At 55.6% G+C, this 57,671-nt stretch carries 54 protein-coding genes and 4 tRNA genes (1 of these 58 running past the window's edge); 14 read left to right on the forward strand and 44 right to left on the reverse strand.

Features of this window, described 5'->3' with window-relative positions:
• Positions 1–183: 183 nt before the first annotated feature.
• The 4 genes from hemG to pepQ are packed head-to-tail and all read right to left on the reverse strand — an operon-like array spanning position 184 to position 4,178.
• Positions 184–729, reverse strand: a complete 546-nt coding sequence (gene hemG, locus ACMVME_RS21855; RefSeq protein ID WP_020882866.1) for a menaquinone-dependent protoporphyrinogen IX dehydrogenase — start codon at positions 727–729, stop codon at positions 184–186.
• A 10-nt stretch (positions 730–739) separates the two neighbouring features.
• Entirely contained in the window at positions 740–2,191 is a 1,452-nt protein-coding gene (trkH, locus tag ACMVME_RS21860; RefSeq protein WP_014172101.1) for a Trk system potassium transporter TrkH, read from the reverse strand.
• Positions 2,192–2,232: 41 nt separating this feature from the next.
• A complete protein-coding gene (locus ACMVME_RS21865; protein WP_020882868.1) occupies positions 2,233–2,847 on the reverse strand; it encodes an IMPACT family protein in 615 nt (204 codons plus the stop codon).
• Positions 2,847–4,178 carry a Xaa-Pro dipeptidase gene (pepQ, locus tag ACMVME_RS21870; protein WP_020882869.1) on the reverse strand — a complete coding sequence of 444 codons (1,332 nt, stop codon included), beginning with the start codon at positions 4,176–4,178 and terminating at the stop codon, positions 2,847–2,849. The genes ACMVME_RS21865 and pepQ overlap by 1 nt, the downstream gene beginning before the upstream one ends.
• 190 nt (positions 4,179–4,368) lie before the next feature.
• Between pepQ and fadB the strand changes: the two genes are divergently transcribed.
• Positions 4,369–6,558 carry a fatty acid oxidation complex subunit alpha FadB gene (gene fadB / locus ACMVME_RS21875; RefSeq protein ID WP_032680099.1) on the forward strand — a complete coding sequence of 730 codons (2,190 nt, stop codon included), beginning with the start codon at positions 4,369–4,371 and terminating at the stop codon, positions 6,556–6,558.
• A 9-nt stretch (positions 6,559–6,567) separates the two neighbouring features.
• Positions 6,568–7,731, forward strand: coding sequence for an acetyl-CoA C-acyltransferase FadA (gene fadA, locus ACMVME_RS21880; RefSeq protein ID WP_044866329.1), 1,164 nt, complete (start codon positions 6,568–6,570; stop codon positions 7,729–7,731).
• 182 nt (positions 7,732–7,913) lie between these two features.
• Here the strand turns inward: fadA and fre are convergent, their stop codons facing one another.
• Complete coding sequence (gene fre, locus ACMVME_RS21885) at positions 7,914–8,615, reverse strand: NAD(P)H-flavin reductase (protein ID WP_014172106.1); 702 nt, start codon at positions 8,613–8,615, stop codon at positions 7,914–7,916.
• 30 nt (positions 8,616–8,645) lie between these two features.
• Positions 8,646–10,151, reverse strand: coding sequence for a 4-hydroxy-3-polyprenylbenzoate decarboxylase (gene ubiD / locus ACMVME_RS21890; protein ID WP_014172107.1), 1,506 nt, complete (start codon positions 10,149–10,151; stop codon positions 8,646–8,648).
• A 170-nt stretch (positions 10,152–10,321) separates the two neighbouring features.
• On the opposite strand from ubiD, the gene rfaH reads away from it, so the two are divergent.
• Entirely contained in the window at positions 10,322–10,813 is a 492-nt protein-coding gene (gene rfaH / locus ACMVME_RS21895) for a transcription/translation regulatory transformer protein RfaH (protein WP_020882871.1), read from the forward strand.
• Here rfaH and tatD read toward each other — a convergent pair.
• The 9 genes from tatD to udp all read right to left on the reverse strand — a co-directional run bounded on the left by tatD (position 10,810) and on the right by udp (position 18,718).
• Positions 10,810–11,592, reverse strand: coding sequence for a 3'-5' ssDNA/RNA exonuclease TatD (tatD, locus tag ACMVME_RS21900; protein ID WP_068795463.1), 783 nt, complete (start codon positions 11,590–11,592; stop codon positions 10,810–10,812). The two genes, rfaH and tatD, sit on opposite strands and share 4 nt — an antisense overlap.
• 41 nt (positions 11,593–11,633) lie before the next feature.
• Positions 11,634–12,404 (reverse strand): Sec-independent protein translocase subunit TatC, encoded by a 771-nt coding sequence (tatC, locus tag ACMVME_RS21905; RefSeq protein ID WP_014172110.1) that lies wholly within the window; start codon positions 12,402–12,404, stop codon positions 11,634–11,636.
• 2 nt (positions 12,405–12,406) lie between these two features.
• Positions 12,407–12,949 (reverse strand): Sec-independent protein translocase protein TatB, encoded by a 543-nt coding sequence (gene tatB, locus ACMVME_RS21910; RefSeq protein ID WP_020882873.1) that lies wholly within the window; start codon positions 12,947–12,949, stop codon positions 12,407–12,409.
• Positions 12,950–12,952: 3 nt separating this feature from the next.
• Positions 12,953–13,207, reverse strand: coding sequence for a Sec-independent protein translocase subunit TatA (gene tatA / locus ACMVME_RS21915; protein ID WP_020882874.1), 255 nt, complete (start codon positions 13,205–13,207; stop codon positions 12,953–12,955).
• A gap of 76 nt (positions 13,208–13,283) precedes the next feature.
• Positions 13,284–14,924: a ubiquinone biosynthesis regulatory protein kinase UbiB gene (gene ubiB, locus ACMVME_RS21920; protein WP_014172113.1), complete on the reverse strand. Its 1,641-nt coding sequence runs from the start codon at positions 14,922–14,924 to the stop codon at positions 13,284–13,286.
• Entirely contained in the window at positions 14,921–15,526 is a 606-nt protein-coding gene (ubiJ, locus tag ACMVME_RS21925; protein WP_032680095.1) for a ubiquinone biosynthesis protein UbiJ, read from the reverse strand. The genes ubiB and ubiJ overlap by 4 nt, the downstream gene beginning before the upstream one ends.
• A 13-nt stretch (positions 15,527–15,539) precedes the next feature.
• Positions 15,540–16,295 (reverse strand): bifunctional demethylmenaquinone methyltransferase/2-methoxy-6-polyprenyl-1,4-benzoquinol methylase UbiE, encoded by a 756-nt coding sequence (gene ubiE, locus ACMVME_RS21930; RefSeq protein ID WP_014172115.1) that lies wholly within the window; start codon positions 16,293–16,295, stop codon positions 15,540–15,542.
• 66 nt (positions 16,296–16,361) lie between these two features.
• Positions 16,362–17,819, reverse strand: coding sequence for a DNA recombination protein RmuC (gene rmuC / locus ACMVME_RS21935; RefSeq protein ID WP_014172116.1), 1,458 nt, complete (start codon positions 17,817–17,819; stop codon positions 16,362–16,364).
• 137 nt (positions 17,820–17,956) lie between these two features.
• On the reverse strand, positions 17,957–18,718 hold the full coding sequence (gene udp, locus ACMVME_RS21940; protein WP_003860792.1) for a uridine phosphorylase: 762 nt from the start codon (positions 18,716–18,718) through the stop codon (positions 17,957–17,959).
• 255 nt (positions 18,719–18,973) lie between these two features.
• Here udp and ACMVME_RS21945 point away from each other — a divergent pair, with 255 nt between their 5' ends.
• Positions 18,974–19,780, forward strand: coding sequence for a dienelactone hydrolase family protein (locus ACMVME_RS21945; protein WP_014172118.1), 807 nt, complete (start codon positions 18,974–18,976; stop codon positions 19,778–19,780).
• A gap of 45 nt (positions 19,781–19,825) precedes the next feature.
• Here the strand turns inward: ACMVME_RS21945 and metE are convergent, their stop codons facing one another.
• Positions 19,826–22,087, reverse strand: a complete 2,262-nt coding sequence (gene metE, locus ACMVME_RS21950) for a 5-methyltetrahydropteroyltriglutamate--homocysteine S-methyltransferase (protein ID WP_068795462.1) — start codon at positions 22,085–22,087, stop codon at positions 19,826–19,828.
• Positions 22,088–22,203: 116 nt separating this feature from the next.
• Between metE and metR the strand changes: the two genes are divergently transcribed.
• Entirely contained in the window at positions 22,204–23,157 is a 954-nt protein-coding gene (gene metR, locus ACMVME_RS21955; protein ID WP_014172120.1) for an HTH-type transcriptional regulator MetR, read from the forward strand.
• Here the strand turns inward: metR and ACMVME_RS21960 are convergent.
• The 3 genes from ACMVME_RS21960 to pldB all read right to left on the reverse strand — a co-directional run bounded on the left by ACMVME_RS21960 (position 23,045) and on the right by pldB (position 25,852).
• On the reverse strand, positions 23,045–23,944 hold the full coding sequence (locus ACMVME_RS21960) for a carboxylate/amino acid/amine transporter (protein WP_020882877.1): 900 nt from the start codon (positions 23,942–23,944) through the stop codon (positions 23,045–23,047). The two genes, metR and ACMVME_RS21960, sit on opposite strands and share 113 nt — an antisense overlap.
• Before the next feature lie 82 nt (positions 23,945–24,026).
• Positions 24,027–24,827 (reverse strand): sugar/pyridoxal phosphate phosphatase YigL, encoded by an 801-nt coding sequence (yigL, locus tag ACMVME_RS21965; RefSeq protein WP_020882878.1) that lies wholly within the window; start codon positions 24,825–24,827, stop codon positions 24,027–24,029.
• Positions 24,828–24,859: 32 nt separating this feature from the next.
• The gene (gene pldB / locus ACMVME_RS21970) at positions 24,860–25,852 is read right to left on the reverse strand and encodes a lysophospholipase L2 (protein WP_020882879.1); all 993 of its coding nucleotides are present in this window, start codon (positions 25,850–25,852) and stop codon (positions 24,860–24,862) included.
• Positions 25,853–25,961: 109 nt separating this feature from the next.
• Here pldB and rhtB point away from each other — a divergent pair, with 109 nt between their 5' ends.
• Positions 25,962–26,582 carry a homoserine/homoserine lactone efflux protein gene (gene rhtB, locus ACMVME_RS21975; RefSeq protein WP_032679213.1) on the forward strand — a complete coding sequence of 207 codons (621 nt, stop codon included), beginning with the start codon at positions 25,962–25,964 and terminating at the stop codon, positions 26,580–26,582.
• Here the strand turns inward: rhtB and rhtC are convergent.
• From rhtC to pldA, 3 genes are all read right to left on the reverse strand, one after another.
• Positions 26,579–27,199: a threonine export protein RhtC gene (gene rhtC, locus ACMVME_RS21980; protein WP_014172126.1), complete on the reverse strand. Its 621-nt coding sequence runs from the start codon at positions 27,197–27,199 to the stop codon at positions 26,579–26,581. The genes rhtB and rhtC overlap by 4 nt on opposite strands.
• A 61-nt stretch (positions 27,200–27,260) precedes the next feature.
• A complete protein-coding gene (gene recQ / locus ACMVME_RS21985; RefSeq protein ID WP_025202782.1) occupies positions 27,261–29,090 on the reverse strand; it encodes an ATP-dependent DNA helicase RecQ in 1,830 nt (609 codons plus the stop codon).
• Positions 29,091–29,180: 90 nt separating this feature from the next.
• Entirely contained in the window at positions 29,181–30,050 is an 870-nt protein-coding gene (gene pldA, locus ACMVME_RS21990; protein WP_020882880.1) for a phospholipase A, read from the reverse strand.
• Between the two features lie 161 nt (positions 30,051–30,211).
• Between pldA and yigI the strand changes: the two genes are divergently transcribed.
• Both yigI and rarD read left to right on the forward strand, forming a co-directional pair.
• Complete coding sequence (gene yigI, locus ACMVME_RS21995) at positions 30,212–30,679, forward strand: acyl-CoA thioesterase YigI (protein WP_014172129.1); 468 nt, start codon at positions 30,212–30,214, stop codon at positions 30,677–30,679.
• Between the two features lie 51 nt (positions 30,680–30,730).
• Positions 30,731–31,627, forward strand: coding sequence for an EamA family transporter RarD (rarD, locus tag ACMVME_RS22000; RefSeq protein WP_014172130.1), 897 nt, complete (start codon positions 30,731–30,733; stop codon positions 31,625–31,627).
• Between the two features lie 42 nt (positions 31,628–31,669).
• On the opposite strand, the gene corA is transcribed toward rarD, so the two are convergent.
• The 8 genes from corA to lptM form a co-directional block, all read right to left on the reverse strand.
• Positions 31,670–32,620 (reverse strand): magnesium/cobalt transporter CorA, encoded by a 951-nt coding sequence (corA, locus tag ACMVME_RS22005; RefSeq protein WP_020882881.1) that lies wholly within the window; start codon positions 32,618–32,620, stop codon positions 31,670–31,672.
• A 151-nt stretch (positions 32,621–32,771) separates the two neighbouring features.
• Positions 32,772–32,828, reverse strand: coding sequence for a YsgD/CorL family protein (gene ysgD, locus ACMVME_RS22010; protein ID WP_212743980.1), 57 nt, complete (start codon positions 32,826–32,828; stop codon positions 32,772–32,774).
• 149 nt (positions 32,829–32,977) lie between these two features.
• Complete coding sequence (uvrD, locus tag ACMVME_RS22015; RefSeq protein ID WP_148577061.1) at positions 32,978–35,140, reverse strand: DNA helicase II; 2,163 nt, start codon at positions 35,138–35,140, stop codon at positions 32,978–32,980.
• Between the two features lie 80 nt (positions 35,141–35,220).
• Entirely contained in the window at positions 35,221–35,937 is a 717-nt protein-coding gene (yigB, locus tag ACMVME_RS22020; RefSeq protein WP_047742263.1) for a 5-amino-6-(5-phospho-D-ribitylamino)uracil phosphatase YigB, read from the reverse strand.
• A complete protein-coding gene (gene xerC / locus ACMVME_RS22025; RefSeq protein ID WP_068795459.1) occupies positions 35,937–36,839 on the reverse strand; it encodes a tyrosine recombinase XerC in 903 nt (300 codons plus the stop codon). Before xerC ends, yigB begins: the two co-directional genes overlap by 1 nt.
• Positions 36,836–37,543: a DUF484 domain-containing protein gene (locus ACMVME_RS22030; RefSeq protein WP_014172135.1), complete on the reverse strand. Its 708-nt coding sequence runs from the start codon at positions 37,541–37,543 to the stop codon at positions 36,836–36,838. Before ACMVME_RS22030 ends, xerC begins: the two co-directional genes overlap by 4 nt.
• Positions 37,540–38,364 carry a diaminopimelate epimerase gene (gene dapF / locus ACMVME_RS22035; RefSeq protein WP_020882883.1) on the reverse strand — a complete coding sequence of 275 codons (825 nt, stop codon included), beginning with the start codon at positions 38,362–38,364 and terminating at the stop codon, positions 37,540–37,542. The genes ACMVME_RS22030 and dapF overlap by 4 nt, the downstream gene beginning before the upstream one ends.
• Before the next feature lie 35 nt (positions 38,365–38,399).
• Entirely contained in the window at positions 38,400–38,603 is a 204-nt protein-coding gene (gene lptM, locus ACMVME_RS22040; protein WP_025202779.1) for an LPS translocon maturation chaperone LptM, read from the reverse strand.
• Between the two features lie 135 nt (positions 38,604–38,738).
• Here lptM and cyaY point away from each other — a divergent pair, with 135 nt between their 5' ends.
• Positions 38,739–39,059 carry an iron donor protein CyaY gene (gene cyaY / locus ACMVME_RS22045; RefSeq protein ID WP_410398510.1) on the forward strand — a complete coding sequence of 107 codons (321 nt, stop codon included), beginning with the start codon at positions 38,739–38,741 and terminating at the stop codon, positions 39,057–39,059.
• Between the two features lie 43 nt (positions 39,060–39,102).
• Here the strand turns inward: cyaY and cyaA are convergent, their stop codons facing one another.
• Positions 39,103–41,646: a class I adenylate cyclase gene (gene cyaA, locus ACMVME_RS22050; protein ID WP_014172138.1), complete on the reverse strand. Its 2,544-nt coding sequence runs from the start codon at positions 41,644–41,646 to the stop codon at positions 39,103–39,105.
• 346 nt (positions 41,647–41,992) lie between these two features.
• Here cyaA and hemC point away from each other — a divergent pair, with 346 nt between their 5' ends.
• The 5 genes from hemC to ACMVME_RS22075 all read left to right on the forward strand — a co-directional run bounded on the left by hemC (position 41,993) and on the right by ACMVME_RS22075 (position 47,469).
• Positions 41,993–42,934 carry a hydroxymethylbilane synthase gene (gene hemC / locus ACMVME_RS22055; protein ID WP_032669623.1) on the forward strand — a complete coding sequence of 314 codons (942 nt, stop codon included), beginning with the start codon at positions 41,993–41,995 and terminating at the stop codon, positions 42,932–42,934.
• Positions 42,931–43,671 carry a uroporphyrinogen-III synthase gene (hemD, locus tag ACMVME_RS22060; protein WP_014172140.1) on the forward strand — a complete coding sequence of 247 codons (741 nt, stop codon included), beginning with the start codon at positions 42,931–42,933 and terminating at the stop codon, positions 43,669–43,671. The genes hemC and hemD overlap by 4 nt, the downstream gene beginning before the upstream one ends.
• Before the next feature lie 21 nt (positions 43,672–43,692).
• On the forward strand, positions 43,693–44,886 hold the full coding sequence (gene hemX, locus ACMVME_RS22065; RefSeq protein ID WP_014172141.1) for a uroporphyrinogen-III C-methyltransferase: 1,194 nt from the start codon (positions 43,693–43,695) through the stop codon (positions 44,884–44,886).
• A gap of 2 nt (positions 44,887–44,888) precedes the next feature.
• Positions 44,889–46,088, forward strand: coding sequence for a protoheme IX biogenesis protein HemY (gene hemY / locus ACMVME_RS22070; RefSeq protein ID WP_032680089.1), 1,200 nt, complete (start codon positions 44,889–44,891; stop codon positions 46,086–46,088).
• A 169-nt stretch (positions 46,089–46,257) separates the two neighbouring features.
• Positions 46,258–47,469, forward strand: coding sequence for an MFS transporter (locus ACMVME_RS22075; RefSeq protein WP_414743499.1), 1,212 nt, complete (start codon positions 46,258–46,260; stop codon positions 47,467–47,469).
• A 507-nt stretch (positions 47,470–47,976) separates the two neighbouring features.
• Here the strand turns inward: ACMVME_RS22075 and ACMVME_RS22080 are convergent.
• From ACMVME_RS22080 to wecB, 13 genes are all read right to left on the reverse strand, one after another.
• Positions 47,977–48,053: transfer RNA gene (locus tag ACMVME_RS22080), tRNA-Pro, on the reverse strand.
• A 44-nt stretch (positions 48,054–48,097) separates the two neighbouring features.
• Positions 48,098–48,184, reverse strand: a tRNA-Leu gene (locus ACMVME_RS22085).
• Positions 48,185–48,205: 21 nt separating this feature from the next.
• Positions 48,206–48,281: transfer RNA gene (locus ACMVME_RS22090), tRNA-His, on the reverse strand.
• Between the two features lie 67 nt (positions 48,282–48,348).
• A tRNA-Arg gene (locus tag ACMVME_RS22095) sits at positions 48,349–48,425 on the reverse strand.
• A 102-nt stretch (positions 48,426–48,527) separates the two neighbouring features.
• Positions 48,528–49,913, reverse strand: a complete 1,386-nt coding sequence (gene thrP / locus ACMVME_RS22100; RefSeq protein ID WP_414743500.1) for a bifunctional threonine/serine APC transporter ThrP — start codon at positions 49,911–49,913, stop codon at positions 48,528–48,530.
• Positions 49,914–50,109: 196 nt separating this feature from the next.
• Positions 50,110–50,850, reverse strand: coding sequence for a lipopolysaccharide N-acetylmannosaminouronosyltransferase (gene wecG, locus ACMVME_RS22105; RefSeq protein WP_014172146.1), 741 nt, complete (start codon positions 50,848–50,850; stop codon positions 50,110–50,112).
• A gap of 12 nt (positions 50,851–50,862) precedes the next feature.
• Positions 50,863–52,215 (reverse strand): ECA oligosaccharide polymerase, encoded by a 1,353-nt coding sequence (wzyE, locus tag ACMVME_RS22110; protein ID WP_020882888.1) that lies wholly within the window; start codon positions 52,213–52,215, stop codon positions 50,863–50,865.
• The gene (locus ACMVME_RS22115; RefSeq protein WP_014172148.1) at positions 52,212–53,291 is read right to left on the reverse strand and encodes a TDP-N-acetylfucosamine:lipid II N-acetylfucosaminyltransferase; all 1,080 of its coding nucleotides are present in this window, start codon (positions 53,289–53,291) and stop codon (positions 52,212–52,214) included. The genes wzyE and ACMVME_RS22115 overlap by 4 nt, the downstream gene beginning before the upstream one ends.
• The gene (gene wzxE, locus ACMVME_RS22120) at positions 53,288–54,538 is read right to left on the reverse strand and encodes a lipid III flippase WzxE (RefSeq protein ID WP_014172149.1); all 1,251 of its coding nucleotides are present in this window, start codon (positions 54,536–54,538) and stop codon (positions 53,288–53,290) included. The genes ACMVME_RS22115 and wzxE overlap by 4 nt, the downstream gene beginning before the upstream one ends.
• A gap of 1 nt (position 54,539) precedes the next feature.
• Positions 54,540–55,670, reverse strand: coding sequence for a dTDP-4-amino-4,6-dideoxygalactose transaminase (rffA, locus tag ACMVME_RS22125; protein ID WP_020882890.1), 1,131 nt, complete (start codon positions 55,668–55,670; stop codon positions 54,540–54,542).
• Between the two features lie 4 nt (positions 55,671–55,674).
• On the reverse strand, positions 55,675–56,352 hold the full coding sequence (rffC, locus tag ACMVME_RS22130) for a dTDP-4-amino-4,6-dideoxy-D-galactose acyltransferase (protein ID WP_014172151.1): 678 nt from the start codon (positions 56,350–56,352) through the stop codon (positions 55,675–55,677).
• Positions 56,349–57,611, reverse strand: coding sequence for a UDP-N-acetyl-D-mannosamine dehydrogenase (gene wecC / locus ACMVME_RS22135; RefSeq protein WP_014172152.1), 1,263 nt, complete (start codon positions 57,609–57,611; stop codon positions 56,349–56,351). The genes rffC and wecC overlap by 4 nt, the downstream gene beginning before the upstream one ends.
• Positions 57,608–57,671, reverse strand: the 3' portion of a protein-coding gene (gene wecB / locus ACMVME_RS22140; RefSeq protein WP_014172153.1) for a non-hydrolyzing UDP-N-acetylglucosamine 2-epimerase. It continues 1,067 nt past the right edge of the window; only the last 64 of its 1,131 coding nucleotides appear in the window; the start codon falls outside the window, past its right edge; it ends in the stop codon at positions 57,608–57,610. Before wecB ends, wecC begins: the two co-directional genes overlap by 4 nt.

Genomic DNA, 57,671 nt, shown 5'->3' on the forward strand with positions numbered 1-57,671 from the left:
GGGGTGTGCATATTACGCTTTCCCGCTTCAGAGTCAAGCATTTATTTTCGCTTATCTCTGCTGACCCGGCGGCGTGTATGCCGTTGTTCCGTGTCAGTGGAGGCGCATTATAGGGAGTTATTCTGAAGTGACAAGCACAAAATACAAAAAACTTTTCGTTCGCTCACTTTTCAAACTTCACGCCTATTTAAGCCGCGAATCGCCTGATAAATGTGCGATCTCCCGCGCAAAACTGGCGACCTGCGACCAGTCGGTATACACCACCTCTTTGCGCGTATCGGTTTCGCCACCGGTCATCTTCATAATGAGGCGAATCATAAAGCGGTCATACCAGCGATAGCGCGGATAACGCAGCGCGCCGGCAAAGACGGCGCTGATGTCCGGCTGCCACGGAGAGCTCAACAGAAACTTGCGCGTATAGCTGTTGGTCTGCGGCGTACGTTTCTCAGGTTTACGCGCCACCAGATTGACCGAGTAAAAAGCCCCGGGCAGTTTATTGAGCACTGCCGTATGCTTTTTCACAAAACGATCCAGCGCCGGATGGAAATGCCCGTAACGAATAGACGCGCCAATAACCACACGGTCGTAATCCTGCCAGGCTATCTGCTCCGTGCGGTTCAGGTTCACCACATCAGAGTAAATCCCCAGCTCTTTTAATTCTGAAGCCAGATATGAGGCAATCTCACGCGTTTGCCCATCCCGCGTAGAGAAAAGAATAAGTGTTTTCACCGACGACTCCTTACTCGCGCCAGAATGTTGGGGTGAACAGCACCAGCAGCGTAAAGACCTCCAGACGACCAAACAGCATGTTGGCGATGAGGATCCATTTCGCGACCGGGTTCATACTGGCAAAGTTATCCGCCACAACCCCCAGGCCAGGCCCGAGGTTATTCAACGTTGCTACGACGGAAGCAAAGGCAGAGAAATCATCCACCCCCGTCGCGATAATCGCCAGCATACTGACGATGAAGACCAGCGCATAGGCCGAGAAGAACCCCCACACCGCTTCAAGAATACGTTCCGGCAGGGCACGGTTACCCAGTTTGATGCTGTAAACCGCGTTCGGGTGGACCAGACGTTTAAGTTCACGGTTCCCCTGCTTAAACAACAGCAGAATACGGATCACCTTCAGGCCACCGCCCGTCGACCCCGCACAACCCCCGATGAACGCAGAACACAGCAGCAGTACCGGCAGGAACAGCGGCCAGCGCGCAATACTGTCCGTTGTAAAACCGGCGGTGGTTGCCATCGACACCACCTGGAAGAACGCCTGATTTAACGTGGTCAACGCGGAGTTATAGACATCGTGGAACCACAACACCACGGTACAGATGATGACCAGCGTAAGCTGGACACCAATGAACATACGAAACTCCGGGTCACGCCAGTACACCTTCAGGCTACGCCCGCTGAGTAAAGAGAAGTGCAGACCGTAGTTACAGCCGGAAATCAGCAGGAAGATGGCAATGATCGTGTTAATGGTGGGGCTGTCGAAGTAACCCACGCTGGCATCGTGGGTCGAGAACCCGCCGATGGCGATCGTCGCAAAGCTGTGCCCGATAGCGTCGAATGCAGGCATCCCGGCAAACCATAACGCTAACGCACAGGCAATCGTCAGCAAGACATAGATAAGCCACAGGGTTTTCGCCGTCTCGGCTATGCGCGGGCGCATCTTGTTATCTTTCAGTGGACCCGGCATTTCCGCACGGTAGAGCTGCATCCCCCCGACGCCGAGAATAGGCAGGATGGCCACGGCCAGGACGATGATCCCCATCCCCCCGAACCATTGCAGCATCTGGCGATAAAAGAGAATGGCGTGCGGCAAGGAATCCAGTCCGACCAGCGTGGTCGCCCCGGTCGTCGTTAAACCCGAGAACGATTCAAAAAACGCATCCGTGACGGTCAGATTAGGCTGCTCAGAGAAGATAAAGGGTAGCGCACCCACGCTTCCCAGCACTGTCCAGAACAGAACAACAATCAGAAACCCTTCGCGAGATTTCAGCTCACCCTTTTGACGACGGTTTGGCCACCACAGCAGAGAGCCAATCGCCAGCGCGACAAAGAAGGTCTGGGTAAATGCCCGCCCCGCGCCGTCCCGGTAGATAAGCGCTACCAGTCCTGGGAGAATCATCGTCCCGGAAAAAAGTATGACCAGCAGTCCAACGATTCGGGTAATGGCACGAAAATGCATCTCTGCCGCTTCCTTTGGTATTCAAAAAAGTGAGGTGGGGATTATTCTTCAATCGGCAGCAATTGCAACGAACCGCGACTAAAATCCGCCAGCTTTGCTGAAAAAGCAGCCAGTTCCGCCTGCGGAAGCGCCACGCGCAGTTGCACCATTGCCTGATAGTCACTGTGCGCGATGACGCCGTTAAACTGCTTTAGCAATGCCTCAATGCCGGATAACTGGCCGTAATCGCACAATAAAGTATATTCGGTGAGCGGCGTTTTGCGGGTGGTAATCAGCATATTCAGTGCCTGCTGAACCCCACCGCCATACGCTTTAACCAGTCCACCCGTGCCTAATAAAATACCGCCATAGTAGCGAACGACCACGGCGGTGATTTCACCCACGCCGCTGCCCATCAACTGGGAGAGCATGGGTTTACCGGCTGTGCCTGCCGGTTCACCGTCATCGGAAAACCCCAGCTGTTGTGAATCGTTCGGCGGCCCTGCCACCCACGCCACGCAATGGTGACGTGCGTCAGGGTGCTGCGCGCGAACGGACTCAACAAACGCTTTTGCCGCCTCAACGCCGTCGGTATGTGCCAGCAGCGTAATGAATCGACTCTTCTTAATTTCCTCAACAAAGGTGACCGGTTCAGCCGGTATCAGCCAGCTATCCATCAGGCCAGCTTCAGGTCTCGCGTCATATTCTCAATACCGTTTTCGTGGATCACCACGTTGTCTTCGATACGAATACCGCCAAACGGTTTCAGCGCTTCAATTTTGTCCCAGTTGAAGTGCTTGCTGAACGGGCCTTCACGCCATGGCGCTAACAGCGATTCGATAAAGTAGATACCCGGCTCGATGGTCAGCACCATACGCGGCTCAAGAATACGCGTGCAGCGCAGGTAAGGATATTTAGACGGCGCGGCCAGGTGCGTACCGGTATCGTCCTGCATAAAACCGGCAACATCATGAACCTGCAGACCCAGCGGGTGACCAATACCGTGCGGCATGAACGGCCCGGTCAGATCGTTTTCCACCATCGCCTCTTCGCTCATGTCTTTCACGATCTGGTGCTTACGCAGCAGTTTAGCGATGCGCTGATGGAACTGGATGTGGTAATCCACATAGCTGGTTCCCGCTTTCATGGTGCCAATAAGCGCCAGTTGCTCATCGTTAACGTCTTTAATCAGCTGTGCAAAATCGGTATCCGCATTTGCCGCCCAGGTGCGGGTCAGGTCGGCCGCATAGCCGTTGTACTCTGCCCCGGCGTCCAACAGGAAGCTGCGCATCTCGGATGGCACCTGGTGATCGAGCCTGGTGTAGTGCAGAACGGACGCATGCTCATTCAGCGCGACGATGTTGCTGTAAGGGACATCAGTGTCACGGTGGCCGGTGGCGGTCAGATACGCCTGGTTAATATCGAACTCGCTCATGCCAGACTGGAACGCTTCATGCGCAGCACGGTGACCGTTTACCGCCGTTTTTTGCGCTTCACGCATGCAGTAAAGTTCGTAGTCGGTCTTATAAGCGCGATAGTAGTGCAGATAATCCAGAACCCCTTTCGGATTGAGTTTATCCGCCGGAATATCCAGACCGAGCGCACGCTCAGGAACCGGGCCAATATAAGCAATGTTGCCGCGCCCGGCTGGCAGGAGGCTGCCAATGCCATCGGCTTTTGGTAAAGCGATAACGTCCACTTCTTCCGTCCAGAAGCTGGTCGGCAGCGGCTCAACGTTGTGCCAGTAATCGACAGGCAAATAGAACCACAGTTTCGGCTTGTTCACCCCGTCCACCAGCAACCAGCAATTTGGGACCTGCGTGACCGGCACCCAGGCTTTGAACTGCGGGTTGACCTTAAACGGATACGCATGGTCATCCAGGAAGGTGTTAATCAGCTCTCCGGAGTGGATTAACAGCGCATCCAGCTTAAAGCGCGCCAGTACATCACGGGTACGTTCCTGTAGGGTAACGATATGATTTTTATAAAGCGAAGCCAGTGAGTCCATCTTTCTTCCTTTCATTTTTCTGAGCTCAAGTCATCGCATCTTAGCACACCTGACTCCGACTGCGTGATTTCCACCGACCGTGATCAATGCAGCAATTTCTTAATGAGAAATTTGCATTTTATTAACATAAATCCCACACTCCGTCTCATCTGGTATGACCAGATCCACTTGCTGGATTCAGGAGACTGACATGCTCTACAAAGGCGACACCCTGTACCTCAACTGGCTGGAAGATGGCATTGCCGAACTGGTGTTCGATGCCCCCGGCTCAGTCAACAAGCTTGATACCGCGACGGTGGCCAGTCTTGGCCAGGCGCTGGATGTGCTTGAAAAACAATCTGAATTAAAAGGACTGCTGCTGCGCTCAAACAAAGCGGCTTTTATTGTCGGTGCAGATATCACCGAATTCCTTTCACTGTTCCAGGTCCCGGAAGAACAGCTGAGCCAGTGGCTGCACTTTGCCAACAGCGTCTTTAATCGTCTGGAAGATCTGCCTGTTCCGACAGTCTCCGCCGTTAACGGCTACGCGCTGGGCGGCGGCTGCGAGTGCGTGCTGGCAACCGACTATCGTCTGGCCACGCCAGACCTGCGCATCGGCCTGCCGGAAACAAAACTGGGCATCATGCCAGGCTTTGGCGGTTCCGTACGTATGCCACGCATGTTGGGTGCCGATAGCGCCCTGGAGATCATCGCCGCCGGTAAAGATGTCGGGGCGGAACAGGCGCAGAAAATAGGCCTGGTGGACGGTGTGGTTAAACCAGAAAAACTGATTGAAGGCTCCCTCGCCATTCTCCATCAGGCCATTAATGGCGACCTCGACTGGAAAGCCAAACGTCAGCCGAAGCTGGAACCGTTGAAACTCAGCAAAATTGAAGCCGCCATGAGCTTCACCATCGCCAAAGGGATGGTGATGCAGACGGCAGGCAAACACTACCCCGCGCCCATTACCGCCGTTAAAACGATTGAAGCCGCGGCCCGCTTTGGCCGTGATGAAGCGCTGAAACTGGAAAACCAAAGCTTTGTTCCGCTGGCGCACACTAATGAAGCTCGCGCACTGGTGGGCATCTTCCTGAACGATCAATTCGTGAAAGGTAAGGCGAAACAGCTGACCAAAAATGTTGAGACGCCAAAACAGGCGGCGGTACTCGGTGCAGGCATTATGGGCGGCGGTATCGCTTATCAGTCGGCCTGGAAAGGCGTGCCTGTGGTGATGAAAGACATCAGCGAGAAATCCCTGACGCTGGGCATGACCGAAGCGGCCAAGCTGCTGAATAAACAGCTGGAACGCGGCAAAATTGACGGTCTGAAACTCTCAGGGGTGATCTCGACAATCCACCCGACCCTGGACTATAGCGGTTTCGACCGTGTGGATGTGGTCGTTGAAGCGGTCGTTGAGAACCCGAAAGTCAAAAAAGCGGTGTTGGCGGAAACCGAAGAGAAGGTTCGTCCTGATACCGTACTGGCCTCAAACACCTCCACCATCCCGATTAGCGAACTGGCAGGCGTTCTGAAGCGCCCGGAAAACTTCTGCGGTATGCACTTCTTTAACCCGGTGCACCGTATGCCGCTTGTCGAAGTGATCCGTGGGGAAAAAACTTCTGACGAAACGATCGCCAAAGTCGTGGCATGGGCCAGCAAAATGGGCAAAACCCCAATCGTGGTCAACGACTGTCCGGGCTTCTTCGTCAACCGCGTGCTGTTCCCGTACTTCGCCGGTTTCAGCCAACTCCTGCGCGACGGTGCGGATTTCCGCAAAGTCGACAAAGTGATGGAAAAACAGTTCGGCTGGCCGATGGGTCCGGCGTATCTGCTGGATGTGGTCGGCATTGACACCGCACACCACGCCCAGGCGGTGATGGCGGCAGGCTTCCCGCAACGCATGCAGAAAGATTACCGCGACGCGATTGACGCCCTGTTTGACGCCAGCCGCTTTGGTCAGAAAAACGGCCTGGGCTTCTGGCGCTATAAAGAAGACAGCAAAGGCAAGCCGAAGAAAGAAGAAGACGCGGCGGTGGATGGCCTGCTGGCCGACGTCAGCCAGCCGAAACGTGACTTCACCGACGATGAAATCATCGCCCGAATGATGATTCCAATGATCAACGAAGTGGTGCGTTGCCTGGAAGAAGGCATTATCGCCAGCCCGGCAGAAGCGGATATGGCACTGGTGTACGGCCTCGGCTTCCCTCCGTTCCACGGCGGCGCGTTCCGCTGGCTGGATACGCTCGGCAGCGCCCGTTATCTCGATATGGCTCAGCAGTACCAGCACCTCGGCCCGCTGTATGACGTGCCGGAAGGTCTGCGTAACAAAGCGCGCCATAACGAACCCTATTACCCAGCAGTTGAGCCAGCCCGTCCGGTTGGCGAGCTGAAAACGGCTTAAGGAGTCACAATGGAAAAGGTTGTCATTGTTGATGCGATTCGCACCCCGATGGGCCGTTCAAAAGGCGGTGCATTCCGTAATGTGCGCGCGGAAGACCTCTCCGCGCACCTGATGCGTAGCCTGCTGGCGCGTAACCCGGCACTGGATCCCGCTGCGCTCGACGATATTTACTGGGGCTGTGTACAGCAAACCCTCGAACAGGGCTTTAACATCGCCCGTAACGCTTCGCTGCTGGCGGAGATCCCGCATTCAGTTCCGGCGGTGACCGTTAACCGTCTGTGTGGTTCGTCAATGCAGGCGCTGCACGACGCGGCACGCATGATCATGACCGGTGATGCACAGGCCTGTCTGGTCGGCGGCGTGGAGCACATGGGCCACGTGCCGATGAGCCACGGGGTTGATTTCCACCCGGGTATGAGCCGTAACGTGGCGAAAGCGGCGGGAATGATGGGCCTGACCGCTGAGATGCTTTCCCGCCTCCACGGCATCAGCCGCGAAATGCAGGATACCTTTGCTGCGCGCTCCCACGCACGCGCCTGGGCCGCAACGCAGTCCGGCGCGTTTAAGCATGAGATCATCCCAACCGGTGGTCACGATGCTGACGGCGTTTTGAAGCAGTTCAACTACGATGAAGTGATTCGCCCGGAAACCACTGTAGAAACCCTTTCTACGCTGCGCCCGGCGTTTGACCCGGTCACCGGTACGGTAACGGCAGGCACCTCGTCTGCCCTATCTGACGGGGCCGCCGCGATGCTGGTGATGAGTGAAAGCCGTGCCCGCGAATTAGGCCTGACGCCTCGCGCCCGGGTGCGTTCGATGGCGGTGGTGGGTTGCGATCCGTCCATTATGGGTTACGGTCCGGTGCCGGCCTCGAAGCTGGCGCTGAAAAAAGCAGGCTTAACCACCAGTGATATCGATCTGTTTGAGATGAACGAAGCCTTTGCCGCGCAGATCCTGCCGTGCATCAAAGATCTGGGTCTGATGGATCAGATAGACGACAAGATTAACCTCAATGGCGGCGCGATCGCTCTCGGTCACCCGCTGGGTTGTTCCGGTGCACGCATCAGCACCACGCTGATTAACCTGATGGAACGCAAAGACGCTCAGTTTGGTCTGGCGACGATGTGTATCGGGCTGGGTCAGGGTATCGCGACGGTATTTGAGCGAGTGTAACTCTTCGAGGGGTTCTTACAGCCAGTGTCGCCAGAACACGGCGGCACGCGAGCGGAGCCCGATGCGCTTACGGAAGTAAGTGATTCGGATGAGCACGCGCAGCCAACGCAGTTATGGCGCCAGTGGCGAAGAGATAAAGTTTAGTTGCCGTTCTTCCCGCCTGTCAGGGGCGGGTTTTTTATTTAAATGAACGCGAACGCATCGCCGAAGAGACGGTCTTCACGCGCGTCACGTTCGTTGCAGAACAGGTCACGGGCAATTTTCGCCATCTCAAAACGGCCAGCAATATAGATATCATGTCCCGCCAGCGTGCCGTGATCCTGCAGCACCGCCGTCAGCACCGTACCGCTGCGCCCACGCCAGCCCTCTTCAGGCTGCTCCACCACCGGCTCAATGCGCAGGTGTGGATGATTGACGCTTAATGCTTCCAGTTCAGACAGGTCGTAGAGATGTTTCTCTTCGCGGCCGCCCCAGTAGATGGTGATATCGCGATCCGGGTTACGCGCCAGGGCCGTCAGCAGGATAGAGCGCACGTAAGAGAAACCCGTTCCTCCCGCAATCAGGATCAGCGGACGGTCTTCATCTTCACGCAGCCAGGCATCACCGTGAGGAATATCCACCACGATTTCACGTTCTTTCAGAATGCGGTCCATGACGGCCATCGCATACAGGTTAAGCTCAGACGCACCAATATGAAGCTCAATAAATTCCTGCTCTGCTGGCGTAGAAGCCATAGAGAAGGGACGCTTATCACGCTCATCCATCACGACCATCAAGTACTGACCGGCGCGGAAAGAGAATGCCGCTTCAGGTACTAAACGGACGCGATATACGGTGTCGGTGATAGCATCTACCGAGGTCACTTTACAGCTTAAGGTTGTCATTCGCTCTCTCTGTCGTGAAGTCTATAGGGCTTAACGGCCTGTTTCAGGTTTACCGTTATTCATTATGGCCAGTTCATCCCAGATCGCGTCAATACGCGCGGTCACGGCAGGATCTTTTTTGATCGGTCGACCCCATTCACGCTCGGTTTCGCCGGGCCATTTGTTTGTGGCATCCAGTCCCATTTTTGAGCCAAGGCCGGAGACCGGCGAGGCAAAATCCAGATAATCTATCGGCGTGTTTTCGACTAACACCGTATCGCGCGCCGGATCCATTCGCGTAGTAATGGCCCAGATAACGTCATTCCAGTCGCGGGCGTTAACATCATCATCGCAGACAATAACAAATTTGGTATACATAAACTGGCGCAGGAAAGACCATACGCCCATCATCACGCGTTTAGCGTGACCAGGATATTGCTTCTTCATCGTCACCACTGCAAGGCGATACGAACACCCTTCCGGCGGCAGGTAAAAATCAACAATTTCCGGGAACTGCTTTTGCAGGATCGGCACAAACACTTCGTTCAGCGCCACTCCCAGTACCGCCGGTTCATCCGGTGGACGTCCGGTATAGGTGGAGTGGTAAATCGCATCTTCACGCTGGGTGATGTGCGTGACGGTAAACACCGGGAAGTTATCAACTTCGTTGTAATAGCCGGTGTGGTCACCGTATGGCCCTTCCGGCGCCATTTCGCCCTGCTCAAGGTAACCTTCCAGAACGATCTCCGCGCTGGCAGGAACTTCAAGGTCATTAGAAATACACTTCACGACTTCGGTTTTGGTTCCGCGCAGCAGGCCTGCAAAGGCATATTCGGACAGCGTATCCGGCACTGGCGTTACCGCCCCCAGAATCGTGGCCGGATCGGCGCCTAACGCAACGGAAACCGGGAAACGCTCACCCGGGTGTTCAGCACACCACTCCTGGAAATCCAGGGCTCCGCCACGATGTGACAACCAGCGCATGATGAGCTTATTCTTGCCAATCAGCTGCTGGCGGTAAATACCCAGATTTTGTCGCTCTTTGTGCGGGCCACGCGTGACGGTGAGCCCCCAGGTGATAAGCGGCGCAGCATCTTCAGGCCAGCATTGCATAACAGGAATTTTTGTCAGATCCACCGCATCGCCTTCCAGCACTTTCTGCTGACACGGTGCGCCGCGCAGACGTTTGGTTGGCATGTTAAGCACCTGCTTAAACTGCGGCAGTTTATCGAACAGATCGCGGAAACCTTTCGGTGGCTCTGGCTCTTTCAGAAACGCCAGCAGTTTACCCACTTCGCGCAGCGCCGTGACGTCCTCCTGTCCCATCCCCAACGCCACACGGCGCGGTGTGCCAAACAGGTTGCACAGCACCGGCATCGAATACCCTTTTGGGTTTTCAAACAGTAAAGCGGGGCCACCGGCACGCAGGGTGCGGTCAGCAATTTCTGTCATTTCCAGATAAGGATCAACAGGAAGTGTAATGCGTTTGAGTTCGCCCTGCTTTTCCAGCAGCGTCAGGAAGTCGCGGAGATCGTGGTATTTCATGCAGTTAGTCATGGCCTCTCTGTAAGCGCTTCATTATACGGCGTAAGCCTGCTTGATGCTGTAATTTTGTTAAATTAGCGTGAACTTATGCATTCTGTTCCCTTTTCCCCCATTATAATCAACTTAGCGATCCCGCCAGGGTTTTGATATGCTTGCGCCCCGAACTAAGGGAAAGAGTGATTATGCAGGCCTGGTATTTACTGTATTGCAAACGCGGGCAACTTCAGCGCGCGCAGGAACATCTTGAACGTCAGTCTGTGAATTGCCTGACACCCGTGATCACGCTTGAAAAAATGCAGCGCGGGAAGCGCACGACCGTCAGTGAGCCATTATTCCCGAACTATCTGTTCGTTGAGTTCGACCCGGAAGTGATTCACACCACGACCATCAGCGCCACACGCGGTGTCAGCCACTTTGTGCGTTTTGGCGCTCACCCGGCCACGGTCCCGTCAACGGTGATTCATCAGCTTTCGGTGTACCAGCAACCTGAAGGCATCACCGATCCGGAAACCCCCTACGCAGGCGACAGCGTCGTCATCACTGAAGGGGCTTTCGAGGGCTTACAGGCGATTTTCGCCGAGCCTGACGGTGAAGCACGCTCCATGCTGTTGCTCAACCTGCTGAATAAGCAGGTATTGCAGAGCGTGAAAAACACCGACTTCCGCAAAGTTTAAACATCTATCCCGAACAGGCGACGCACGTTGTCATCCGTCTGTGCGCAAAGCCAGTGCGGGTCTTCTCCGCGCCAGCGCGCTACGCTCTCAAGAATATGCCCCAGATAGGCCGGTTCGTTACGTCGAGAAGCCGGTTTGGGTTGCATATCTCGCGGCAGCAGATAAGGTGCGTCGGTTTCAACAAGCAAGCGGTCCGCCGGGATCACCGGCAACAGCTCGCGAAGCTCAAGCCCGCGACGTTCATCGCAAACCCAGCCGGTAATGCCCAGATATAACCCGCGTTCCAGACACTCCAGCGCCTCCTGCCGTGAACCGGTAAAGCAGTGCAGTACCGCACCGGGCAGTTTATCGAGCCAGGGTTCCAGTAAGGCGAGGAAGCGCTCATGCGCGTCACGGCAGTGCATAAACACAGGCATTCCAAGCTCCGCCGCCAGGGCGAGCTGGGCGGTGAAGGCGTTTTCCTGTTCGGCTGGTGTGGAAAAGTTACGGTTGAAATCGAGACCACATTCGCCAATGGCCACGACTTCAGGGGTTTTCGCCAGCCTGTGTATGATTTCAGCGCTCTGCGGCGTCCACTGGCTGCTGTCATGAGGATGCACGCCAGCGGTTGACCAGCAGCGATCATAGCGTTGAGCAAGCTGTTGCGCCTGCTCGCTTTCATGCAGGTTGGTTCCCGTCAGGAGCAGTCCTTTCACCCCGGCGGCAAAAGCACGCGCGACGACTTCATCGCAGTCTTTCGCAAACTGCGAGCTGGTCAGGTTGAGTCCGATATCAAACATGCGATTCCCCATAGCACAACCGCCCTGACGGGCGGCTGGTTTTACTCTTCAGTGGTCTTTTCCGACGTATCGTCTTCGTCATCCGACCGACGCCCTTTTCCCACGTAGAAACGCGAGAAGAATACGCCGACTTCAAACAGACAATACATCGGTATTGCCAGCAGTGTTTGTGAGAAGACGTCAGGTGGTGTGAGCAGCATGCCAACCACAAACGCGCCGACCAGGATATACGGGCGCTTCTTACGCAGGTCATCAGGGGTCGTCACTCCTACCCAGCAAAGCAGCACAATGGCTACCGGCACTTCGAATGCCACACCGAACGCCATAAACAGCGCCATCACAAAGCTGAGGTAGCTGGCGATATCCGTCGACACCTGAACCCCTTCCGGCGCGGTATGCGTCAGGAAGCCAAAGGCCAGCGGGAAGACAACAAAGTAGGCGAACGCCATGCCGATATAGAACAGCAGCGAGCTGGATACCAGCAGCGGGATCACCAGCTTGCGTTCATGCTTGTACAGCGCTGGCGCCACAAACGCCCACACCTGATAAAGAATGACCGGCGCAGAGGCAATCAGCGATACCCAGAAGGTGAGCTTAATAGGGGTAAAGAACGGTGATGCAACGTCGGTTGCGATCATCGTTGCCCCCAGCGGCATCTGCTTGATCAGCGGCGCAGAGACAACCTGGTAGATATCATTGGCGAAATAGACCAGGCATAAGAAAATGAGGAAAACCGCGATAATGCAGTTTAACAGGCGCTTACGCAGCTCTATGAGGTGCGTAATCAGCGGTTGGGTATCATCTACTGCCATGTTTACGCTTTATCACTCGACGAGGGGGATGATTCGGAAACAGGCGCGGCGGGCTTAACGTCAGCCGCTTTTACCACCGGTGCTTCCGGCTGCGCCTGTTTTTTCGGTTCAGATTCCTGCGGCGTTTGTTCAGGCGCGGTAGCCTGATGCTCCGCGCTGGCAGGCGTAACGCCCTCGCGCTGCGCTTCGCTGTCCTTCACCACCGGGTTGTGGATGGTGTTGGCTTCATCGCTCGCCTTTTCAGGATCGTTGACGCTGTAGGAGCGCTTCATGGATTCTGCCGCTTCACGCAGTTCATCCATTGAGGCTTTCAGTTCAGGCGTCAGGTTATCCATGCTCGCCTTTTCCACCTTTTTCAGGCTTTCCTGAAACTCCTGCAGCTTAAGTTCCTGCGCCAGCTCATTTTGTACGGTCGAAGCCAGCGATCTCAGCGCGCGTACCCAGCCCACAACGGTTTTCACCGCCACCGGCAGACGCTGGGGTCCTAACACTATCAGGCCAATCACAAAGACCAGCAGCAGCTCACTAAAACCAATGTCGAACACGAATTACACCTGCTCTTTATCGTGGCGTTTAGCGTCTTCTTTTTTCGCCTCTTCCTGCTTGTCGGAGATGGATTTAGCAGTAAAGTCAGCATCCTGGCTGGTTTTATCCTGCTTGCTCTCATCATCGCTCATCGCTTTCTTGAAGCCTTTGATAGACGCGCCCAGATCGGAGCCGATAGAACCGAGCTTTTTCGTGCCAAACAGCAGCACGACGATGACGGCAATGATCAACAATTGCCAGATACTGATACCACCCATACATGTACCTCAGGGATAGATGATTAATGAGTCAGGTCGCATTATACGTAGGCGACCCGTCGATAGCGATGCAAAATCAGCGCGTTTTTCTCCAGCCGGCGAGCCAGACCACAACACCGCCAGCCATCAGCCAGGCGGGCATCATCTGCCAGTCAGGGCGAGTAATCAGCAACAGCGTACCACTCAGCAGCAGCGTTGCTCCAATGCCAAAGAGATAGCGCGACTGCCCCTGTCGAACACGGCTGGACTGAAGCTCGCGGGCGATTTTATCCATGCTGTGCTGAAGGTTCTTGCTCTGACGCAAACTGTCGTAAATCAGTTCCGGAATATCAGGCATTTTTTCTATCCAGAACGGGCCTTTCTCTTTAATAGAGCGCACCAGCGCCGGAATGCCCACCTGATCCTTAATCCAGGATTCAAGGAAAGGTTTCGCAGTCTTCCATAAGTCTAACTGAGGATAGAGCTGTCGACCTACACCTTCAACGTAAAGTAATGTTTTCTGAAGTAAAACTAACTGTGGCTGCACTTCCATGTTGAAGCGGCGTGCCGTGTTAAACAGGTTCAGCAATACGTGTCCGAAGGAAATTTCTGCCAGCGGCTTTTCAAAAATCGGCTCGCAGACGGTACGGATAGCAAACTCAAACTCTTCGACGTTGGTGTCCGGCGGAACCCAGCCAGAATCAACGTGCAGCTCGGCCACCTTGCGGTAATCACGGTTAAAGAAGGCGATGAAGTTCTCAGCGAGATAGCGCTTATCTTCTTTGTTCAGCGAGCCCACAATACCGCAGTCAATACCGATATATTTCGGGTCTTCCGGGTGCTCATAACTGACGAAGATATTCCCCGGGTGCATGTCCGCGTGGAAAAAGCTGTCGCGGAATACCTGGGTAAAGAAGACCTGTACGCCACGCTCGGCCAGCAGCTTCATGTTGGTTCCCTGCTTTTCCAGGGCTGCCACATCCGAGACCGGAATACCGTAAATCCGCTCCATTACCATCATGTTCTGGCTGCAGTAGTCCGAATACACTTCCGGCACATAGAGCATCGGGCTGTTTTCAAAGTTCCGGCGCAGCTGGATAGCATTTGCCGATTCGCGCAGCAGGTTTAATTCATCAATCAGCGTTTTTTCATACTCCCGCACAACTTCCATTGGGCGCAGACGGCGTCCGTCGGGGAGCAGGCGCGGAACCCAGCGTGCAAGCCGATAGATAAGCTTCATGTCCGCTCGGATTACAGGCAGGATGTCCGGGCGGATCACTTTGATAACCACCTCTTTGCCGTTCTCTTTCAGACGGGCTGTATGCACCTGGGCGATAGAGGCTGAAGCAAGAGGTTCTATTTCGAAATCGTCAAACCAGGTCTCGACAGGAATATTGCCCATCGCCTCTTCGATCTGTTTTTTCGCTCTCACACCGTCAAACGGTGCAACGCGGTCCTGCAGCAGTGCCAGTTCATCGGCAATCTGCGGCGGGAAAAGATCGCGGCGAGTCGAGAGCATTTGCCCGAACTTAATCCATACCGGGCCCAGCTCCTGGAGCGCCAGGCGAAGACGTTCACCCAGCGGCTGATCTTTATGACGATTAGGCATCCAGAACAACATCCGCCGCCAGATGCGAAGCAGCAGCGTGATACGCATTTTGGGGATAAGCTCGTCGAGCCCGTAACTCAAAAAGGTGTGGACGATAAAATAGAGGCGCCGAATTTCACCAGGCGTCATTTGCCCTCCAGTTTTTCCAGCCGTTTGGTTAAGGCATCCACCGCGCGTTCAACCGCTGCGGTCTCTTCCGCAAACCATGCAACTTCAAGCGCGCCAGGGGCCATACGCCACTCTTCAGTCAGTACTTCCGCCGCATAGCGTTGCTGCCGTTGCAGACTCTTGCGAAGGAAAGCCGTACCGCCATGAATGGCTTTACCGATCCCTTCGGCAGCAATGTCGCCAATGAAAGGCGCAAGCAGCTCTGCCGGGTCAAACTCGGCCAGATCGCTGAGCGCAACGAAATTCTGTACGACCTGAATGTCGCCTTCCACTTCCAGCTCACCGCTGCGGATAAGCGCCGTAAGCTGCTGACGGTCACGTAATTTTGGCAGCACACTCATGTGCGTAATCACGGAGCAGTCGGCTTCACCTTCCCACTCACCCAGAACGTCAAGCTGGCGTTCACTGAAAACCAGCACAAGCGGCGTCGAGAACTCTTTCAGAACAACACGCAGCACCTTGCCGTTAAGCCGCTGACGTGCGGCTTTTAGCGCCGGTGCGCGGTAAAGAAAGGCATTCAGGACATTCTCGATACCTGCGGTGACTAAGGGTTTAAAGGGCACGGGAAACCTCCACTCAGAACTTATAACCGCGATGCAGCGCGACGACACCTGCCGTCATGTTGAAATACTCAACGTTCTCGAATTCCGCATCCTGCATCATGGCCTTTAAAGTGTCCTGATCCGGGTGCATACGGATAGATTCCGCCAGGTACCGATAGCTTTCCGCGTCGTTTGCCACCAGCTCACCAATGCGCGGTAGCACATGGAATGAGTATGCGTCGTAAGCTTTGCTTAACGGCTCAAGAATCGGTTTGGAGAATTCGAGCACCAGCAGGCGTCCACCCGGCTTTAGCACGCGGTACATGGAGCGCAGCGCTTTTTCTTTATCGGTGACGTTACGCAGGCCGAAGGAGATAGTGATGCAGTCAAAGGTATTATCCGGGAAAGGCAGCGCTTCGGCGTTCGCCTGCACATACTCGACATTACCTACCACGCCGATATTACGCAGCTTCTCACGTCCCATTTTGAGCATTGAGTCGTTAATATCTGCCAGAACAACGCGACCGGTTTCGCCCACCAGACGGGAGAATTTTGCTGTCAAATCGCCTGTACCGCCGGCTAAATCCAGTACCGTTTGTCCACGACGCACACCGCTACAGTCGATGGTGAAGCGCTTCCACAAGCGATGAATGCCGAACGACATCAAGTCATTCATCACATCGTACTTCGCCGCCACGGAATGAAATACGTGGGCCACCATATCAGCTTTCTGCGCTTTGGCGACAGTCTGAAAGCCAAAGTGCGTCGTGTCTTGTGAATCGTCAACCATCTCAGAGCCTGCTTATCAGTAAAATGTTCGTGAAGTGTAACAGATTGGGCGCGTTTGCCCTACGTTTCAACCTTCGCGAAAGAAACGTGCCGGACGCTCGTCTGACGTTAAATCTGTCGCTAACGTATTGTCTTCACTGTTTGTCTTTTGTTCGCCAGCGCCTTCGCGCAGGCGAAACTCTTCATCCTGGGCGGTGGCCTGCTCAACTAATTCCGGATTAATCTCGCGCTTCACCTCCACACCCAGGGAACGAAACGCTTCGGCCTGCGCCAGTAAGTTGCCACGCCCGGAAGAGAGTTTTTTCATCGCCTGGCGATAGTTATCCTGGGCGCGGTCAAGGCTTTGCCCGACCGAGGACATATCATCCACAAAAAGGCGCATTTTGTCGTAAAGCTTGCTGGCGCGATCGGCAATCTGCTGCGCATTACGGCTCTGATGTTCATAGCGCCACAGGTTGGCAATAGTGCGCAATGCCACCAGCAGCGTGGTGGGGCTCACCAGCATAATGTTATTTTTTAGGGCTTCGGTAATCAGTTCAGGCTGTCTGTCGAGCGCCAGCAAGAACGCGGGTTCAACCGGAATAAACATCAGGACGTAATCCAGCGAGCGCAGGCCGGGTAACTGCTGGTAGTCTTTTCTGCCCAGCAGACGAATGTGGTTACGCACGGAGGCGATGTGCTCCTGCAGCGCCGACTCGCGGGTGTAGTCATCTTCCGCATTGAAATAGCGCTCATAAGCCACCAGCGTCATTTTGGCGTCTATCACCACATCTTTGCCCTGCGGGAGCCGCACAATCACATCAGGCTGCATACGCGAGCGGGCATCGTTCTCGATACTCACCTGCGTTTCGTATTCATACCCTTCCCGCAGGCCAGAGGCCTCCAGCACGCGGGTCAGCACCACTTCCCCCCAGTTGCCCTGGGTTTTGTTATCGCCCTTCAGCGCACGGGTCAGGTTGACCGCTTCCTGCGCCATTTGCGCATTCAGCTGCTGAAGATTGCGAATTTCATGCGCCAGCGTGTGCCGCTCGCGAGCCTCCTGCCCAAAGCTGTCCTGTACCTGACGACGAAAGCCGTCCAGCTGTTCACGCAGGGGCGTTAGCAGGCTATTCAGGCTTTGGCGGTTTTGTTCGTCTACGCGGCGGTTGCTGTGTTCAAAAATGCGGTTCGCGAGGTTCTCGAACTGCTCGCTGAGGCGTTGCTCGCTGTTCATCATCTGGCGGATTTTATCTTCCGCATGCAGCTGGGTGGATTCGAGGCGGGTAGTCACTTCGCGGAGATCGGCCTCCAGCGAGGTGTTGATATCGCGAAGATTGCGCAGCTCGTTGTTGAGCAGTTCGCATTCGTCACGCCAGTGTTCGCTCAGCGCAACCTGCTGTTTTGCCGCGCTTAAATCGGCGACTATCTCTTCGCGCTCGGCCAGCTGATCGGCCTTTTGTTGCGCGTGCTGGTAGCTGGAAATCAGCCAGCCTGCCCCCACGCCCACCAGCGCAATCACTGCATAAATCAGGATTGAGATATCCACAATGCCCCCTGCATCAACGTATTACCTGCACAAAATAGAATTGTGCTGTATAAACGTCCAGTTTGAAAGGGTTTTCCTGCGAGGCGCTACGCAAAAAAAAGGCCGAACGGGTCGGCCTTTTTTCGTATAAGAAGGGATTAGATCAGGCGACGCGCTGCTTCAACCACGATTTTCACCGCATGACTTTCGGTCTGCTTCATGGTTTCCGCGTTCGGGATCTCCTGCTGGGTACGGTTGACGATAACGCCCGCCACCATACCGGCACGCAGACCCTGGCTTGCGCACATGGTCAGCAAGGTTGCAGATTCCATTTCGTAGTTCATTACGCCCATAGACTGCCACTCTTCCATAGAACCTTTGAAACGGCTTACCACGCGGCCGGAGAAGGTGTCATAACGCTCCTGGCCTGGGTAGAAGGTATCAGATGAGGCGGTCACGCCTACATGGGTGGTTGCGCCAACGGATTTCGCGGCTTCAACCAGTGCGGTGGTGCATTCGAAATCCGCCACCGCCGGGAATTCCATAGGGGCAAAGTGCAGACTCGCGCCGTCCAGACGCACGGAAGCGGTTGTCACCAGCACGTCGCCAACGTTGATATGCGGCTGAATGGCACCGGTAGTCCCGATACGCAGGAAAGTACGAATGCCCAGCTGCGCCAGCTCTTCAACAGCAATTGAGGTGGACGGGCCACCGATACCGGTAGAACAGACGATCACCGCTTTGCCATCCAGCTCAGCGCGCCAGGTGGTGAATTCACGATGGGCAGCAAGCTTAACCGGCTTATCCATCAGCGCGGCGATCTTTTCCACACGCTCAGGATCGCCCGGGACGATAGCCAGCGTAGCCCCTTGTAAATCGTTTTTAGTGAGGCCGAGATGAAAAACATCAGACTTAGACATAGGTGACTCCTCTGTGGGTCGGTTAGTCAGAAGAAGTAAAAAGGTACTTTACAGAAGCAGTAAGCAGAATTACGTGACACATCTCACCATGAATGAAAATGATTGCAGTAAATTTCCATGAAATAGTGATTCACATCACATTAACAAGTTATATCGTCAGGTGCTGCACAAAAGATAGACCGTTTAAGGCACTGTGAATTGTTAACCTGGTGACTATATTTACCTTTGCGCTAACTCATTGGTACGGAGAATGCCATGACTGAAAAAACCGGTTTTGCACCTGCAGCGGCCCCTCATGCATCAACCATCGTCTCAACACCTGAAGAGGCCATTACGGCAGGTGAGACCTCCATCCCCTCGCAGGGGGAGAATATGCCTGCTTACCACGCGCGGCCAAAATCGGCCGACGGCCCGCTGCCCATCGTGATTGTGGTTCAGGAAATTTTCGGCGTTCACGAACATATTCGCGACCTTTGCCGCCGTCTGGCGCTGGAAGGTTATCTGGCCGTTGCGCCAGAGCTCTATTTCCGTCAGGGCGATCCGAACGACTACAGCGATATACCGACGCTGTTCAGCAACCTGGTCAGCAAAGTGCCGGATGCACAGGTACTGGCCGATCTGGACCACGTGGCCAGTTGGGCTGCGCGCAATGGCGGCGACGCACATCGTCTGATGGTGACGGGTTTCTGCTGGGGAGGACGTATCAGCTGGCTGTATGCCGCACATAATCCGCAGCTTAAAGCCGCCGTTGCCTGGTACGGCAAACTGGTGGGGGAGAAAACGCTGAACTCGCCGAAGCATCCCGTTGATATCGCCACCGAGTTAAATGCCCCAGTTTTAGGGCTGTATGGCGGCCAGGACACCGGGATCCCGCTTGATACGGTAGAGACCATGCGCCATGCGCTCCGTGCAGCCAATGCAAAAGCTGAAATCATTGTTTATCCGGATGCCGGCCACGCCTTTAATGCCGACTATCGTCCGAGCTATCACGCGGAATCGGCTAAAGATGGCTGGCAGCGGATGCTGGCATGGTTCAGCCAGTACGGCGGGAAAAAAGCGTAAAACAAAAGCCCGGTCGCGGCTACGCCTTGCCGGGCTTCGGATTTATCAGGCCTGACGCAAATTCTGCGCCGCCCTGACCATGTTCGCGAGTGCCGCGCGGGTCTCCGGCCAGCCGCGGGTTTTCAGTCCGCAGTCCGGGTTGACCCACAGGCGCTCAGCCGGGATCCGCTGGGCGGCTTTTTTCAGCAGGCTTTCAATCCACTCCACGCTCGGTACGTTCGGGGAGTGGATGTCGTAGACACCCGGCCCAATTTCGTTTGGATACTCGAACGCTTCGAAGGACTCCAGCAGTTCCATGTCTGAACGCGACGTTTCGATGGTGATCACGTCGGCATCCAGCGCGGCAATCGAATCCATAATGTCGTTAAATTCGCAGTAACACATGTGGGTGTGGATCTGCGTGTCGTCTTTCGCGACCGCGGCGTTGAGGCGGAAAGCCTCCACACCCCACTTCAGATAAGCATCCCAGTCACTGCGACGCAGCGGCAAACCTTCGCGTAGCGCCGGTTCATCAATCTGGATGATGCCGATACCCGCCGCTTCCAGATCGGCCACTTCATCACGCAGCGCGAGCGCAATCTGTTTGGCGATGGTTTCACGGGTCACATCTTCACGCGGGAAGGACCAGCAGAGGATCGTCACCGGGCCGGTCAGCATCCCTTTCACCGGTTTGTCGGTCAGGGACTGGGCGAATTTTGCCCACTCTACGGTGATCGCTTGCGGGCGGCTGACGTCACCAATCACCACCGGTGGCTTCACACAGCGGGAACCATAGCTCTGCACCCAACCGTTCTGCGTAAAGACGAAACCGTCCAGATGTTCGCCGAAGTATTCCACCATGTCGTTACGCTCGGCTTCACCGTGTACCAGCACGTCCAGACCTAAACGTTCCTGCTCAACAATCGCCTGTCTGATGTGCTCAGCGATGCCGGTGCGGTAGTGATTCGCATCGAGGTTGCCTTTTTTGAAATCCAGACGCAGGCCGCGGATCTCCGTCGTCTGCGGGAAGGAGCCGATGGTGGTGGTTGGCCACGCTGGCAGGTTGAAGCGGGCACGCTGGGCTTCGGCACGCACCTCATAGGGGCTCTGACGCTGGCTGTCCTGCGCGGTAATGGCCGCCAGACGTTTTTCGACCGCCGGGTTGTGGACGCGTGCCGAATGACGACGCGCCTGAATGGGGGCGCTCCAGTCGGTAATGGCCGTGGTGTCACCGCTATTTAACGCATCACGCAGCAGCGCCAGCTCTTCACATTTTTGCAGCGCAAAGGCAAACCAGCTCTTCACCTCGGGATCAAGGCGGGTTTCCACACTCAGATCGATTGGGCTGTGCAGCAGAGAGCAGGAGGAGGCCACCCAGAGCTCACGTTTGCCGACGATATCTTTAATCTGTGCATATTTCTCGGTCAGATCGGCGCGCCAGACGTTACGGCCATTCACCAGTCCGGCCGAAAGCAACCACTCTTCAGGCAGACGTTTGTGCAGTTCGGCCACGTCATCTTTGCCGTGGACCAGGTCAACATGAAGACCCTGAACCGGCAGCGCAGTAATGGTACTCAGGTTCGGCGTCACGCCTTCAAAATAGGTGGTCAGCAATAGCTTCACCTGACCAGTAAGGGCATCGTAAGCGGGTTTAAACGCTTTCAGCCACGCCTGCGGCAGCTCCAGCACCAGCGCAGGCTCATCGATTTGCACCCACTGAATTCCGCGTTTACCCAGTTCAATCAGCACCTGTTTGTAGACCGGCAGAATATCGTTCAGCAGGCTGAGACGGTCAAACTGCTCGCCTTTCACTTTACCCAGCCACAAATACGTTACCGGCCCCAGCAGTATCGGTTTCACCTGGTGGCCCAGCGCCAGCGCTTCATCGACTTCGTCGAGCAACTGGGTCCAGCTCAGTTTGAACTGCTGGTCTTTCACAAATTCCGGCACCATATAGTGATAGTTGGTGTTGAACCACTTGGTCATTTCCGCCGCTGCCGCAGGCTCTCCCGTTGGCGCACGACCACGGCCAATGCGGAACAGGGTGTCGATATCTACCGATCCATCTTTGTTCTGATGACGAGCCGGCACGTTGCCAAGCAGCAGGCTGGTGGTCAGAACATGGTCGTACCAGGCGAAATCGCCCACGGGCAGCAGGTCAATGCCCGCCTGCTTTTGCTGTTCCCAGTGGCGCGCACGCAGTTCGCGGCCCACTGCCAGCAATTCTTCACGGCCAGAGGTACCTGCCCAGTAACTTTCCTGCGCTTTTTTCAGCTCGCGGCGAAGGCCAACGCGAGGGAAACCGAGAGTGTGATTGCGAATTGTCATGGTGTGTCCCCTGTGAATTTTTCGTATTTAGCCATCCAGATGTTTACACATCCATAATTGGCAGTTACTGTATATTCCTCAAGCGCAAAATGTTCATGGCGAAGTGAAGGACTTTCATGATCGAGATTAAACACCTGAAAACGCTACAAGCGTTGCGAAATTGCGGTTCTCTCGCGGCGGCGGCAGCCACGCTGCACCAGACCCAGTCCGCCCTTTCTCACCAGTTCAGCGATCTGGAACAACGCCTCGGCTTTCGTCTTTTTGTGCGTAAGAGCCAGCCGCTACGCTTTACGCCTCAGGGCGAGATCCTGCTGCAGCTGGCTAATCAGGTGCTGCCGCAAATAGCCAGCGCGCTGCAGTCCTGTAACGAGCCGCAGCAAACCAGGCTGCGTATCGCCATTGAGTGTCACAGCTGTATTCAATGGCTGACACCCGCGCTTGAGAACTTCCGCCAGAGGTGGCCGCAGGTGGAGATGGATTTCAAATCCGGCGTGACGTTCGACCCGCAGCCGTCGCTCCAGCAGGGCGAACTGGATCTGGTGATGACCTCAGACATTCTGCCCCGCAGCGGCCTGCACTATTCGCCAATGTTTGATTATGAGGTACGTCTGGTGCTGGCTCCGGATCATCCGCTGGCCAGTAAAACACGTATCACCCCGGAAGATTTAGCCAGTGAAACGCTGCTGATTTACCCGGTACAGCGCAGCCGGCTGGATATCTGGCGTCATTTCCTGCAGCCGGCCGGCATTAGCCCGCAGCTCAAAAGCGTGGATAACACCCTGCTGTTAATTCAGATGGTTGCCGCCAGAATGGGCATCGCGGCGCTGCCACACTGGGTTGTGGAGAGTTTTGAACGACAGGGTCTGGTTGTCACTAAAACCCTGGGTGAGGGACTATGGAGCCGGCTGTACGCCGCCGTGCGCGATGGCGAGCAGCGTCAGCCGATTACGGAAGCGTTTATTCGCTCTGCGCGGAACCACGCGTGCGATCATCTTCCGTTTGTGCGGAGCGCGGAGCGACCCAACGGCGATGGACCCACAGCGAAGCCAGAATCACTGCTCCCCCAATAAGGAAGCTCGGCCAGTGAGGCTGCTGCTGCCAGATGGCAAGGTTCACCAGCAGCCCTGCAGGCACATGCACGTTGTTCATGATCCCCAGCGTACCGGCGTCTACCTGCGTAGCGCCGTAGTTCCACATGAAGTACCCCAGCCCCGATGCCACCACGCCCAGCCAGACCAGAACGCCCCACTGCAGGGTTGTCGTCGGGAGCTTTTGCGGGTTGCCGAGCATAAACCATGCCGCCACCGCGACGATAGCTGCCCCCATATAGAACCAGGCGAACGCGTTATGCTGTGGCATCGGACGGGTTTCCATCAGGCGCTTGTACCCGACCATGCCGATGGCAAAGCTGAGGTTCGCCAGCTGCACGAACATCAGCCCGGTCCAGAAGTGGTCGCTCACTTTGTCGTAGCGAATAATCGCCGCCCCGATCACCGCCAGCGCCGCGCTCAACAGATATCCCCAGCGCAAACGACGTTTGCTGAGCAGATCGTAAATCAGCGTGATATAGAGCGGCGTAAGCACGGTGAAAAGCAGAAATTCAGAGACAGACAGGTAGACGTAAGCCCGGAAGCTGAACAGGTACATGATGCCGAGCTGCATCGCCCCCACCAGCATGTACAGCAAAATGGTCTTCAGCGATTGCCCGCGTGTACGCAGGAAGGGCAGGAATACCAGCGCCGCCAGCCCCACGCGCATCAGCACCGAGAAGTAGCTGTCGACGTGCCCGGCGAGGTACTCGCCAATCAGGCTAAAAGAGAAGGCCCACAGGATAGTGGTAATAATGAGTAGCGCCACAATGCTTGTCTCTCAGAAAGAAGGACAGGCATTGTAGCGAACTCCTTAGTTGACAACTGAGCAATAAACAATCAAATGAAGATTATTCAAGGAACAGTTTGCGCAGGTATTTTGGTACTGCGTTGTCAGCGTTAGACCCAATCACTTCCAGTTCCGGGTGCAGGTCTTTCAGACGCTGGTGTGCATTCTGCATAATGCAGCCTTTGCCCGCCATAGAGAGCATCTCGGCGTCGTTCATGCCATCACCGAAGGCGATACAGTCTTTCAGTTCGAAGCCCAGACGTTTTGCTACGGCTTCCAGCGCGTGCCCTTTGGAAACACCCCCCGCCATAACTTCCAGACAGGTCAGGGTCGAGAAACTCACGTTGACGCGGTCACCCCAACGCGCATTAATCGCCTGTTCCAGCGGCAACAACGCTTCGTGGCTTTCGCAGGTAAAGAACACCTTGCTGATCCCTTCCGGCTCCAGCAGGCCTGGCTCGTACAGGGAATAGTTAAATACCGCTTCCTTGAAGAAACGCATTTCATCCGGGCGATGGCGATTCATGAACCAGTCGTCATCGCGATAAACGTTAGTGATAATGTCCGGGTTGTTATGCACTACGCCGAACAGATCGGCGGCAATGTCGCGATCCAGGTTATGCGTAAAGATCAGGTTGCCATCGGTATCGTGCACGCGCGCACCGTTGGAGGTGATCATGTACGATTTGATCTCAAGATTATCGCGGATCTGCCCCACGTCCACGTGGTGGCGGCCGGTGGCAAACACGAAGTTCACCCCGCGGGCGGTCAGAAGCTTTAAGGTCTCTTTCGCGTAAGGCGACAAGGTATGGTCGGGCGAAAGCAGCGTGCCATCTAAATCAGATGCAACAACCTGGTACATAGGGATTTCAACCTCTGGTGGTAAAACAACAATCAATTATGCCTGTCGAAAAATTCAACAATGGCGTTTAGCGCGACTGAGCGCATAGCGTCCTTTTCAAAAAGGATCTCATGGTACGCGCCGTTGATGACCAGCGGTTTACCCCCTTCGCAAGGGTGACCGGCGGCAGCGCGGAGTTCACAAAAGCGGTCATGCATGCGGTTATCCACCACACGCTCTTCTTCAGCCTGAATCAGAAGTGTCGGCGTATCATCTTTACCAACACCAGCAAGCACCTGTTCACCGGCAAGGATCCCTTCCCGCACCCAGTGATATGTCGGGCCACCGACGCGCAGGCGCGGTTCATCGGCATAAAAACGCAGGTTACGGCGATAACGCTGCCGGCTATGGGTCAATACGTTGAGGGCAAACGGCAGCGCGCGCCAGCGCCCTGTCCCGATGGCATACCCTTCACGAATGCGCTGATGGCCCTCAGCCCAGTCGAGAATATGGCGCACCATCCAGTCCGGAAAACGCATGACGATGCCATACATCGGCGCGGTGAGCGCAATGGCATCACACTGGTGGTCATAGCGCTGTAAAAACAGCGTCGAAATCGCCCCACCCATGGAGTGCGCCAGAATATAGCGCTTACGCCACGGGCCCGGCTGAACCTCCTGCTGCCAGAAGGCGGCAAGATCGTCGACATAATCGCTGAAGTTATCCACATGACCGCGATGCGTGTCCGACAATAAGCGGCCAGAAAGCCCCTGCCCGCGATGGTCGATAATCAACACATCGAAGCCCAGATGGAACAGGTCATAGGCCAGTTCAGCGTATTTGATGTAGCTCTCGATACGTCCCGGACAGACCACGATCACCCGATCGTTTTTCTCATCATGGAAACGCACAAAGCGTACCGGAACATCGCCAACACCCGTAAACTCATCTTCCTCACGCTGACGCCAGAAATCGGTCAGCGGCCCCATAGAGAAAGCAGCAAATGCGTTTTCTCGTGTTTCCCAGTCCTTTTTCTGCTGAAACATCGGGTTTCCACCCCCGTAAGCCAAGGAATATCGTTTTTTCGTCACCGGTCACAAAATGACGTAACAATAGCGTATTGTGGCATAAAAACAGACAATTCGGGAGTTTCAAATGACCTTCGAGTGGTGGTTCGCTTATCTGCTGACATCCATCATCCTTAGCCTTTCCCCAGGTTCAGGCGCCATTAACACCATGACCACCTCCATCAACCACGGCTATCGCGGTGCCGCGGCATCCATTGCCGGTTTGCAGACCGGTCTGGGCATTCATATCGTGCTGGTGGGCATTGGTCTGGGTACGCTGTTCTCCCGCTCGGTACTGGCCTTTGATGTGCTGAAATGGGCCGGTGCCGCGTACCTGATTTGGCTCGGTATTCAGCAGTGGCGTGCAGCAGGCTCAATTGATCTTAATACGCTCGCCCAGACGCAAACACGCGGACGCCTGTTTAAACGCGCGGTGTTTGTGAACCTGACCAACCCGAAAAGTATTGTTTTCCTCGCCGCGCTGTTCCCGCAGTTTATCGTCCCGCATCAGCCACAGGTCATGCAGTACGTGGTGCTGGGTGCGACCACCATTGTTGTCGATATCATCGTGATGATTGGTTACGCGACGCTGGCGCAGCGGATTGCGGTGTGGATTAAAGGGCCTAAGCAGATGAAGGCCCTGAACAAAGTCTTTGGTTCGCTGTTTATGCTGGTAGGCGCGCTGCTTGCGTCAGCGCGTCATGCTTAGCGAGAAATGATGAGATGAATGCCAAAGCCGGCGAACAACGCGCCGGCGAAGCCGTCAATCCACTTCGCAATACGCTGGTAACCGCGGCGCATCGCCGGTAAGGCAAACAGGCTGGCAACCACGGTAAACCACGCAAAAGTTTCCACCACGATCAGCAGGAAAATGCCCCAACGCGCACCCGCCCCCACGTTGTCACCCACAAACAGGGAGAACACGGAGCCGAAATAGATAATCGCTTTTGGGTTCGCCAGGTTGGTGAGCAGCCCTTTAATAAAACTCCGGCCGCCCGTTGCCAGCTCAACTTTCGGTTCTTCCGGCTTTTTCTCTTCTTTCTTCAACGCCCCGCGCAGCATCTGGTAGCCCATCCAGCAAAGGTAAAGCCCCCCGCCAACCATGATGATGTTGTGCAACCAGGCCATCTTCGCCAGAATCAGGTTCAGACCAAGCAGCGCCACGGCCGCCCAGACCATAACGCCCATGGTGATACCCAGCACCCCCATCATCGCTTCTTTGCGGGAGCGGCTGACGGCGGTTTGTGACACGAAGAAAAAGTCAGGGCCCGGGCTCATGAGCGCAACGATGTGCACTAACGCCACGGTAAGAAATAGCATTAACATAATTAACTCGCAGGGAAATAATTAAGTGAGTCACCATCCTGACATTTTTTAGGCTGGCTGACTACTCCTCATCGTCACCGTCGACATGAGCACGGATAAGCGCCATAAACTCTTTGCCAAAGCGTTCCAGCTTGCGCGTACCAACACCGTTGACGCTGAGCATTTCGCTGGCGCTGAGCGGCGTCTGCTCTGCCATCTCGATAAGCGTCGCATCGTTGAAGACCACGTAGGGCGGAATGTTCTCTTCATCAGCAATGGCTTTACGCAGCTTGCGCAGTTTGGCAAACAGCTTGCGGTCGTAATTGCCGCCGTACGATTTTTGCATCACCCGCGGCTTCAGGGCGACAACGCGCGGAACCGCGAGCTTCAGTTCGATATCCCCGCGCAGCACCGGACGTGCCGCTTCGGTAAGCTGAAGCGCGGAGTGTTGGGCAATGTTTTGCGTGGCAAAGCCCAGGTGAATCAGCTGACGGATGATGCTCACCCAGTGCTCGTGACTCTGGTCTTTGCCGATACCGTAGACGGGCAGCTTATCGTGTCCCATGTCGCGGATACGCTGGTTATTCGCCCCACGCAACACTTCCACCACGTAGCCCATGCCGAAGCGCTGGTTCACACGATAGATGGTCGAGAGCGCTTTGCGCGCATCCATCAGGCCATCGTATTGCTTTGGTGGGTCAAGACAGATATCGCAGTTGCCGCACGGCTCCTGACGCCCCTCACCAAAGTAGTTGAGCAACACCAGACGGCGGCAGGTTTGCGCTTCGGCAAACGCGCCCATCGCGTTGAGCTTGTGGCGTTCGATATCCTGCAGTTGGCCCTGCGGTTTCTCTTCCAGACAACGGCGCAGCCACGCCATGTCGGCCGGATCGTAAAACAGCATGGCTTCTGCAGGCAGTCCATCACGCCCGGCGCGGCCAGTTTCCTGGTAGTACGATTCGATATTGCGCGGAATGTCGAAGTGTACGACGAAGCGCACGTTCGGCTTGTTGATCCCCATTCCGAACGCCACCGTCGCCACCACAATCTGCAGGTCATCGCGCTGGAATTTCTCCTGCACATCGGCGCGAACCGCGTTTTCCAGCCCGGCATGGTAGGCGGCGGCGCTAAAACCACGGTTCTGCAGGCGCGCGGCCGTGTCTTCCACCTTCGCGCGGCTGTTGCAGTAGATGATGCCGGACTTCCCGCGCTGCTCCTGTACGTAGCGCAGAAGCTGATCCAGCGGCTTGAATTTTTCCATCAGCATGTAGCGGATGTTCGGGCGGTCGAAGCTGCTGACCTGAATCAGCGGATCGTTCAGCCCCAGCAGCCGGACGATATCCTGACGCGTGGTGTCATCTGCCGTCGCGGTGAGCGCCATAAATGGCAGTTCGGGAAAACGCTGACGGAGCTGGCCGAGCGCCGCATATTCCGGGCGGAAATCATGTCCCCACTGGGAGATACAGTGGGCTTCATCCACCGCCAGCAGGACCGGATTCCAGTGCGACAGATGATCGAGGAAGTTATCCAGCATCAGACGTTCCGGCGCGATATACAGCAGGCGAACCTGCCCGGTACGGCAACCGGCCATGACCTCTTGCTGCTGCTCGCGGGTCTGGCTGGAGTTAAGGCAGGCCGCCGCCACGCCGTTGGCAAGGAGCTGATCGACCTGATCTTTCATCAGGGAAATAAGAGGCGATACCACGACCGTCAGGCCGTTGAGCACCAGCGCGGGCACCTGATAGCAGAGGGATTTACCGCCGCCGGTAGGCATGACCACCAGACAATCGCGGCCTTCCAGCACGGTTTCAATGATGGTTTCCTGGCCAGGGCGGAACTGCTGGTAGCCAAAGGTTTCATGCAAAACCTGTTTAGCCAGCGATTCCTGATTCAATACTTCCGCCTGCGCCACGTTAACCCCATTTGCCAGAAATAAAACAGGCGCTATTTTCAGCGCCTGAGAGAGAAACTTCAACGTTTAACGAAAAAACATTCGAGCTGCCTAGAAAATATCGTTCAGCATCACGCCCACACCTACACGGGTCTGGTTGAAGTTGTAATCGATAAGCGACTCGCCGTAACCGCTGTAAACCTGAGTATAGAGGCGAACGTGCTTGCTCACCGGATAACTGAGGCCCAGTTCCGCGCCACCGTAACCGGTGTTCCAGTTGTACTGGCCTTTGGCGCTCAGCACCGCGTCACCCAACTGATAGCCGATTTTGAGCTGATAGTAACCCATATATTTGGTGATATCCGGGTTGTCGTCGGTATCGCCCACCACAAACCACGGCTTCACTTCAGCCATCCAGTTGCCGTTTTGCGCCATCAGTCGCGTATAGGCACGGTTCCAGCTGCGCGAGGTAGGGTCGGAGCGTCCGTTTGAATCGTGGTTAAAGCCCACCTCAATGTCACGCAGCGTCCAGCCCGCGAATTCATAATCGGTCGCAAAACCGAGGAACAGCTGCGGCTCATAGTTGGTTTCACGGAACGGTGAAGATTCGCCACTGTTGGAAAGCTGCCACCAGGATTTCTGCGTGTAAGAGGCGCCGAGCACCGAATTCGGTCCCAGAATGCCGCGCCAGAACGGGAACGCGAGACTTAACTGGAACTTCACTTCGTCTTTACGCGCATTATCGGACCAGTTATAGGAGCTTATCGCCTCTTTGTTGAGATCGCTGGTCTGCGTGTATATCACGTAGTTGGTGTCATACGGATACAGCGTGAACGGATTATCATGTTCCTGAAGAAGGTTCGCGATAATGCTGCCCTGCACGGCAGGTTGATCGTGAACTTCTTTAATCGTCGCTTCCTGGGCATATGCTGTGAGGGGCAGCGCAACTGCCGCCAGTAACCAGGCCAGATACGTCCGCATCGGTGGTGTTCTCCTGCAAAGAGTTAATTAGTTGAATTGTTATGTGGCGGATATTCTACATACTTCTGCGACAACTGCTGCATCCTCGTTTCTGAAAGTGGAATTCCTTATTGCTGAAGCATAAAATCAACATTTTATTAACAATAAGGATGTGATGCCTCATGTCAGCCATGCTTACCGCCGAAGAAGCGTTAAAACTCGTGGGCGAGATTTTTGTTTACCATATGCCGTTTAACCGTGCACTGGGTCTGGAGCTCGAGCGCTACGAGAAAGCGTTTGCCCAGCTCAGCTTCAACAACCAGCCGATGATGGTAGGCAACTGGGCGCAGAGTATTTTGCACGGCGGGGTGATTGCCTCAGCGCTGGATGTGGCGGCGGGCCTGGTCTGTGTGGGCAGTACGCTGACGCGCCATGACACCATCAATGAAGACGAGTTGCGCCAGCGTTTGTCGCGTATGGGCACCATCGATTTACGCGTCGATTACCTGCGTCCCGGGCGCGGAAACCGTTTTACCGCCACCAGCAGCCTGCTGCGCGCGGGGAATAAGGTTGCCGTCGCCCGCGTTGAATTGCATAACGAAGAGCAGGTCTATATCGCCAGCGCAACTGCCACTTATATGGTGGGTTGAAACCCTAAAATCGGGTAAAATTAATTCACTTTTTTGTAACGGATTATCCCGATGGATGCTAAACAAACGCGGCAGGGCGTACTACTCGCCCTTGCCGCTTATTTTATTTGGGGTATCGCACCGGCGTACTTCAAGTTTATCGCTTACGTACCCGCTGACGAGATCCTCACACACCGTGTGATTTGGTCGTTTTTCTTTATGATCGCGCTGATGAGCGTCAGCCGTCAGTGGTCTGGCGTCAAAACGCTGCTGAAAACGCCGAAAAAGGTGTTCCTGCTGGCCCTCTCAGCCGTGCTGATAGGCGGCAACTGGCTGCTCTTTATCTGGGCAGTCAATAACCATCACATGCTCGAAGCGAGCCTGGGCTATTTTATTAATCCCCTGGTCAACATTGTTCTGGGCATGATTTTCCTGGGCGAGCGCTTCCGTCGCATGCAGTGGCTGGCGGTCATCCTCGCTTTTTGCGGCGTGCTGGTCCAACTGTGGACCTTCGGTTCGCTGCCCGTGATCGCTCTGGGCCTGGCGTTCAGCTTTGCGTTTTACGGGCTGGTCCGGAAGAAAATAGCCGTTGAAGCGCAGACCGGGATGCTGTTTGAAACCCTGTGGCTATTGCCGGTCGCGGCGATTTACCTGTTTGGTATTGCCGACAGCGCAACCAGCCATATGGGCAGTAACCCGTTGTCGTTGAATTTGATGCTGATGGCGGCCGGTGTGGTAACCACCATTCCTCTGCTGTGCTTCACCGGTGCCGCAACGCGCCTGCGTCTCTCCACGCTGGGCTTCTTTCAGTACATCGGTCCGACGCTGATGTTCCTGCTGGCAGTGGTGTTTTACGGCGAAGTACCGGGCGCAGATAAGATGGTGACGTTTGCCTTTATCTGGGTGGCGCTGGCGATTTTTGTTGCAGACGCCCTTTATACCCAGCGCAGAACGCGCAAAGGATTGTAAGCGGTAATGAGGCGGGCAGGCACAATGCCACCCGCCTGATGTTTACAGCCAGTTACGGCGCTTGAAGTAGAGGTACGGCGCCAGCCCGGCGAGGATCATAAAGATAATCGCGCCAGGGTAGCCAAAGCTCCACTTAAGCTCCGGCATAAACTCAAAGTTCATCCCGTAGCTCGAGGCCACCAGCGTCGGTGGCAGGAAGACCACCGAGACCACCGAGAAGATCTTGATGATGCGGTTCTGCTCGATATTGATAAAGCCCATCGCCGCCTGCATCAGGAAGTTGACCTTCTGGAACAACGATTCATTGTGCGGCAGCAGGGATTCGATATCGCGCAGGATCTCACGCGCCTGCTCCAGCTGACCGCCCGGCAGACGCGCCTTACGCACCAGGAAGTTCAGCGCGCGCTGGGTATCCATCAGACACAAACGCACCTTCCAGCCGATATCTTCCAGCTCTGCCAGCGTCGAGAGCGCTTCGTCGTATTCATCGCCCTGATGACCTTCCATGATGACGCGGCTCAGCTTTTCCAGGTCGCTGTAGATGTTTTCAATTTCATCCGCCAGCTGTTCGATTTTGGTTTCAAACAGGTCCAGCAGCAGTTCGTAGGCATTACCGTCGACCATCGCCTGGCTACGGGCGCGCATGCGGTAGAGACGAAACGCGGGCAGCTCACGTTCGCGCAGGGTAAACAGGCGACCGTCACGAATGGTAAACGCCACGGTGGAGTTACCTGCGTGATCGTCGGCGTCTTCAAAGAAGAAGAAGGAGTGAATATGCAGACCGTCTTCATCTTCAAAAAAACGAGCAGATGCTTCGATGTCTTCCAGTTCCGGGCGGGTTGCCAGGCTTTGCCCCAGCTCAGATTGTACGCGAAGGCGCTCATCGTCGTCCGGCTCGACCAGATCCACCCATACGGCATCAATGAGGGGCTGTGACTCTTCGGCTTCAAGCCGAGTCAGTCGGTTATTTTCGAGTTGAAATGCGCTCAACATGACCGGGACTCCCAATGCAAAAAATATCGGACAGTTCGGTGGGCACACAGAAACAAATTGGGTTTCAGACCATTAAACAGCCTGACTCAGCGCGACGGGAATAATGCAGGTCGCTGACAACCACTAAGGCCATCAGCAAGAGGAGATAGCCTTAGGAGTTGTTCCTGGATGACAGGGAATTGAGCCAGTATCTACTGGGTGTGTCCAAGGCGAATGTCCTCTTAGCGTAATCGTGCGCGCATGTTACGCCAGCAGTAATAGTGGCGTCAACACGCAACGGAACGCTGAAGGGCATTAATTGACCTTCAACGTATAAGGCTAGCAGATTATTACAAAATAATGATATTTTTCTGAAAGTTACACAGTTTCCAGCCTGGCGTAGGCTGCCACCAGCCATTTGATACCTTGCCCCTGGAACGCCACCTGCAGGCGGCTGTGCTCGCCGCTACCTTCCAGATTGACGATGGTGCCTTCACCAAACTTAGCATGACGCACGCGCTGACCCAGCTTGTAGCCGGTGTCCGTTTCAGCAATCGGCGAGCCCATACGCTGATGGCTGACCGGGCGGCTGATACTGGCGCGCAGGCGTACCTCTTCCACGCACTCTTCCGGCAGTTCGCCGATAAAGCGCGACGGACGGTGATACACCTCTTTACCGTACAGGCGTCGGGTTTCGGCATAGGTCAGCGTCAGCTTTTGCATCGCGCGCGTCACGCCAACATAGGCCAGACGACGCTCCTCCTCCAGACGTCCACCTTCATCCAGCGACATCTGGCTCGGGAACATCCCCTCTTCCATCCCGACGATAAACACCTGCGGGAACTCCAGACCTTTGGCGGAGTGCAGGGTCATAAGTTGAACCGCATCCTGCCAGGTGTCTGCCTGCCCTTCGCCCGCTTCCAGCGCCGCGTGGGAGAGGAACGCCTGCAGCGGCATCAAATCTTCGTCTTCTTCGTTGTAGCTGAACTGGCGCGTTGCCGTCACCAGTTCCTCTAAGTTCTCAATACGGGTCTGGCCCTTTTCGCCTTTCTCCTGCTCATACATGGTGCGCAGGCCGGAGTCTTTAATCACCCGGTCAGTCTGTACGTGCAGAGGCATATCGGCCGTTTCCTGTGCCAGGGCATCAATCAGCTCCAGGAAGCGTTGTAAGGCGCTGGCTGCACGTCCGGCGAGCGCTTTCTCCTGCAACAGCTCGCGGCACGCCTGCCAGAGTGTCAGCTGGCGATCGCGGGAGGCCTGACGCACCACATCCAGGGTACGGTCACCGATGCCGCGAGTTGGGGTGTTCACCACGCGCTCAAACGCCGCATCGTCATTACGGTTTGCGATCAGACGCAGATACGAGAGCGCGTCTTTGATCTCCTGACGTTCAAAGAAGCGCATGCCACCGTAAATGCGGTACGGCATACTCACCTGCAGCAACGCCTCTTCCAGCACGCGCGACTGGGCGTTGCTGCGATAGAGAATGGCACACTGCTCCAGCGCGCCGCCGTTGTCCTGCCAGGTTTTAATACGGTTCACCACAAAGCGCGCTTCATCAAGTTCGTTGAATGCGCAGTAGATAGAGATCGGTTCACCGTCAACGCCATCGGTCCACAGCTTTTTACCCAGACGCCCGTTGTTGTTCTCAATCAGGGCGTTGGCGGCGCTCAGAATGTTGCTGGTCGAACGGTAGTTCTGCTCCAGACGGATGGTCTGAGCACCGGGGAAATCATTGAGGAAGCGCTGAATGTTTTCCACCTGCGCCCCACGCCAGCCATAGATGGACTGATCGTCATCACCGACGATCATCACCTTGCCGGTATCACCGGCCAGCAGGCGGATCCATGCATACTGGATGTTGTTGGTATCCTGGAATTCGTCCACCAGAATATTGGTGAAGCGTTCACGATAGTGCTGCAGGATATGCGGTTTGTTGAGCCACAGCTCATGCGCACGCAGCAGCAGCTCAGCAAAGTCCACCAGACCTGCGCGATCGCACGCCTCCTGATAGGCTTTATAAACGTTCTGCCAGGTTTGCTCGACCGGGTTGCCGAAGCTCTGAATATGGTACGGACGCAGCCCTTCGTCTTTCTGGCCGTTGATGTACCACATTGCCTGACGCGGCGGCCACTGCTTCTCGTCGAGATTCATCGCCTTAATAAGACGCTTCAGCAGACGCAGCTGATCTTCGCTGTCGAGGATCTGGAAATCCTGCGGCAGGTTAGCGTCCATGTGGTGGGCCCGCAGCAGGCGATGCGCCAGACCGTGGAAAGTACCCACCCACATGCCGCCCTGGCTGGTGCCCATCAGCTGTGCGATTCGGTGGCGCATCTCTGCCGCCGCCTTGTTGGTAAACGTCACCGCCATAATGGAATACGGTGAGCAGTTTTCCACGCTCTGCAGCCACGCAATGCGGTGTACCAGCACGCGTGTCTTACCACTGCCCGCCCCAGCCAGCACCAGCATGTTGGTGCGCGAAGCGGCAACCGCGTCACGCTGTTTGTCATTAAGGCTGTCGAGCAGGTAAGAAACGTCCATTGGCACCGTCACGTAATGTCAGGCAGGCGAATGTGATTCCTTCGCCAAAACCCTGTTAATTTATACAGAACAATTGATGATTATATCAGCGTCGTGAGGGATGCCAACCGTGAAATTTCCACGTGCGGCACAAGACGGCTGTCCGGCGTTGTCATCAGGTCAGCGTTTTCCGGCTTGATCCAGCAGGCCTGCATGCCGCAGCGGATCGCCCCGGCCACGTCCGTGGTCAGGTCATCACCCACATGCAACATTTCGCCGAGCGGCAGGTTCAGTTTTTCCGCCGCCAGGTGATACATATCGTTAAACGGTTTCGAGCGCCCGTGCGGGCCCGCGCGCAGCACAAACTCAAAATAATCGCCAAGACCAAACAGCTCAGGCTGGGCATTGCCATTGGTAATCGCCACCAGCGGCCACTTCTCTGCCAGCGCGGCCAGCGTATCGTGGGTCTCCTGTGGCACATCAATACGGCTGCGCCATTTGGCGAAGTTTTCCATGGACGCTTCAGCCCCTATCGCCGCATCACGCGCGCTCATGCCAACATTCAGCATCGCCTGTTCAACCGCACGTCGACGCCATTCGGTCACGTCATGGTAAATGTCCGGCTCGGTCTCCCGCAGGGTCTGACGCAGCTGCTGGAAGTCCTTGTTCTGCATCGTCTTCAGCGCCGGGTGATAGTTCTGCACAAACGTCAGCGACTCCTGCTCGGTACGCAGGATCACCTGGCGGTTATCATAAAGGGTGTCATCAAGGTCAAAGGTAAGGGCTGATATCTGACCCAGTGGGCGGTAAAAACGCATTATTTCCCCCGTTTGGCGCGTGGATGCGCCGCGTCATACACCGAGGCAAGGTGCTGGAAGTCTAAGTGGGTATAAATCTGGGTGGTGGACAAATTCGCGTGGCCGAGCAGTTCCTGCACGCCGCGCAGATCGCCGCTTGATTCAAGCATGTGGGTCGCAAAAGAGTGTCGCAGCTTGTGCGGGTGAACATGGCTGTTCAGCCCCTGTTTAATGCCCCACTCCGCAAAACGCTTCTGCACGTTACGCGCCGAGATCCGCTTGCCGAGTTTCGACAGGAACAGCGCATCTTCTTCCGCGCCAAACAGCCCGCGCAAGTCAAGCCAGTGCTCAATCCAGGCGACAGCGTTGCGACCAATCGGCAGGCGGCGCTCTTTGCTGCCCTTGCCCATCACCCACACTTCGCCGGTATCCAGATCGAGATGTTTTATATCGAGGTTGACCAGTTCTGACAGACGCAGTCCGGCACCGTACATCACCTCCAGCATCGCGCGGTCACGCACCGCCAGCGGATCGTTAAGATCGATATCCAGCAGGCGATTGACATCATCGACGTCGATATTTTTAGGCAGATGACGCGGTGCTTTTGGCGTGGCAATGCCTTTCGCCGGGTTGGCTTTAAGGCTGCCCTGGCTCACCAGCCAGTCGAAGAAACTGCGCAGGGCAGAGAGCCTGAGCGCCAGACTCGCCGGGCCTAACCCTTTCCTGCGGCTACGCACGACGACGCCACGAACCGTCGCAGCGTCACATTGTTGCCAGCTTTTCAGGCCGATTTCATCGGCAATCTGCATGATGGCATCAAGCTGACGCTGATAGTTCAGCAGCGTTATGGGGCTAAGCTGACGTTCAACCCCCAGGTAGCGCAGAAATCGCGTGACGTCAGTGGCAAGAAGTCCGTCCGTCATACGCGCTCAATCCAGCGCTCCAGCAGCTCAGGCAGCATCAGGGCGATCTCCTGCAACAGGTGCGTACCTTGCCCCTGCTCATAGTGATGCGCGTCGCGACTGGTAAATAACATCACGCCTAAGTCGCCATCGCGCCCCATCAGTGACATGGCCACCGAGCCAATCGCTTTGGCTTCTGGCAATACCACCAGCAATTCTGGTCCGTTCAGCGGCCCCAGATAATGATGTTGATGACCCAGGCGCTGAATACGTAGCGGCTCAAACGCCTGACGGCTCAGCGCCAGATGGGTGAAACCAGACGGTGCACCAATGCGCCAGCGGTCGGGGAAGAGACGAAGGGTTGCGCCTGCAAGCCCCAGTTCTCGCGCCCAGCGGTGGAAACGGCTGAGAAACTCGTCAAGGCTGTGGGCCGAGGCCAGACGCGCCTGCAGATGCAGCAGTCGATAGAACAGGCTTTCGTTATTGTTCGCCTGTTCCATGAGCAGCGTCATGTTCTCTTCAAGCTGATTGATGTGGTTGCGCGCGCGAGCCATGTGCCATTCGACCAGCGACACGGTCCCGCGCACCGGATGCGGCACGCGCATCTGTTCGACAAGACGTGCATTGCGAATAAAAAACGCGGGATTGTTCAGCAGATAATCAACAACAGCACTGTCGTCCAGTTCCGTCACCGTTTCCTGCAGTTCTTCCCCTGGTTGCTTCATAGATGGATAAACCCGTCATAGACATGTACCGCCGGGCCAGTCATAAACAGCGGATGACCCGGTCCTTTCCAGGCGATATCAAGACGACCGCCTGGTAACTCCACGCGAACCTCTTCTGCCAGTAACCCCTGAGCGATGCCGACGGCCACTGCCGCGCAGGCACCGCTTCCGCAGGCCTGGGTTTCGCCCGCGCCGCGTTCATACACCCGCAGACGGATGTGTTCACGCTTCACCACCTGCATAAAACCAATATTCGCGCGTTCCGGGAAGCGTTCATGGCTTTCCAGCACCGGGCCGAGGGTTTCAACGGCGGCGGTCTCCACATCATCAACCTGAATCACGCAGTGCGGGTTTCCCATCGAGACGACGCCACACAATACTGTCTGCTCGGCCGCACGCATAATATAGGTCTTTTCCGCTTTGTTTGCGCGAAACGGCACGGCGGAAGGTTCAAAGTTCGGCTCGCCCATATTCACGCGAACCAGATCGTCATCGGTGACGCTGAGCACCATGCGACCATTCGCGGTACTGACGCGGATATCGCGCTTGTTCGTCAGCCCTTTCAGGCGGACAAAGCGGGCAAAACAGCGCGCACCGTTGCCGCACTGGGAGACTTCACTGCCGTCAGCGTTAAAAATACGGTAGTGGAAATCGAGGTCAGGATCGTACGGCGGCTCAACCACCAGCAGCTGATCGAACCCCACGCCCAGATGCCGATCCGCCAGGCGGCGGATCAGTTCCGGGGAGAAAAAGACATTCTGCGTTACCGCGTCGACGACCATAAAATCGTTGCCAAGGCCATGCATCTTAGAGAACTGCATCATTCGCTCCATTGCGCGGGTACAGAACGTAATCGTCAGAGATTAACCTGAGTCGGACCACCATTATTGCCACGATCGTTCGTGTCTGGCGTGGAAGACTCAATACCGCTTTGCACAGGTTTCGTCGGCGGCGGCGCCGTTTTATCCGCTGGCGGGAAGTAAAGCGGTCCCTTCAGTCCACAGCCCGTCAGACTAAACAGCGTGATGAGAACGGCAAGCGTTCGGAAAACGTTTTTCATTATAAAGTTGCCCGTAAGTTCAAATCTGTTTCTATCATCGCAGGAGAAGACACAAAAGCAAGAGTTTGCCGCTTTCCTGCAACGGGAATTATTTAGCGTTATACTGCCGGCATCACGAAAAACAGGAACAAAACCATGAACGACAGTGAATTCCATCGCCTTGCAGACACCTTATGGATGACCATCGAAGAGCGGCTTGACGACTGGGACGGCGACAGCGATATCGATTGTGAGATCAACGGCGGCATTCTGACCCTGAGCTTCGAAAACGGCAGCAAAATTATTATTAACCGCCAGGAGCCGCTTCACCAGGTCTGGCTGGCCGCCAAACAGGGAGGCTACCATTTCGATCTGAAAGAGGGCGAATGGGTGTGTGACCGTAGCGGCGAAACGTTCTGGGAGCTGCTGGAACAGGCGGCGACCGCGCAGGCAGGCGAAGACGTGCGTTTTCGTTGAGTCTGTTTTGCCCGGTGGTGCGCTGCATACCGGGCAAAAACTGTCAGGAGAAATACTGCTGCAACAGCGGGGTAGTGTCCTGGCTGGCGGGAACCGCTGGCGTAACGGCCTGCGTACGGAACGGAATCACCTGCGAACGTCCGTCTACATTCACAATCTGGTAGAACTGCGGCAGGTTAAAGTTGATGAAGCTGGAGCCGTAGGTAAAGCGGTCATGTGAGGACGAATAGAAGCGGCTGACGTCGCGCACCAGCTCCTCTTTACTGCCTTCACAGTGGTGATAAACCTCAGCGCGGTTCGTCTCATCCAGGATGTAGATGTTGAAACCGGCGTCGTCACCCGACTCTTCAAAGAAGAACTGAATAATCCCTTCGCTCGCAAAGCCATCCACGACCTGTGGCAGTTTCACGTGGTTGGTTTCCACCTGCACTGACAGGCCATGCAGCTTGTTGTGCGAAATGGCGCCGTAGAACTCGATGGCGTTTTCCAGCTTCTGTACTGAAACATTCAGGCGCTCGAAGAACAGGCCCCAGGTCTGTCCGGAGACGCGCAGCGCTTTAAAGCGACCGGTTTCCTGACGGGTACTGGAGAGGCGCAGTTCGATGCACTCTGAAACCAGCTGCTGCACACGGGTACGGATCAGACCGCGCAAATGCTGGCTATAGCAGAACACCTCAACGCTGTCCGGCGGCGCAGCGTCCTGGTGCATCTTGCCGAGAATCGTTTTCAGCGCTTCGATCATCGCCTGCTCGCCGTTGAAGTGAAGAGTACGCACTTCGTTCCACGAGTTGCGGTACAGCAGGTCTACGCTGCCCACCAGGCAGTTTTGCTGCTCGCCAAAGCTAAAGACGTCCAGCTTGCGGAAATCAAAATGGACCACCTGATTGCGGAAGGCCGCCGTCGGGTCATATTCCAGGTTGACGATGATCGCCAGATGGCGAATTTCACACGGGCTGTAGAGCGCTTTTGGCGTCGGCGCCGGCAGACGCAGCGGGAAGTGGTGGGAGACATCCGCCACCATCTCCTGCAGTTTGGCTAAATCGACAACCTCGTTGCCTTTGATAAACAGCCGGGTACGCGAGGTCAGCAGGCCGTTGAACCAGGCCCAGGCCACCAGCTTGTTCAGGTAGCGGTTATATTCCAGCGGCTGATGGCTGATGATCGAGTCCATGCTTGGCGCACGGTTGTACAGGTACCACCCGGTGCGGTTTGCGCGGCCCGGCGGCACATAGATAAAGGTCAGGTTCGGTTCTGACAGGTCCGGTGAAATCTGCGGGTTAACCAGCGTGACTTTACCCGGCAATGCTTCAAACGCCGCGTACAGTTTACGCGTCAATACCCCGATGTCCTGCGGGCTGGCGGAAACGCTGAGATTGTTACGACGCGCAAAGCGGATAAGGTTGCGGTAGCTTTGCATCATGGCGTCGAGCAGTTCGTTGTGCGCTTCACGCACCTGATCGATTTTCCAGTTGGCGCGGTTATCAAGCATCGACAGACGTTCTTCGTCCCATCCCCACTCTTTAACCAACTGACTGACCACTTCACGACGCCAGCCCACGCATGCGCGTTCGCGGCTGAGTTTTTCACAGACTTTGAGATAGAAACATCGACGCACCAGATCGAGACGCGTGGTGTCATCAATGGCTTTCAGATATTCGGTGACGCGTTCAAGCATCATGCAGTAAGCATCCAGCCCGTAGGAGACAATTTCTCCGTCGTGCAGACGCTGCTTGATATCTTTCGCCAGCAAACGCGGCGTGGGGTATTCCCAGGAATAGGCTTCCAGCAGCAGGGTTTTCAGCACGGCCTTATACGGCGAATCAATGCTTTTATAGAGCTGCCAGAGGCTCGCGCCAAAGTACTCTTCGGCGGAAAGCGAACTGAGGCCACCCAGATCCAGCCATTCATTTGGTGTCAGCACACCCTGGGAGTACAACGACATTACGTAATCGTCGTAATGCTCTTCTTCGTCGCACGGCACCATATTCCACAGAATACGCTTACCGGCCAGGCGTACGGCAGTACGGTAAAACTCGTCCAGCAGTAAGATGTGCTGGGTTGAACCGCAGTCTTCACCACCCAGACTGCCACTTTCGTTATGACGGAAACGGTTTTCATCAATCAGGAAGAAACTGACTTCTACGCCAAGCGACGCGGCCCAGCTTTCCAGCAGGCTGCACTTTCGTTGCAGCAGCTGACGCTCGTCGTTATCGAGCCAGGACTGATGACAGACCCAGATGTCCAGGTCCGAAGAACAGCTTTGCCCAACCGAGGAGGTGCTGCCCATGGTGTAAACGCCTGTAATCGGCAGTTCACCTTTCGGTGATTCCTGCGGCGGCATACCACGGTAGAGTTCAAGTTCGGTCAGGTAGTGTTGTTGGGTTTCATCAGGCGTGAAAAGACAGATGCCTCTGGGAACGTTACCGTCAAGGTAGCCAGGCATCAGCGGATGGTGATAGTGCAATAATGTCGGCAGAAGACTGTATACCTGCTGGAAAGCAGGGCCCATAGCAGCAAGCGCGCGATCGACACGCAGTTGGTTTATGGCATCCAGTCTCTGTTTCAGAGTCTCAATATAGAGGTACAAGACGTATCGCCTGATGTTTCCGGGTGTCGCACGCTATTCAAAACAGAAATAACAGCGGACCCGCAGTATTACAAAAAGAGAACCGTTACCTTTTTTCGCCCTTATCATTATGGTGGTACCGACGAAAAAATGGTCTAAAACGTGATCAATTTAACACCTTGCCGGTTGACCGTAAAGAAAGATGCGCTACATACAGTGTAGCACCGTTCTGTACGTGTAAATTCCTTAATACGGCTGTGGCTGACGAGAACCCCGCCCTGTCCCTCTCTTCTTCATCACCGTAAAACTGCCATCCCAGAGTCAACAATGTTAGGATGGTTAGCGATTGATAATGACGGTAACAAGCATGTTAGACAATGTTTTGAGAATTGCCACACGCCAAAGCCCTCTTGCGCTCTGGCAGGCACATTATGTTAAGCAGCGCCTTGAAGCCTGCCACAGTGGATTGTGCGTCGAGCTGGTGCCGATGGTCACGCGCGGTGACGTGATCCTTGATACGCCACTGGCTAAAGTGGGCGGCAAGGGCCTGTTTGTCAAAGAACTGGAACTGGCATTGCTTGAGAACCGCGCCGATATCGCCGTACATTCGATGAAAGATGTGCCCGTCGAGTTCCCGGAAGGGCTGGGGCTGGTGACCATTTGCGAGCGTGAAGATCCGCGCGATGCGTTTGTCTCCAATCACTATGATTCGCTCGATGCGTTGCCAGAAGGCAGCGTGGTTGGCACGTCCAGTTTACGTCGTCAGTGTCAGCTGGCAGAACGTCGTCCGGACCTGATCATTCGTTCGCTGCGCGGTAACGTTGGTACGCGTCTGAGCAAGCTGGATAACGGCGATTACGATGCCATTATCCTCGCGGTTGCGGGTCTGAAGCGCCTGGGGCTGACGTCGCGCATTCGCGTCGCGTTGCCGCCTGAGCTGTCGCTGCCGGCCGTGGGTCAGGGTGCCGTCGGCATTGAATGCCGTCTGGATGATGAGCGTACCCGCGCGCTGCTTGCCCCACTGAACCATGATGAGACCGCTATCCGCGTTAACGCCGAGCGCGCCATGAACACCCGCCTCGAAGGAGGGTGTCAGGTGCCGATTGGCAGCTATGCTGAATTAATTAACGGTGAACTGTGGCTGCGAGCGCTGGTTGGCGCACCGGACGGTTCACAGATGGTACGCGGCGAACGTCGCGGTAAAGCGCAAGATGCCGAACAGCTTGGCGTGTCGCTGGCAGAAGAGCTGCTGGATAACGGCGCCCGCGAGATCCTGGCTGAGGTGTATAATGGAGAACCCCCTGCATGAGTATTCTTGTCACCCGCCCTTCTCCCGCAGGAGAGCAGTTAGTGAGCCGTCTGCGCGCACTGGGGCAGGTGGCCTGGAGTTTTCCGCTCATTGAATTCTCCCCCGGTCGGGAGCTGTCCGCGCTTGCCGACCATATGAATACCCTCCAGCAGGGCGACTTGCTGTTTGCGCTGTCGCAACATGCGGTGGAATTTGCCCAGGCGCAGCTGCAACAGCAGGGGCTTAACTGGCCAACCGCCCCTCACTATTTTGCGATTGGTCGTACAACGGCACTGGCGTTGCATACCGTAAGCGGAACAGACGTTCGTTACCCGTTAGATCGGGAAATCAGCGAAGTCTTGCTACAATTACCTGAATTACAAACTATTGCCGGAAAGCGTGCACTCATTTTACGCGGTAACGGCGGGCGCGAACTGTTGGGCGAAACGCTGCGGGAACGCGGGGCTGAGGTCACGTTCTGCGAATGCTATCAGCGTTGTGCAAAACATTACGATGGTGCGGAAGAGGCGATGCGCTGGCATATGCGCGGCATTACGACCCTGGTGGTGACCAGCGGTGAAATGCTGCAGCAGCTCTGGTCGCTGGTGCCCCTTTGGTATCGTGAAAACTGGTTACTCCACTGCCGGCTTCTGGTCGTCAGTGAGCGTCTGGCGAACCAGGCCCGGGAACTGGGCTGGCAAGATATTCGGATCGCTGATAACGCTGACAACGATGCGCTGCTGCGCGCATTACAATAACTCTCATAATGGGAAGCCATAATGACGGAACACGATAAATCCTCCGCCGTGGTTGAAGAGACCAGGGAGACTGTGGACATCACGCCGCAGTCAGAAACGACTGAGAAAACCGTTGAGAAGAAGAACGGCAGCAATAAAACCAGCCTTGCGCTGAGCGCGATAGCCATCGCCATTGCGCTGGCCGCCGGCGTTGGTCTCTATGGCCTGGTGAAACAGCAAGGTTCCAGCCAGACGGCGACCAACGACACGCTGGTCAATCAGCTTACCGCCCTGCAAAAAGCGCAGGAGACGCAGAAAACTGAACTGGAAACGGTGATTAAACAGCAGTCCGCGGCGCTCGCTGAGGCGAACAGCAAACAGGAAGAGCTGACCAAACAGCTGGACGACGTGCAGCAGAAAGTCGCCACGATTTCCGGTACCGATGCCAAAACCTGGCTGCTCTCGCAGGCCGATTTCCTGGTGAAGCTGGCCGGACGTAAGCTCTGGAGCGATCAGGACGTCACCACCGCCGCCGCGCTGCTGAAAAGCGCTGATGCGAGCCTGGCAGACATGAACGATCCGAGCCTCATTACCGCGCGTCGTGCCATTACCGAAGATATCGCCAGCCTCTCTGCCGTTTCGCAGGTGGACTACGATGGCATCATCCTGAAGGTCAATCAGCTTTCAAACCAGATTGATAACCTGCAGCTGGCGGATAACAACGACGATGACTCCCCGATGGATTCTGACGGCACCGAGCTTTCCAGCTCCCTGAGCGAATGGCGCGTGAACCTGCAAAAAAGCTGGCAGAACTTTATGGATAGCTTCATTACTATCCGCCGCCGTGACGAAACCGCCGTTCCGCTGTTAGCGCCGAATCAGGACATTTATCTGCGCGAAAACATTCGCTCCCGCCTGCTGGTGGCGGCCCAAGCCGTACCGCGTCATCAGGAAGAAACCTACAAACAGGCGCTTGATAACGTCTCGACATGGGTACGTGCTTACTACAATACCGATGATGCCACGACCACGGCTTTCCTCGATGACATTGATAAACTGAGCCAGCAGAACATCACCATGAACGTGCCGGACAAGCTGGAAAGCCAGCCGATTCTGGAGAAACTGATGCAGACGCGCGTGCGCAACCTGCTGGCGCAACCGGGCGTTCCGGCAGAACCTCACGCCCAGGCCCCTGCCGCCGCGCCAGCGCCTGAAAGCGCGCCACAAGGAGAGTAATGATGCTTAAAGTACTCTTACTCTTCATCCTGCTGATCGCCGGGATCGTGCTGGGGCCGATGCTTGCCGGTCATCAGGGTTACGTCCTGATCCAGACCGATAACTACAACATCGAAACCAGCGTAACGGGTCTGGTGATCATCCTGATCCTCGGTGTGGTGGTGCTCCTTGCGGTGGAGTGGATCCTGCGCCGAATTTTTCGTACCGGTGCGCATACGCGTGGCTGGTTCGTTGGCCGTAAACGCCGCCGCGCCCGTAAGCAGACTGAGCAGGCACTGCTTAAGCTGGCCGAGGGTGACTATCAGCAGGTTGAAAAGCTGATGTCGAAAAATGCTGACCATGCCGAACAGCCGGTGGTGAACTATCTGCTGGCCGCCGAGGCAGCGCAACAGCGGGGTGACGAAGCCCGCGCCAACCAGCATCTGGAACGCGCGTCAGAACTTTCTCCGAAAGACCCGATTCCCGTTGAGATCACCCGCGTTCGCCTGCAGCTGGCCCGCAACGAAAACCACGCCGCGCGTCACGGTATCGACCGTCTGCTGGAAGTCTCGCCACGCCACCCGGAAGTGCTGCGTCTTGCCGAGCAGGCCTATATTCGCACCGGTGCCTGGGGTTCACTGCTGGATATCATTCCGTCGATGGCCAAAGCCGACGTCGGTGATGATGAGCATCGTGATGAACTCCAGCGTCTGGCATGGATTGGCCTGATGGATCAGGCGCGTGCCGATCTCGGCAGCGATGGCCTGAAAACATGGTGGAAGAATCAGAGCCGGAAAACGCGTCAGCAGGTTCCGTTGCAGGTTGCGATGGCAGAACATCTGATTGAATGTGACGATCATGACACGGCGCAGGAGATCCTCCTCGACGGACTGAAGCGACAGTATGACGATCGCCTGGTTATGGTGATCCCGCGTCTGAAAACCAATAACCCTGAGCAAATTGAAAAAATGCTGCGTCAGCAGATTAAAGCCGTCGGCGACCGTCCACTGCTGTGGAGTACGCTGGGCCAGTCGCTGATGAAGCACGGTGAATGGCAGGAAGCGAGTCTCGCCTTCCGTGCAGCGCTGAAACAGCGTCCGGACGCGTTTGACTACGCGTGGCTTGCCGATTCGCTGGACAAGCAGCACAAGCCGGAAGAGGCTGCCGCCATGCGCCGCGATGGGCTGTTATTAACGCTGCAAAATAATGGCAGCCAGCAATAAATAACAAGGAGGCCAGACAGCCTCCTTTTTTTATTCCCCTTCGCCTGCTACATTCTTTACCACATCATCTAAAACGAACCCGCCAATGTAACGACGTCTTTTCATTAACTTTTTTCCATACACGCGACGAGTGCCGCGTGGACTGAATCGTTTTTGAAAGGAAATCGTCATGAACTCCCTTTTGTACGCGCTTATTGAAGCGCTGCGCTGCCACCGCTGGCTGCGCCTGCTGGCCTGTGCCTTTATCTTTACATCACTGGGAAATGGCGTAACCCAGGTGGTGGTCTTCGGCTTACTGTTAGCATGGTCCGCCCCGCCCGCGCTGCTTACCCTCGCCTTTCTTTTCGCCACGCTACCTGGCTTTATCGGCAGCCTCATCAGTGAAAAGCTGTGTGTACGCTATTCTCCGATACCCCTGTTGATACTCACCGAGGGGCTTGGCTTACTGGCCCTGCTCTTTCCCCTGCTCGGCGTGCACTATCACAGTATCCCTGCGTTACTGGCCGTGCAGTCCACCGAAGCACTGCTCAACGGGATGAGCTGGCCTGCGCTGACGCTGCTCTTTAAACGCGGACTCAGAGAAGCAGAACTGCCTGCCGCAACCTGCCTCGAGAATGTGATTTTTGCCGCTCAGGTTTTGTTAGGCACCGGGCTGGGGATGGTACTTTTCCAGAAGATCGCCATCCTCGCCTTGCTGGCCATTGATGCCACCAGCTTTCTCGGATCGCTGTTCATGCTCTGGCTGGCAGGTCGTGTATTTTTAGCGCCCACACTGGCAGTCCCCACTGAAGAGAAAGCGCCTGCGGCTTTACGCTGGCAGATGTTGACCATCCGGCAGAAACGCAGTTTGCTGATTTTGCCTGCGCTGGCCGCCGTCGGTTCACCGGCCATGGCGCTTCTTCCGGCAATGGCACAGCAGATCCATCCTCAGGATGCGGCCAGCCTTGCTTTGCCACTGCTTTTTGCAAGAAGCATGGGACAACTTTGCGGTCCCCTGCTGCTAAAAAGAGACAGCCTGACGCGTTTTGCAGCACGCACGCCACGGATTTTACTGTGTCTCGGCATCTTCCTTACTGCGTATGGGATGCTCCCGCTGTTGTCAGGGTGGATAGCATGCGCGCTGGGGATGATATTTGTCGCACACCTGGCCTCAAATGTTCTCTTTGCGGCCGGCACGTTTGCCGTACTCAGCAGTTTTCAAACCACACACATGGCTTCGGCCAGCAGTAAAGCCTGGCGCTGGCAAACGCTCAGTGCCTCGCTTTTCACCGGTATTGCCGCGATGGCGGCGGCAGGGTTTGGCTCCATACAGGCGCTTTACAGCGTTTCGTCAGCCGCTCTGATTCTGGTCGCCCTGATCATGTACGTTTACCGGGAATAAGGCATAAAAAAACGCCTGCTATAAAAGCAGGCGTTAAAACAGGTCTGTAAGACAACATATTTGGTGCTTCACTCAACGTTATGCCCATGGTGTCTGATGAGGCCGAAGCGACATCTGTCAGTGGACGATAAGCACCGTAAATGGCTCTGCGTCATTCCTGAGTTTATGAGGCACTAAGGCGAACATAAGAGATGGAATGAGCATCTACACGTATATTATTGCACGTAACGTGCCAACTTGACACGCAGAACTTTTACATCGCGCAACATTTTAAGATAAAAGGAAATTATGTTGTTGAGCGGTATCTTAGACCCTACAACCTGCTGATAAACACGACGAAATGTCGTCTGGAGGAGACACGAAAGCCGCCAAATTATTATATCTTTTACTTTCAATGTGTTATGTGTCGCTGAATCGCGACAAGGAAGCCGGCTGTTGTCGTGGAATCACTACAGAGGAAAGAAAGGCGCAGAAAACAAAAAACCCCGCCGAAGCGGGGTTCAAAATTGGTCGGCGAGAGAGGATTCGAACCTCCGACCCACTGGTCCCAAACCAGTTGCGCTACCAAGCTGCGCTACTCGCCGATGTACTGCTTTTTGAATTTTTAGTTCAATTCATTAAAAAGTCGTGGTGCGAGGGGGGGGACTTGAACCCCCACGTCCGTAAGAACACTAACACCTGAAGCTAGCGCGTCTACCAATTCCGCCACCTTCGCAATTCACAACTCTTTCAATAATGGGGTGGCTAATGGGATTCGAACCCACGACAACTGGAATCACAATCCAGGGCTCTACCAACTGAGCTATAGCCACCACTGTATTCTTTCACGCGGTACTGACTACTTCTCAGACCACCGCAGCTCTAGCGCCGGGACTAAAATGGCGCGCCCGACAGGATTCGAACCTGAGACCTCTGCCTCCGGAGGGCAGCGCTCTATCCAGCTGAGCTACGGGCGCTTAGCGCCGTTGCGGGGCTGGATATTACGTACCTCCGACCCCGCTGTCTAGTGCTTTTTTGAAAAAAATGCGCGTTTGGTTATGGTTTGCACATTTTGCCGCTTATTCCTCCACTTTCTGCGAGGTAGCGCGGCGGCCCAGACCAAAAAGCTTATACGCCGCGGTCACCGCCGCCAGGAAGATCATCCCGACAAACAGCGACATGCGCGTATCTTCATTAAAGTACATTCCGATTAATACGCAAACCAGGAACGCCATCGTCAAATAGTTGGCGTACGGGAACAGAATGGAACGGAACGGATGGCTGGCGATGGCCTTTTTATGTGCCTGACGGAAACGCAGCTGGCTAATCAGGATAACAAACCAGGGCACCATACCTGGCAGCACGCTGGCGCTGTAGACATAAACGAACACGCGCTGCGGATTCGGGATGATGTAGTTCAGGCAGGAGCCAATCAGCAGGATCACAATCGACACCGCCACACCCGCAACCGGTACGCCCGCACGCGAAACTTTCGCCATTGCCGCTGGCAGCTGGTTGTTTCTGGACAGCGCGTAGAGCATACGTCCGCAGCTGTACATCCCGCTGTTGCAGCCTGACAACGCCGCCGTCAGAACCACAAAATTAATGATGCCTGCTGCCGCCGTGATGCCAATCTTCGCGAAGGTCAAGACAAACGGGCTACCGGTCGTGCCAATTTCATTCCACGGGAAGATGGTTACGATAACGAAGATCGCCCCCACATAGAAAATCAGGATACGCCACAGCACCTTGCCTACGGCGCTGCGCAGCGTAACCTGCGGGTTTTTCGCTTCACCCGCGGTAATACCGATAAGCTCGACCCCCTGATAAGAGGCCACAACGATACACAGTGCCGTCAGGAAGCCCTTCCAGCCGCCCGCAAAGAAGCCGCCGTTTTCGGTCAGGTTACCAAAGCCAATGGCGTGCCCGCCGTTGCCAAAGCCGAAGAAGATAACGCCCAGCCCGACCACAATCATCACGATGATAGTGGTGACTTTGATCATCGCAAACCAGAATTCGATTTCACCATAAAGACGAACCGCAGCAAGGTTTGCCAGTGCCACCAGCCCCACGGCAATCAGCGCCGGTATCCACTGGACCATGTCCGGGAACCAGAACTGCACGTAGACCCCTATCGCCGTGATTTCAGAGATGCCAACCGCCATCCACATAAACCAGTATGACCATGCCGTCAGGTAGCCAAAGAACGGGCTCATATATCGGTGCGCGTAAACGGCGAAGGAACCCGTGACGGGCTCCATGAAGAGCATTTCGCCCATCGAACGCATGATGAAGAAAACGAACAATCCCGCAATGATATAAGCCAGCAAGACCGAAGGTCCTGCCCATTTGAGCGTGCTTGCGGAGCCCATAAACAGGCCCACGCCGATAGTGCCGCCCAGCGCTATCAGTTCAATATGACGAGCATCCAGCCCACGCTGTAGCTCCGGTTTTTTCTCTGCCATAGATCCTCGATTGTGTTTGCTGTTTCCCGACTTCAGGCCGGGTATTGTTTTTTAGGGGTACTAAAATACGGGGCGAATGGTTTCTTAAAATGCAGCAAATGGCAAACGATGCATAAAAAAATGAATGCATTGCACAGATTTGCAGCAGTTTTGCAGGGGAGTTGCAGCGCGAACAGCATATCGCGCTACATTTTGATTACATTTTCCCGGTGTAGTGCCAGGTAAGGTAGCGAAGCAGACGGATCTGTCGTGTAATCCGCGTCGGCTGAGATAGCAGGCGATACAGCCACTCCAGCCCCAGGTTTTGCCAGACTTTGGGCGCGCGCTTAACGTGGCCGGTAAAAACGTCATACGTTCCGCCAACGCCCATATAAAGGGCATCCGGACACACCTGACGGCAGTCACGCATCAGGATCTCCTGGCGTGGGGAGCCCATCGCCACGGTGATGATTTTCGCTCCACTGTCGCGAACGCGTTTAAACAGCGCCTGCCGGGCCTCTGGTTTGAAGTAGCCATCCTGGCTGCCCACGATGTTAACATTCCATTGACTGCGCAACTTCGCTTCGGTCTGCGCCAGCACCTCCGGCTTACCGCCAATCAGGAATACCGGCGTGCCTTCCGCCCCTGCGCGTGCCATCAGTTGCTCCCAGAGATCGGCCCCTGCCACGCGAGATACATTAGCGCCAGGATACTTTTTGCGGATTGAACGCACCACGCTGATACCGTCGGCATATTTAAATTCAGCCGCTTCTATCAGGCTTCTCACTTCGGCGTTGTCTTCCACCGCCAGCATCTTTTCCGCATTGATGGCGACCAGCGTACCGGATTTCATCTGACCACCAGCGAACAGAAAATCCAGCGCGTGTTGCATATCGCGCCAGCCAATAAGCTGCAGACCGCGCAGCGTATAGCGCGGTGCAGAAGTTTTATCCGTCATGACTTTCCCTACTCACACTTGCGACAGCGTTGTGCTGCCCTGCGGCTCGCGCTTATGCACAAGCCCTGCACTGTCAAACAGCCAGTACAACAGTTTGGCCAGTAACAGGCAGATGCCAAAAACGACCATGAAGAAAACCACGCGCGACACGAATGAATCCAGCCCTTCACGCGCCAGAACGATCATATTGAAAATGGCACCAAAGCAGAAACTGTGCAAAATAGCCGCCTTATAGCGGTTTGTTTCTTCGTTGCCGCGCACGTAGAGCCAGTCAAACCACTTGATGATCAGCCCCACCACCACCGCCCCCGGCAGGATAAACCAGCTTCCCCCCATCACCACCAGCGAGCCAATCAACGTAGGTGAGATCGCAAGGCCTGAGTGGTTGTTCAGCACTTCCCAGGTAAAATAGTTTGCCGTGTTGAGTACGACGCCGGGACGGTCTGGCCACAGCCAGGTTGGGATAAAGACATAAAAGTCGCGCACAATAGGCGCAAGGCCCTGGAAATCGATTTTGTCGTAGTTTTGCAGCAACAACGCCAGGTTTTCCCACGGCGAGAAGGTGTCGCGCGTGAGATAGAGGAATGTGTAAAACGCCTCGTCACCGGCTACGTTGAGCCCGTAGCGCTTCAGGGCAAGCCAGAACATACCAACAATGCCAAACACCCCAGCAGCCACCAGCATCCATAAAGAGATCCACCCGCGGATGATGCCGATAAACAGGAAGATTGCGAAAGCGATGATGATATTTGCACGCGTCCCTCCCACAATCATGTAGGTCAGGAAACCGAAGGCGACGGTACTCACCAGGAAAAACAGCCAGGCTTTGCTGTCCTGACGCAGGAAAAAGATCACCAGCATCGCCGGAATGAAGAAGTAGAAGAAGCGCTTAAGCGCCACGCCCGATACTTCGGCAGAAAAAATCTGGCTGTAGGACTGGAGCTTGAACAGCAGAAAACCATTGTGCATGAAGAAGATACCCACGCTTACCAGCGCGATCGTCATCAGCATCACCCACGTCAGGTGCGTCTCCACCCGGTTCATGGTGAAGAGCGCCCGGCGCGGCGCGGTGGATTGCGCTGAACGCAGGCGCGTTTTATAGGTGGCGTAGTAGACGGCGTAGAAGCAGGTCGCTGCCAGGATCGCCTGGAGCAGGATCTCGGGCGGCGCAACGCTCACATCAAACCGGAAGACCAGAATGCTGGTCAGCGGGAATCCGAAAAAGAAGGTCAGAAGAAACAGTAACGAGAAGAAGACGTTAAAGTTAAAACGCACCCGGCGAAACTCGAACCAGGTGAGCGTGGCGATGAATAAAGTGCTCAGAAGCCAAACGATCAGTAAGCCGCTGAATTGCAACTGACTCATGCTTTGTCTCCTGCAGCGATACGCAGCGCGCGGTGCCACGGCGTGAGGTAGTTCGGGCTAAAGAAGTCGATGGCACTTTTGTCCACCAGCGCCAGTTGTCTCTGCGCTTCGCGGACCACCTCTTCGTTAAGCACATCGGAAGTAAACAGCACCGGCAGATGCTGCTCCGCCATGTCCTGCCAGAATGGGTTTTCGCGATTGAGTACGCAGGGCACACCCGCCTGAATCAGCAGACACAGCGTGCCAATTCCTTGCTGACGCGCAAAGATGAAATAGCCCAGATCGCACCGACGCAGCAGCGCAAGATACTCATCAAATTCCAGCTTATCGTGGAGAATGTGCACATTCCCGGCGCTAAATAACGCGAGTGCCTGCTGGCGGACCTCATTGATATAGGCATCGTTGTTGGCCGGATACCCCATCGGCACAATCACATTGACGGTGTCGCCAAACTGCTGATGTACCGCCCTGAGCGCGGCAAGATGTTCATTGCTGCGATCGCCTGAATTACCCACCAGAATCGTCAGTTTACCCTCGCGCGGCGTATCATTCGCCATGTTGTTCAGCGCCGGGTTCATTCGGGTCGGGAAATAGAGTAGCTCACCGCGTACGTCAGGGTGGCGTTTAGCAAAATAATTGAGATCGCCACGGGTCGCGAAAACGCATCCCACACGCCCCTGCGCCATGCGCCGCAACGGGTAGAAAAGACGGAATTTCCAGCCGCTGGAGACTTCGTAAAGATCGGCTCCCCAGATATGCCAGCTGCACTGCGAAGGTTTGATCCCCCCGCTCAGGAGCGCCAGCCACAGGCCGGTATTAAACTGCCCATGGAAAAAGAAACGTTGCTCACGATCCGCTTTGGCTTTGGCAACAACCGCCTTCGCCAGCGCAGCCTTGTCCGGCCAGAAAGAGAGAGTCAGCGCCGGACACGCCACGCTCAGGCCATTATCCTGACCGGCAACCATAAACTCACGAGCGTCGGGATCCCCCGATGCCAGTTCATCATTGAAGAACCGTAACACGGTCTGGTTATGGTGTGGGATATCCGATCCCAGTATGTGAATCAGTGCAGTCATGCGCGTTTACGCCAAAGTAAAAATACGCCGCAACAGGCAGCGAAATAAACGATATAGGTTGCCATATAGGCCTGAGCCGCCCCCAGCGCACCGTGTGCCGGGATCAACCAGTGTGAGAATGCGGTCAGTAATGCAAACTGGCTGATTTCCGCCAGGATATACAACCGTAGCGAGGCTTTCGCAATCACCAGATAACCAAAAACGTAAGCCCCCACTTTCAGTACATCGCCCACCAGTTGCCAGGCAAACAGATCGCGCATGGCGGTAAACTTCGCGGAGAAGAGCAGCCAGATGGCGACATCGCGCAATAGCCATACGGTTAAACTGGCTGCCGCAACGGCGGGAAGGACAAACCGCAGTGAGCGGGAAATTTCGCGCGTGATATCCTGCCTGGAGGTCAGGCGCGATAAGGTTGGCAGCAAATAGACGCTAAAGGAAGCCGTTATAAATTGGAGGTAGGCATCGGAAATACTGCTCACCCCTTGCCAAATCCCAACTTCGTCCCAGCTGTAATGCGCCGCCAGCAGGTTTCGCATCATCACGTAGGCGACGGGGAGCGTGACGGAGGTGATGAGCGCCATCAGGGTAAATTTTCCCAGCTGGCTTGCCAGCACCTTATCCCATTGAGGTTTCAGGTAACTCAACGGAATGGTGCCCCGACGCATTAGCATGAACGCCGCCGGAACGACCACTAATGCCGGTACCAGCGCCAGCCCCAGCAACGCGCCTTCATAGCCGCCCAGCCGATAACAAAAATAGTAGGCAATAACGCCGATGACGCTGCCGAGGATTAACGCTAGTGCGTTCCCGGCCGCATCACGAAAGCCTTTCATCAGCGCCAGCAGCAGATTAGCCCAGGCAATGCCCAGCTGAACCAGCGCGACCAGACGAACCAGCCCCTGATAATGGGTGTGACCAAATAACCCCTGGCTTATGGGTGCCGCTGCCAGCAGGAAAATAACCGCCATCAGGGTCGAAAAGCCGGTGACCATCGCCGAGGATGTACCGACAACACGGCGAAGCTGGGCCGCATCATCATGGTACTGCGCAACGTATTTCGTGACGCCGTTGAAAATCCCTGCGCCGGCCAGTACCCCAAGGACGGTCACAAGCTGACGGAAATTGCCTGCCAGCCCAACGCCTGAAGGGCCGAATGAGACGGCCAGCAGCTTGACGACCAGTAGCCCGGCGCCAATTTTGACAAGTGTGGACGCGGCGGTCCACACCGATGCTTTTGCCAGAGACATATCAGCCGAAATAACTCAGAAGGGTGTTAATCACCGTACGCTGGTTAACAGGCGCGAGGTTGTAGAACAGTGGCAAACGAAGCAAACGCTCACTTTCTTTCGTGGTGTAGCGATCTTCACCCGCGAAGACCCCAAATGCCTCTCCTGCCGGGCTGGAGTGCAGCGGGATATAGTGGAACACCGCCAGAATTTCGGCTTCTTTTAGCCAGGCAATCAACTTGCTGCGATCGTCGTTATCGCGCAGTTTGATGTAGAACATATGGGCATTATGGACGCAATCAGCCGGAAGGGTCGGCAGCTCAATTCGCCCGGCTTGTGCCAGCGGTTGCAGCGCGTCGTAATAAGTTTGCCACAGGGACAGGCGCTGAAGATTAATGCGGTCCGCTGCCTCCAGCTGCGCCCACAGGTATGCCGCCTGCAGATCGGCCATCAGATAGCTTGAGCCAATATCGCGCCAGGTATATTTGTCTACCTGCCCCCGGAAGAACTGGCTGCGGTTGGTGCCTTTTTCACGGATCACTTCCGCGCGCTCGACCAGCGCACGGTCGTTAATCAGCGTCGCACCACCTTCGCCACCGGCGGTATAGTTTTTGGTTTCGTGGAAACTAAAGCAGCCGATATGGCCGATCGTTCCCAGCGCTCGCCCTTTATAGGTCGACATCACGCCTTGAGCGGCATCTTCAACCACGAACAGGTCATGTTTTTTGGCGATCGCCATGATGGTGTCCATCTCACACGCCACTCCCGCGTAGTGAACCGGCACAATCGCGCGCGTTTTGTCCGTGATTGCCGCTTCAATCAGCGTCTCATCGATGTTCATGGTATCCGGGCGAATATCCACAAAGACGATTTTCGCACCACGCAGGACAAAGGCATTCGCTGTAGAGACGAAGGTGTAGCTCGGCATGATCACTTCATCGCCCGGCTGGATATCCAGCAGCAACGCCGCCATTTCCAGCGATGCGGTACAGGACGGGGTCAGCAGGACTTTAGCGCTGTGAAACCGCTGCTCCATCCACTGCTGGCAGCGACGGGTAAAACCACCGTCACCACAGAGTTTGCCGCTGCCCATAGCAGACTGCATATAGTCGAGTTCAGTGCCCACGACGGGTGGTGCGTTAAATGGAATCATCTTGTCACCTGTATAACCAGTAAGCGGTGGCGTCGATGTTGGCACCACTCGCGATATAACGTTTAAGCGCGGCGGTGTTGCCCATCTGGGTTGCCACCCGCAGAGTCAAAAGCTGTTGCTGCTGCGCCCAGTGAAGCGCCGCCTGCATGAGTTTTTCGCCCATGCCGCGCCCGGCTAATAAACCAATACGCCCCTCGTTCGCGTTGAGCTTACGAAGCGAGACAAATCCCTCAATCTGGCCGTCTGCAGTGCGAAACACCAGGCACACATGGTCAAAGGTGCCTTTTACCGCGTTCTCTACCCACTGGGCGTAGAAACGTCCACTGTCGTCCGGTGCATACCACGGTGCGCGAAAACGGCTCCGGGCAAACGCCTGCGCCGCCATCTGACGCAGCGCGGGGATATCCTGCTCCGTTGCCACTTCCGCACCGGGCGAATCATGACGGGCGAGCGTAAGGGACAGATCAACCTCGCCTTCAACCAGCTGAAAACCTTGTTGCTGGAGCGCATCGAGCAGGTCGGCACGGTCTGCGGGGATCCTGGCCTGTACCCGCGGCCAGGCGGTGAAGTCGGCGTCAGTCAGAACCGGCGCATCGTCGCGCAGGCGCACGATGGCTGATGGCAGACCAAAAAAGGCACTCTCCCACTCAAGGGACTCGAGAACCCCCTTCAGGTGGCTCAACGCCAGACACCTTTCGTATCAACCACGTACTGTTGGCGTACGGCATCACCGGACGTCGCTTTAAATTCTTTATGATCCACCAGCAGCACCAGCACATTCGCCGTCGCCAGTGCCTCATCCAGCGCGGTCAACGTACAGTGGCCCGCCAGTTTTGCCGGCAGTTCATGAATATTGGGTTCAACCACCAGCGTTTCGCCGGTGTGCCAGCCAGCGATCATCTCTGCAATCTCCATCGCCGGGCTTTCGCGTAAGTCGTCAATATTCGGTTTGAATGCCAGACCAAAGCAGGCAATTTTCAGCTCACTGGCGCGTTTGCCGCTCTCAGCCAGACAGTCCGCTACGGTGGCTTTCACCTGACTGAGCACCCAGTGTGGCTTGCTGTCATTCACTTCACGCGCGGTGCGGATCAGGCGGGCCTGCGCCGGGTTTTGCGCCACAATAAACCACGGGTCGACGGCGATACAGTGACCGCCCACGCCCGGGCCAGGCTGGAGGATATTCACGCGCGGATGGCGATTCGCCAGGCTAATCAACTCCCAGACGTTAATCCCCTGATCGGCGCAAATCAGCGACAGTTCATTCGCGAAGGCAATATTCACGTCCCGGAAACTGTTTTCCGTGAGCTTGCACATTTCAGCGGTGCGGGAGTTGGTCACCACGCACTCGCCTTCAAGGAAAATCTTGTAAAGCGCGCTGGCGCGTGCAGAACAGACTGGCGTCATGCCGCCGATCACGCGATCGTTTTTAATCAGCTCTACCATCACCTGACCTGGCAGCACGCGCTCAGGGCAGTAAGCAATATTGATATCAGCCTCCTCGCCCGCCTGCTGCGGGAAGCGTAAGTCAGGTCGGGCTTGCGCCAGCCACTGCGCCATCTGTTCGGTAGCGCCGACGGGCGAAGTGGACTCCAGGATCACCAGAGCCCCTTTTTTCAGGACCGGTGCAATCGATTTTGCCGCCGCTTCGACATAAGCCATGTCGGGCTCATGGTCACCTTTAAAGGGGGTTGGCACCGCAATCAGATATGCATCCGCCTCGACCGGCGTCGTGCTGGCACGCAGGAATCCGCCATCAACCGCCTCTTTCACCACGCGGTCGAGATCGGGCTCCACGATATGAATTTCGCCACGGTTAATGGTTTCCACCGCACGCGCGTTGATATCCACGCCCACAACCTGTTTTTGACGGGAGGCAAACGCTGCCGCGGTGGGCAAGCCAATGTAGCCAAGACCAATGACAGAGATGGTAGTAAAACTCATAGCGATACCCGATTGTGTTTAAGTGCATGCAAAATACGGCCACAAGCCTGCCCATCGCCA

The organism is Enterobacter cloacae complex sp. 2024EL-00711 (assembly GCF_047529885.1).
Taxonomy (GTDB): Bacteria; Pseudomonadota; Gammaproteobacteria; order Enterobacterales; family Enterobacteriaceae; genus Enterobacter; species Enterobacter ludwigii.

Bases quoted from the DNA above. Each gene is read 5' to 3' on its own strand.
- tatA (WP_020882874.1), bottom strand. From the start codon at position 13,207: ATGGGTGGTATCAGTATCTGGCAATTGTTGATCATTGCCGTCATCGTC.
- metR (WP_014172120.1), top strand. From the start codon at position 22,204: ATGATCGAGATTAAACACCTGAAAACGCTACAAGCGTTGCGAAATTGC.
- tatC (WP_014172110.1), bottom strand. From the start codon at position 12,404: ATGGCAGTAGATGATACCCAACCGCTGATTACGCACCTCATAGAGCTG.
- ACMVME_RS21945 (WP_014172118.1), top strand. From the start codon at position 18,974: ATGACTGAAAAAACCGGTTTTGCACCTGCAGCGGCCCCTCATGCATCA.
- xerC (WP_068795459.1), bottom strand. From the start codon at position 36,839: ATGACGGACGGACTTCTTGCCACTGACGTCACGCGATTTCTGCGCTAC.
- uvrD (WP_148577061.1), bottom strand. From the start codon at position 35,140: ATGGACGTTTCTTACCTGCTCGACAGCCTTAATGACAAACAGCGTGAC.
- trkH (WP_014172101.1), bottom strand. From the start codon at position 2,191: ATGCATTTTCGTGCCATTACCCGAATCGTTGGACTGCTGGTCATACTT.
- rarD (WP_014172130.1), top strand. From the start codon at position 30,731: ATGGATGCTAAACAAACGCGGCAGGGCGTACTACTCGCCCTTGCCGCT.
- fadB (WP_032680099.1), top strand. From the start codon at position 4,369: ATGCTCTACAAAGGCGACACCCTGTACCTCAACTGGCTGGAAGATGGC.
- fadA (WP_044866329.1), top strand. From the start codon at position 6,568: ATGGAAAAGGTTGTCATTGTTGATGCGATTCGCACCCCGATGGGCCGT.
- wecG (WP_014172146.1), bottom strand. From the start codon at position 50,850: ATGACGGATAAAACTTCTGCACCGCGCTATACGCTGCGCGGTCTGCAG.
- wzxE (WP_014172149.1), bottom strand. From the start codon at position 54,538: ATGTCTCTGGCAAAAGCATCGGTGTGGACCGCCGCGTCCACACTTGTC.
- thrP (WP_414743500.1), bottom strand. From the start codon at position 49,913: ATGGCAGAGAAAAAACCGGAGCTACAGCGTGGGCTGGATGCTCGTCAT.
- ubiD (WP_014172107.1), bottom strand. From the start codon at position 10,151: ATGACTAACTGCATGAAATACCACGATCTCCGCGACTTCCTGACGCTG.
- udp (WP_003860792.1), bottom strand. From the start codon at position 18,718: ATGTCTAAGTCTGATGTTTTTCATCTCGGCCTCACTAAAAACGATTTA.
- pldB (WP_020882879.1), bottom strand. From the start codon at position 25,852: ATGTTTCAGCAGAAAAAGGACTGGGAAACACGAGAAAACGCATTTGCT.
- rhtB (WP_032679213.1), top strand. From the start codon at position 25,962: ATGACCTTCGAGTGGTGGTTCGCTTATCTGCTGACATCCATCATCCTT.
- ACMVME_RS22075 (WP_414743499.1), top strand. From the start codon at position 46,258: ATGAACTCCCTTTTGTACGCGCTTATTGAAGCGCTGCGCTGCCACCGC.
- pldA (WP_020882880.1), bottom strand. From the start codon at position 30,050: ATGCGGACGTATCTGGCCTGGTTACTGGCGGCAGTTGCGCTGCCCCTC.
- ACMVME_RS22115 (WP_014172148.1), bottom strand. From the start codon at position 53,291: ATGACTGCACTGATTCACATACTGGGATCGGATATCCCACACCATAAC.
- dapF (WP_020882883.1), bottom strand. From the start codon at position 38,364: ATGCAGTTCTCTAAGATGCATGGCCTTGGCAACGATTTTATGGTCGTC.
- yigL (WP_020882878.1), bottom strand. From the start codon at position 24,827: ATGTACCAGGTTGTTGCATCTGATTTAGATGGCACGCTGCTTTCGCCC.
- ACMVME_RS21865 (WP_020882868.1), bottom strand. From the start codon at position 2,847: ATGGATAGCTGGCTGATACCGGCTGAACCGGTCACCTTTGTTGAGGAA.
- wzyE (WP_020882888.1), bottom strand. From the start codon at position 52,215: ATGAGTCAGTTGCAATTCAGCGGCTTACTGATCGTTTGGCTTCTGAGC.
- yigI (WP_014172129.1), top strand. From the start codon at position 30,212: ATGTCAGCCATGCTTACCGCCGAAGAAGCGTTAAAACTCGTGGGCGAG.
- wecC (WP_014172152.1), bottom strand. From the start codon at position 57,611: ATGAGTTTTACTACCATCTCTGTCATTGGTCTTGGCTACATTGGCTTG.
- pepQ (WP_020882869.1), bottom strand. From the start codon at position 4,178: ATGGACTCACTGGCTTCGCTTTATAAAAATCATATCGTTACCCTACAG.
- hemD (WP_014172140.1), top strand. From the start codon at position 42,931: ATGAGTATTCTTGTCACCCGCCCTTCTCCCGCAGGAGAGCAGTTAGTG.
- cyaY (WP_410398510.1), top strand. From the start codon at position 38,739: ATGAACGACAGTGAATTCCATCGCCTTGCAGACACCTTATGGATGACC.
- rffA (WP_020882890.1), bottom strand. From the start codon at position 55,670: ATGATTCCATTTAACGCACCACCCGTCGTGGGCACTGAACTCGACTAT.
- tatD (WP_068795463.1), bottom strand. From the start codon at position 11,592: ATGTTTGATATCGGACTCAACCTGACCAGCTCGCAGTTTGCGAAAGAC.
- ACMVME_RS22030 (WP_014172135.1), bottom strand. From the start codon at position 37,543: ATGAAGCAACCAGGGGAAGAACTGCAGGAAACGGTGACGGAACTGGAC.
- hemX (WP_014172141.1), top strand. From the start codon at position 43,693: ATGACGGAACACGATAAATCCTCCGCCGTGGTTGAAGAGACCAGGGAG.
- rfaH (WP_020882871.1), top strand. From the start codon at position 10,322: ATGCAGGCCTGGTATTTACTGTATTGCAAACGCGGGCAACTTCAGCGC.
- hemY (WP_032680089.1), top strand. From the start codon at position 44,889: ATGCTTAAAGTACTCTTACTCTTCATCCTGCTGATCGCCGGGATCGTG.
- fre (WP_014172106.1), bottom strand. From the start codon at position 8,615: ATGACAACCTTAAGCTGTAAAGTGACCTCGGTAGATGCTATCACCGAC.
- rhtC (WP_014172126.1), bottom strand. From the start codon at position 27,199: ATGTTAATGCTATTTCTTACCGTGGCGTTAGTGCACATCGTTGCGCTC.
- hemC (WP_032669623.1), top strand. From the start codon at position 41,993: ATGTTAGACAATGTTTTGAGAATTGCCACACGCCAAAGCCCTCTTGCG.
- lptM (WP_025202779.1), bottom strand. From the start codon at position 38,603: ATGAAAAACGTTTTCCGAACGCTTGCCGTTCTCATCACGCTGTTTAGT.
- corA (WP_020882881.1), bottom strand. From the start codon at position 32,620: ATGTTGAGCGCATTTCAACTCGAAAATAACCGACTGACTCGGCTTGAA.
- metE (WP_068795462.1), bottom strand. From the start codon at position 22,087: ATGACAATTCGCAATCACACTCTCGGTTTCCCTCGCGTTGGCCTTCGC.
- ubiE (WP_014172115.1), bottom strand. From the start codon at position 16,295: ATGGTTGACGATTCACAAGACACGACGCACTTTGGCTTTCAGACTGTC.
- ubiB (WP_014172113.1), bottom strand. From the start codon at position 14,924: ATGACGCCTGGTGAAATTCGGCGCCTCTATTTTATCGTCCACACCTTT.
- yigB (WP_047742263.1), bottom strand. From the start codon at position 35,937: ATGCGTTTTTACCGCCCACTGGGTCAGATATCAGCCCTTACCTTTGAC.